The following is a 43175-nucleotide window of genomic DNA, read 5'->3' as shown; positions in this document are numbered from 1 at the left end:
ACCTGCAAAACTCGCCATAACCGCCATCATGAGAAAGCTCGTCGTTCTCGCTAACGCCCTCATCAGGGACGACCGGAAATGGTCGCCATCCCTTCCTTGACCAAGACGGATACTCTAGCCTTGCAGGGTCAGCAGGTTAGCGTCGCGCGCGAGCCGCCACTCACCATCTGGCTCCTTGCGCAGGAGCGTCAGCGCATATCCCGATCGATGGACCGGCTCGCCATTCGGCGGGGTCGCGGTCATGTCGATGCGGCTGCGGATGAAGGCCCAATTGCCGAGAAGCTGTAGTTCCACGATATCGCTCGTGCCGTCGATATGAACGCCGGCCGTCTCCTGCGCGGCCGCCGCGAAGATCTCCTTGTCGAAGGGTTCCCGGCCGGGAACCATGAAGATCGCATCGTCCGTCATCAAGCTGAGGACAGTCGCGATGTCTCCACGCTTACTCGCATCCATCCACGTCTCGACCAGCTTTCGGATTGCTGTTTCGTCGCCCGTCATCCGTTACCTCCCTGGCATCTCGCCGTCATCGATAGCGCACGGCGCTTCCCCCTCGCTGAAACATAGGGCTTAGATCGCTGTCGTCATCGATTGCGGTGGTCCTCGACGTCGCGCGGCGTGGGGCATGGTCCGTGAAACGGCAGGTCCGCGCCCTCCATGCCTATCGCCAGCCGCCCGAGGCGGTGATGCGCTCGCCGGTCAGCCATGACGCCTCGTCGGAGGCGAGGAACACCGCGACGCGGGCGACGTCATCGGGCAGGCCGAAGCGACCGAGCGGGGTCATGGCGATAATCTGCTTCTCGAATTCGCTGCCGACGATGCCGATGCGCGCGAGGCCTTCGGTATCGATGCCGCCGGGCGCGATCGCGTTGACGCGGATGTTGCGTGCGCCGAGCTCCCGCGACATCGACAGCGTGATCGTGTCCACCGCTCCCTTGGTGGCGGCGTAGACGAGCGAGTTCGGCTGCGGATTGCGGCTGGCAACCGAGCTTATGTTGATGATGCTGCCGCCGCCCGGGCCAAAATGGCTCACTGCTGCTTGCGTGGTCAGAATGATGCCCAACACATTGGTGTCGAACTCACGGTGGAACTCGGCCTCGGTAACCGCTTCCAGCGGCTCGAACGCGAAGACGCCGGCATTGTTGACCAGGATGTCGAGCCCGCCAAACTCCGATTTCGCCGCCTCGAACAGGCGGCGCACGTCGGCCGCTTGCGACACGTCGCCCTGGACGGTGACGGCGCGGCCGCCACGGTCCTCGATCTCGGCGACGACGCGGTCGGCGCCTTCCTGTGACGAGGCGTAGTTGACGACCACCGCGGCGCCGGCCGTGGCAAGACCCTTGGCGATGGCAGCGCCGATACCCTTGGAGGCGCCGGTGACGATGGCGACCTTGCCGTTCAGCTTGCTCATCAAATCTCTCCTTTGTCGATGATGAGCGGTATTTAATGATGATCAGAAATCGTATTAGGATCATCATGATCCATTCTTTCGTGCCTGGAATTCCGGAATGACCACCATCCTCGAAAAGACCGCCGGTCTCGTCGCCTTCGTCCGCACGGTCGATGCCGGCTCGTTCCATGCCGCCAGCCGGCTGGTCGGCTCCAGCCCATCGGCGGTGTCGAAAAGCGTGGCGCGGCTCGAGCGGCGGCTGGGCGTCAGGCTGATCAAGCGCTCGACGCGCCGGCTCGGGCTGACCAGTGAAGGCATCGCTTATTACGAGCGCGTGGCGCCGCTGCTCAGGGCGCTGGACGATGCCGAAGACATCGTCCAGCTGGCCGATACAGCGCGCGGCCTGCTGCGCGTCACAGCGCCGGTCGAACTCGGCCGCGGCCTGATCGCGGCATGGGCGCAGGCGTTCCTTTCGCGGCATGGCGCAGTCAAACTAGAGCTCAGCGTCACCGACCGCCACGCCGACCTGATCCGCGAAGGCTATGACGTTGCGGTGCGCATGGGGCAGCTCTCGGACACCGGGCTCATCGCGCGCAAGATCGCCAATCTGCCGATCGTGCTGGTGGCCTCACCGGCCTATGTCGAGCGGCGCGGCCGTCCGGCATCGGTCGAGGATTTACCGAACCACGAATTCGTCCGCTACCAGATGGCCGGCCGGCCCTATCCCGTCACTTTTGCCGACGGTACGATGATCGTGCCGGATGGGCGGCTCGATACCGATGATGGTGGTGCCATCCGCAATGCGGCACTTGCCGGCGCCGGCATCGCGCATCTGATGCGGTTTGCCGTGCAGGACGATCTCGACACGGGCCGCCTGGTCCGCATCCTGCCCGAGGTGGCGATGCCGACCATGCCGGTGTACATCGTCCATGCGTATGGGCGACAGCTACCCGTCCGGGCGCGGCTGTTCGTCGACTTCCTGGCGGGCCAGATGGCGGCGCTGATGCGATAGCGCAGCGCGGAATGACCTCCGCAGCCGATCCGACGCCGTCGCAAGCAAGATTCTTGCCCCATCACCCGATCTTCAGAACGCAATCTTCACTGACTCGGCGCTGCGGTTGGCCGGGCCGTGGTGGACGGCCTCGATATTGTTGCCGTCGGGATCGAGCAGGAAGGCGGCGTAGTAGCCGGGATGGTAGTGCTGCCGCTCGCCCGGTGCGCCATTGTCCGTGCCGCCGCCATCGAGGCCGGCCCTGTAGAATGCGTCGACCATGGCGCGGTCCTTTGCCTGGAAGGCAAGGTGGTGGCGCCCCGTCAGCTTTCCCTGGGCTGCCGGGCTGTCGGGGCTGGAGATGAACAGCTCGTCGGCCCAGAAATAATCCTCGGCGCTGCCGCCGATCGGAATATCGAGCACCTTGAAAACCGCCTCGTAAAAGCGCCGGCTGGCCTTGAGATCCCTGACCACCAACTGGATGTGGTCGATGAGACGGCCGCGATGAAGTTCCATACCCGATAGCTCCTTATCGCCAGGCTGGAAATCTAGCTCAGCACTGTGCACGGTCAATGCAATGGAGCAATTGAGCGGCGCAATTTCTTGACTGGATAAAAAATGCAACCGGATTGTCGGATTCAAAACGTCTCCAACGTCCTTCGGACGCAAGCGGCTCGGCGAAGCTCGAAAAGGTCGTGCCGTATCAACGCTTCCGGCATGGGAGAAAAGTGAAATGAGCCTTCCCTATCGTTGGGTTATCGTCGCGGCTGGCGCGCTGATGACCTGTGTCGCCCTCGGGGCGATGTTCTCGCTGGCGATCTTCCTCGAACCGATGGCGCTCGACACACAATGGTCGCGCGCCGGCATATCGAGTGCGATGACGCTGAACTTCCTGGTAATGGGCCTCGGCGGCTTCGCCTGGGGCGCCATTTACGACCGCTTCGGCGCTCGCATCGTCGTCATGACCGGCGCCGTATTGCTTGGCCTGGCGCTGGTCCTGGCCAGCCGCACCGGCTCGCTGCTCGTTTTCCAGCTGACCTATGGCGTGCTCGTCGGCCTCGCGGCAAGCGCCTTCTTCGCGCCGATGATCGCGCTGACCTCCGCCTGGTTCGACACGAACCGCAGCCTCGCGGTCTCGCTGGTCTCGGCCGGCATGGGCGTAGCGCCAATGACCATCTCGCCCTTCGCGCGCTGGCTGATTTCGGCCTATGACTGGCGCACGGCGATGTTCGATATCGGCATAACCGCGTGGGTGCTGCTACTGCCGGCCGCGCTTCTGGTGCGCCAGCCGCCCCAGCCCGCTGCCGACGGCGCTGCCCCAACCGTTGCCGCCGAGGGTGCCGGCATGACGGTTCCGCAGGCGCTGCGCTCGCCGCAATTCATCGTGTTGGGACTGACCTTCTTTGCCTGCTGCGCAGCGCATTCGGGGCCGATCTTCCATATGGTGAGCTATGCGATGCTGTGCGGCATAGCGCCGATGGCGGCGGTCAGCATCTACAGCATCGAGGGCCTGGCAGGGCTGGGTGGCCGGCTGCTTTACGGCGTGCTTGCCGATCGGCTGGGCGTCAAGCCGGTGCTGATCACCGGGCTGGCCATACAGGCGGTGGTCATCGCCGCCTATCTGGCGGTCAGCGAGCTTGGTCAATTCTACACGCTCGCCGTCATCTTCGGCGCCACCTATGGCGGTGTCATGCCGCTCTATGCGGTGCTGGCGCGCGAATATTTCGGCCAGCGCATCCTCGGCACGGTGTTCGGTGCCGTAACCATGCTGTCCAGCCTCGGCATGGCTTTCGGCCCGCTCGCCGGCGGCATGGTGTTCGATGCCTATGCCAGCTATTCCTGGCTGTTCATCGGCTCGGCCCTTGTCGGGCTTGGCGCGATGGCGATTGCGATCGCCTTCCCGCCGCTGCCGCGCCGGGAGTTGCAACCGGCTTAAAGCCGGATCAGCAGAAAAGGGCGGCCGCTTGGATGGCAAGCGGCCGCGATCTGGCAGTGCTTGTTCGGCATTATGAAAAGCGAATTGCTATGCTCGCAGAGGCACCACCTCGGCGCTATCAAGCGTGTAGCGCGCATAGCGGAAATCGCGAATTCTCGCCAATCTGTCGCCCGTCCATTCCAGCAGGATAAAGTATCTTGGCCCTCCGGCCGAGTCATCCGGATCGATGACAAGTATGGCTGGGTGCCGATCCACCAGGCCTGGAAGCAGCCGCCAATCGTGGATACCCGCGTAATTGTGGAAGTACCGGCCCACTTTCGTGCGGCCGCTCGCCCGGAGCCGGTTGACGAGGTCAAGCCGCACGTCCTCGGCCAGCATGTCGCGGATCGTATCGAAGTCGCGGGCGTTGAACCGCTCCACATAGGCTGCCAGACGCGCCCGCTCGGGCTCGGCCAACACCGGCACAGGCCGATCGTTAGGCTCGCCGGCGACTTCGCGCAGGCGCAGACGGCCGCGATGCAGTGCGGCTTTCACCGCCGGAACGCTGCTGTCGATAATGTTGCCGATCTCTTCGATCGTATAGCCGAGCACATCCATGAGGATGACGCTGCTACGCTGCGCCGCGGGGAGGCGCATGAAGGTCTGCAGGCTTGCGGCTGCAGTGTGTCGACCCTCGGCCGACATGCCGGGGTCAGGTATCATGTCGATATCCTCGATGGCATGCGCGGCATCCACCCTGGCGCGACGGCGCAGGTGGTCGAGCGCTGCATTGTGCGCGATGCGGAACAGCCAGCCCTCGACATTGGCTATCGGTCCGGTCCCTGGGAACGCCTCGAGCGCCTTGACCGTAGCTTCCTGGACGACATCCTCGGCATCGATCACCGAACCGGTCATGCGGGCACAATAGCGGTGCAGTTTCGGCCGCAATTCGCCGAGCAGCCGGTCAAATGGCTCCCGTCCTTCTGGCGTGCCGGATGCGGATCCGGTCATCGCACAAGGATCGATTTCATTGCGTGTCTCCCAGGGCAGGCGCGCCCGCCATCAGGCGCAGCGTCTTATAGACGCTCGACGATGGCAAAAGGATTCGGTCGAAAAAACTTTCTTTAGCTGGAATCCTTTGGTGGTGCCTCCGCGTCTCTGGATCATGGGACCGCGAGACTGGCGGGCCCTCTGTTCAAGCCGGAGGCGCCATAATCATGAGCAAGCAAAGTGCGGGATCAACGAAGGTCTGGGTTCTCGCCCTCACGTCGATAGGCTCCTTGATGGTCGTTCTCGATGCGATGGTCGTGGCGACCGCATTGAGCACGATGCGGGTCGAACTCGATGCCTCGCTGGAGACGCTGCAATGGACGATGAACGCCTATAATTTGAGCTTTGCCGTCCTGCTCATGACCGGGGCTGCGCTCGGTGACCGGTTCGGTCGCCGCCGTACGCTCGTTGCCGGATTGGCGTTGTTCGTCGCAGCGTCGGTTGCCTGCGCGCTCGCTGGAAATGCCGGATTGCTGATTGCGGCCCGTGCGGTTCAGGGCGCGGGTGCTGCAATGGTCATGCCGCTGGCCATGGCGCTGCTGAGCGTCGCTTTTCCCCCGGAGGAACGAGGCAAGGCGCTGGGTATCTTCAGCAGCATCACCGGCCTGGCCCTGATCATCGGTCCGATGGCGGGCGGTGCGATCTCCGAAGGCCTCTCCTGGCACTGGATCTTCTGGCTCAATGTTCCGGTCGGCATCGTTCTCATCCCGCTGGTGCTGCGTCGGATTCCGGAGAGTCACGGGCCGGGCACGGCTATCGATGTCCTCGGCGTCGTGCTGGTGACTGCGGCGGCATTTGGAGTGGTCTGGGGTCTGATGCGCGGCAACATCGTCGGCTGGAGCAGCTCTGAAGTGCTGTCGGCGCTGACGGCCGGGCTGGTTCTGGCCATCGCATTCGTCCTTTGGCAGCTGCGTACCCGTGAGCCCATGCTGCCTTTGCGGTTCTTTCAGGCGCGCGCATTCTCCTCGGGCGTAGGGGCGAACTTCCTGCTCTGCGCCGCCATGTACGGCCTCGTATTCCTGCTGCCGCAGTTTCTGCAGTTTGCCCAGAGCCGTGGGCCGCTCGGGGCCGGCATGGGATTGCTGCCCTGGACCGCCACGCTTTTCGTGGTCGCACCGATCGCCGGCAGCCTGATCAACCGCGTCGGCGAGCGCTGGCTTGTCGTGGCCGGATTGATCCTGCAAGCGGCTGGAATGGCCTGGCTGGCGCAGATCGCAGCACCTGATCTGCCCTACATCCAGCTAGTCGCGCCCCTGATCATTACCGGTGCCGGCGTGTCGATGGCCATGCCTGCCGCGCAGAATGCGGTCCTCAATGCGGTCGCGCGGCCGGAGGTCGGCAAGGCTGCCGGCACGTTCAATACATTCCGCTTTCTGGGCGGCGTATCCGGGATCGCGATCGCCGGTGCGGTGTTCGCCGGCACTGGAAGCTTCTCGTCCACCGACGCGTTCAGCGATGGCTTCACCGCGGCAATCGACGTCTCCGCGCTGCTCTCGCTCGCCGGCGCGCTCGTCGGAATGGGGCTTCCGGAGCGTCGCACAGTGGCGCTCGCGAATGCCGGCAAGGAGGCGTAATTGTCGCTCGGAGGCGGGAAGCTCGCGCGAAGCGGGTCCCCGCTTCAAAACGCCTTCTACTGCCCGGCGGATGCGAGGGTGCCGCTCGCCATGAGGCCCCACAACTGGTCGGCGCTCAAGTGCCTGGCGGATCCGTCATAGGCCACGCGTCCGAGGCTGAGAACCACGATCCTGTCGGCCAGCGCCCGCACCGTGGCGAGATCGTGTGTGACGAGGCTGACGCCAGTGCCGCTGGCGGCGATCGAACGGATCAGCTTCACGCGTTCCGTGATGGCGGCGAACATGCTGCATCGCAGCACCCTGCCGCCGATATCGGCGGGCCAAGGCAGCGCGCGAAAATCGTCAAAAATGGACAATTCGGGCTGGTTCCCGCTGTTTTTTGGCTTTTATTAGCCGCGCCTCACGTTCCTGTTTCAAATATGTCAACTTTTTGTGTTGCGTTGCACAATGGTGGCGCCTTATCCTGCGTGAGGGGAGCGCTTCCGATTGGAAATGCGCCGTGAACGACGCCGCTATGTTGACCGATTGGCAATTTCGCCGTCCCGCCGGCGCACGCCGCTAATGGGAAATGCGCGCGACACCCAATTGGACGCGCTGAGGGCCATCGCCGTGACGATGGTGCTGTACGCACACTTCTTCGCGGCCGGAGGATCCTCGTTCTGGGGCCATATCGGCGTACGTCTGTTCTTCGTGCTGAGCGGCTTTCTGATTACCCGCCTGCTGCTCGAAGCCCGCTCGGCCGCCGAATTCGAAACCGGACCGGCGCTGAGATCCTTCTATATCAGGCGGGCGCTGCGGATATTCCCGCCCTATTTCGCCGTGCTGGGTTTCGTCTGGCTTACGGACATGGAGCAGTCGAGAGGATCGCTGGCCTGGCACGCGCTCTATCTGTCGAATTTCTGGTACGCAGCGCAGAATGAATGGACGCCCTGGCTGCTCTGCCATTTCTGGAGCCTGAGCATCGAGGAGCAGTTCTATATCGCCTGGCCGTTGATCGTGCTGCTGGCGCCGCGCCGGCGCCTCGAAGCGATCTGTATCGCCGTTATCGGGCTGTCGCTGGCCTACCGGTTTTATTGGCCGATCGCGGGAACACCCGGTTTGTCGCGCGACCTGCTGCCGCCGGCGTCGATGGACGCGCTGGCGTCAGGGGCGCTGCTTGCCGCTTACCGGTCAAGATCCGCTGGCCTGCCGCAATGGCTTCGAGCTGGCTGGCCGTGGCTCGCCGTGGCGTTTTTCGTTCTGCAGTGGTTTGCGCCGGCGCCGGCAAATCCGCTGCAGGAATGGGGCCTCTGGCTGCTGTTGCAGATCCTGCCTCTCGTGCCGCTGGTGGTCATCGTTGCAAGCTGTTCGACAGGCGTTGGTGGCTATATCGGAAAAGGTCTCGAACTGCCGCCGCTGCTTGGCCTTGGCCGCATCAGCTACGGCGTTTATCTCTACCATCCGATAGTGCTGTCGCTCGTCGTCAAATCGCAGCCCTGGATTCCGCTCAACGTCTCGGAACAAGGGCCGGGACGGTTCCTGGTGGCGGGAACGGTGACGCTCATGCTGGCGTCGGTTTCATGGCTGCTTTTCGAGAAGCCGCTCAACAGCCTAAAGCGCCACTTCCCCTATGTTACCCGGAGAGGCCGAGCCGGCTTCCCGACAGGCATCGATACGACCAACAGCGGTTGGCTCGCGGCAGGAGCATATCCGAGCAGGCCGCTTGATGGCGCATCGCGCTTGCCACGCAAGTTGCAACGAAGCGGTCGGGGCTGACCAATGGCTGCTCCCTTAGTCTCCGTTCTGCTGCCGACCTACAATGCGGGACCTTATCTTGCCGCTGCGCTGGGTAGCATCCTGCGCCAGGATTACGATCGTCTGGAGGTCATCGCCATCGATGATGGCTCGACCGACAACTCACTGCAGATCCTACAGAAATACCGCCAGGCCGACAATCGCATCTCGATCATCTCACGCGAAAACCGTGGCCTGATTGCAACTTTGAACGAAGGCCTGGCCATGGCCCGCGGCGATCTGGTCGCCAGGATGGACGCCGACGATGTCGCCTATCCCCGGCGCCTGTCGCGACAGGTCGCGCTGTTCAACCAGCAGCCTGACCTCGCGCTGTGCGGCGCGGGTTTCGACACCTTGCTCGGCAACCGCATCGTCAGGGGTTCGCCCGATCCGATATTCCAGGACAATAGCCTGCGCATCTTGTCGATGTTCTTCACGATCTGCATGCATTCCACGGTCGTCTACAACAGGAAGGTCATCGAAGAGAGCGTTCTATTTTATAACGAAAGGTACAAGCACGCCGAAGACTTCGACCTGTTCAGGCGGCTGACCGACCGCTACCCGGCGGCCATGATCCCCGAAAGCCTGATCGCCTATCGTATCCATGACGACAGCGTGACCAACAGGCACAAGCGCGAAATGCGCAGGACGCATTTGAAGATCGTCGCCGAGAACCTCGAGCGCGAGGGGCTCGCGGAAGAGACGCAAGACCTCCGCGACATCGGTGAGGTCCTGTCGATGGGCACGGTTCGCCGTGCCGCCGAGTGGATCCTTGCGCTGGAAGAAAGGATTGCCGCGCTGCCGGCCGAGGCGAGGCCGAGCTACCAGGCCGGCACGCTGAACCTGTTCTACTTCCTCTATCAGCTCATATCGGGAGAAAGACAGCCGTTGCTGATGCACGAATTCCTGACGCGGACCGCGAAATGGAAGCTCATCCGGCGCCGCGAGCAGTACGTGTTTCGCACCGGTGCCTTCGCGCCGCGCTTCAGTCTCGCCTCGATGTCGGTCACCAGGCAGGTGGATGCCTTGTCGCGGTATCTGCAATCCGTGCCGGCCGCGGCGGTTTTGCCTTCGAACCAGTTGAGCTAGCAACGCATGTTCGTCAAATCGCACCAGCTCCAGCAGCGCGGCCACTCGACGGTGCCGGCGGCCATGTCGCCGCGGCCGCAGCATGGACCGGCGCCGGCGGTCAGCTTCATCGTCTGCACACGCGACCGCGTCGCCGTGCTCGAGCCCTGTATCAGGTCGATCCAGGCCGCGTGTCGTGCCCATGCCGACTTTGCCGCCGAGCTGGTGGTTGTCGACAACGGCTCGACCGACAGCACCGCCAAACGGCTGGCCAGCATCGCCGAACTGTCGGACATCCCGTTCACCGCTATTCGCGAACCACGACCTGGACTGGCGGCCGCGCGCAACGCCGGGCTGGAGCGGGCGCGGGGCCGCGTGCTCGTCTTCGTCGACGACGATTGCGCAGTCCACAAGGATTATCTGCACGATCTGCAACGGCACTATTCGGCCGGCGAACGGGTCATCCGTGGTGGCCGCGTCGAGATCGGCGATCCCCGCGACCTGCCGTTCACCATCAAGCGGTCGCCGGTGCGCGCGCGGCTTACGCCGGATGTCCATCCCGGTGGCTTCGTGCTTGGCTGCAACATGACGATGCACCGTGATGTTGCAGCCCGCATCGGCCGTTTCGACGAACGCTTCGGCGCCGGCGGCCCGCTGCGCTCGGCCGAGGATACGGACTATCTCGTGCGGGCGGTGCTGCTTGGGATTCCGGTCGAATATGTGCCCGACATGACGATTTACCACCATCATGGTCGGCGCGATCGCAAGGCCATAGAAAAGCTGCACCGCGACTACAGCATGGGCAATGGCGGGCTTTGCCTGAAACATATCCGGCACGCGCCGTGGCTGCTTCGCCATTTCTACTGGTCCATGAGGGCGGCCTTGCGCGAACTGAGGAAAGGCCCTCTGTTCGACCGTGAACTCAAGCTGTCGCACTGGCCGATCATCGGCATGAACTTGCTCGGCGCGGCCAAGTTCGCGGTGCTTTCGCTGGTGAAATCGCCGCAGCCGGCGCAAATGCGACAGGAGCAACAGGCAAATGCCGAGGCGAGGTGATCCGCAATCATGCGATTGATGCCGCCCAGCCTGCCGATGCTGCGCCGCGCGCTCGGGCAAAAGCAGTTGCGCCTGCTTCCGGCCGTGGTGGTGCTCGGGCTGCTCAGTGCGGCGCTTGAGGGGTTCGGCATCGGCCTGATCATCCCGTTGCTGAACATAATCATGGGGCAGGGGCAGACCGGCATGGCTGGCTTTTCCGCCGTCTTCCAGCATGTCGGATCCAGCCTGAGCGAGCGCGACCGGCTGATCGTCATATCCGTCGCCATCCTCGGCTCGATCGTGCTCAAGAACCTGTTCGCCTACGCCAATACGCTGCTGACCACCTTCATCTACGGCAAGGCAAGCCATTCGATCCGCAGCGCGCTGTCGGAGCAGCTGCTGCGGGTGGGCTACCCGTTCTTCCTGCAGCAAAGCCCTGGACGGCTGCTCAACATCATCTCCAACGAATCCTGGCGGGCCTCGGATGCCATCCAGATCACGCTGGGGGCAATCGTCAACGCATCGGCCGCGATCATCCTGCTGACCTTCCTGCTGCTCCTGTCGTGGCAGATGACGCTGCTGGTCACGCTGGGCCTGGCGCTGGTGCAGGTCGCGCACGCCATGCTGTCGGCCAATCTGAAGGCGCCGAGCCGCAGCGTCGCCTCCCGCAACAGCCAGCTCGCATCACAGATGCTGCATCTGGTGCATGCCGGACGGCTGATCCGCATCTTCGGCCAGGAGCAACGCGAGAAGGCGGCATTCGACCAGGCATCGGATGCAGTGCGCCGGGCGGCGTTCGTGCTTTTGACGCGTCAGGGAGCGTTGCCGCCGCTGACCGAGGTTCTGCACGCCATGCTGTTCCTGGCGGTGGTGATCGGCGCCTGGTTCGCCAATGTCAGCTTCCCGCTGATCGTCGCCTTCGTCATCCTGCTCTACAGGCTGCAGCCCTACATGCGGTCGCTGCAAATGGCCTGGAGCCAGTTGCAGGGCCTGAGCGGATCGCTTGAAGAGGTGACGTGGATGCTGGACCCATCCGGTAAGCCCGAGCCGCCGCAAGGTGACGCGGCGTTCCCCGGGCTCAGCCAAGGCATCAAGTTCGAGGACGTCACCTTTACCTATTCTGGTTCGGAACAGCGCGCGGTGGTGCTGCATGCGGCGAATTTCGACATCCGCAGCGGCCGCTCGACCGCGCTGATCGGCCGCTCTGGCGCCGGCAAGACGACGATCGTCAATCTCCTGTGCCGCTTCGTCGAACCGGATAGCGGCAGGATCCTCGTCGATGGATCGCCTCTGGACCGCATCGACCCCAGCCAATGGCGAAAGCACATCGCGCTCGCCAGCCAGGAGCTGGAGCTGGTCGACGGCACGATTTTCGACAACATCATCTACGGCCAGGACGCCGCCTCGGCCGACGACGCCGAGCGCGCGGCAAAACTGGCCGAAGCGCATGGCTTCATCGAGCAACTGCCGCAAGGCTACAGGACCGTCGTCGGCTACCGCGGCGTTAACCTTTCAGCCGGACAGCGGCAGCGGATCGCGCTGGCCAGAGCCCTGGTGCGCGATCCCGATATCCTCATCCTCGACGAAGCCACCAATGCAGTGGACGGGCTGTCGGAAGCAGCAATCGTCGAGACGCTCAAGTCGCGCGCCGGCCGTCGCACCACCATCGTCATCAGCCATCACCGCAGCACCATCTCGTTCTGCGACGACGTCGTCATCCTGAGCCACGGCCGCGTGAAAAAGCAGGCGCCGTTCGCCGCGCTGGCGACGCTCAGCATGGATGAGCTTTACCAGCACGAGGTGCTGGAGGGCTGAGGGCGACCCCCGCTGCGTGCGCGCGCTGGGAGGTCGTCTCGGATGTCAAGCCAGGTCAAGCATCTCAGAGCGAGGAGCCCTCCGCCATGCCTCTCTGCAGAATTTCTGGGATGATGAGTGATCCCGAGCTTACCCGCTTTCGATCTGGAGCGTACAGAACCAAGGGTCCGCCTGCCAAATCCATCAATGGCAGGCGGACCCTAATCAGCGCATGAAGGGACTGATTCTGCGCCGATCTCTCCTCGAGGAGGTGACGCCATCAACTGAAGACGGCCGCAGTTGTTCCCGACGCCGGCCGTACACGAGACCATTGCGCAGGCAGGTCAGACTTAGGTCCTATAAACGCGCATCGCTGGCTGTGAGTGAACATCGGATCGGCTCGGCGGTAGCGAAGCTTCGGCCGGAGGTCGACGCAGTCATTGGTTCCGGGGGCATGACCGGCTCGGCGCTGATCATGGGCGGCGATCGATCCCGCACGACTGCTGCGGAGGGGTGCTTGCATTCCTGCGGAATACGCATCCACCGGCGCCAAGTGAAGTTCTCCAAGCGGTACGGGCTCAGCGGTCGTCAAGCTGTTGCTAATATGCAGCACAGGCAGCGCTCTATGAACAGCGTCGCTTGGAACCGCTACCTCCGACCAACCGTTAGTGTCACAATGACGAACCAAAAAGTGAGGCTGACGATGGACCCGCTGCAAAACAACACGTTGGAGATCTGGTGTCTTGCGGCTGTTCCGCTGTCACTGCTCCTTACGGTGTTATTAGCCGGATTTATTCTTTAGCTGACCCAACGAGGCCGGCTTTGCGGACCGGGCCAGGAAGATGAAAATGACGGCCATTAGGCAGGGTAGGGGTCGCGGACACCCCGTGGCACCAGGCCGTGGCTGCCTTTTCCAACGTGCCCCCATAATCGGCTCTTTCGAGCGGTCCGGCTCGCGGCGATTGCTCGCGGCGCCGTGGCGAGGGCGAGCATCCGAGCTCGTACGTTTTTTACACAATCTCTGATTGGTGGACTCGCCCGACGCCATCGACGTTAATTTTGCGTTAGCGACAGGAGGGGGGAAGATCGCTAACGGGAGGAAGAAAATGAAAGAAAACTACGATCTGACGATCGACTACGACGACGTGCCTTACGACAACAAGCCTTACGATCTAGCCACATTCGCAAGGAAGCACGGGCTCAACATTCGAGCCGCCGAGCTTCTTCTTTTCGCCAAGGGCCCGTCTCGAGCGGCCTGCGATGCCGCGGCGAGGGCTTTTCTGGCGGCAGTCGCCGCACAAGCTATGAGACAATCGGCGCGGTAGGTCTCACACAGCCATTGCTGACACGGCCTGCCGTGTCAGCAACCTAACGGACAGCGCTGGAAATTCCGGGCCGTTTCCAACAAGATGCGTGAGCATCCGGGAGCGGCCTGAAATGTGCAATCTCTACAACATCACGACCAGCCAGGAGGCCATCCGCCAGTGGACCCGCGCCTTCCGCGACATCCTCGGCAATCTCGAACCCTCCATCGACATCTATCCCAACCAGCCCGGCCCGGTGGTGCGCAACGCGCCGGACGGCGAACGCGAATTCAATTCGCCCTTGACATTTTTGTTCCCGTTTTGTTCAATTTGGCCAGAAACTAGTGGAGGCATCGCCCACATTGCAAGCGAACGCTTCGTCACTGAAAGGTTTATGCCGCTTGTGCGAGGTGCATCAGGTACGGTTCTGAACAATTTGCATACCGTGCTAAAATCCGCGGGCGACCGCGATGGGCGTCGTTACCTGCTTCTGGACGCACCATGTTCTCGTAAACTGTCCGGCGCAGAGATGCGTGGCCGCCGTCTTCGCAGGCTCAGGTTCCGTCAGGCATCCGGCGCGGCTGCCTGGCAAGCGACAACACGCCCAACGCCGCCTCAATGCTTCTTGAAATACTGCACCTCACGTTCGTGCTTCTCCGCAGCCTCGCGGCTGTCAAACGTCCCGAGATTGCGGCGCTTGCCGGTCTTTTCGTCCTTCTTGCGCGAATAGAGGCGGTATTTTCCGTCTTTGAGTTTTCTGATCATCTGTCACTCCCCGAGCCGCTGCTTCCCCTTGAGGTTGCGCGCGGCTTGTTCGATCGCCGCCCGGTCGTTGCCCAGCCTGTCGATCAGCTCCTGTGCCTGTTCGCCCGATATGCCGGTGCGCACCGCCAGGGCCTCCACCGTCAAGACGTCGGAACTCGCGAACTCGCGGGTTTCCGGCAGGGCATCGCCTGCCGTCAGCGGCAGGGCTGCCTCCCTGTCGATCTCGGCCTCAGCCCGGTGCCAGTGCCGCTCGGGATCGCCATGGATCCCGCCTTCGCGTTCCCAGATCTGGTATGCGCGCTCACGAATCTTGTCGTCCCGTTCGTCGCCCATCTTAATTCCTCCTTTGCCTGTCGGATGAACGCCGCGCCGATCCGAACGATCCAAAAAAATTTGCGTGATCGTTGGTTAGCCGCTCGAGGGTGGGATCGCACAAGACACCATGCCCTTCGGTCCGCTAGCCCGCCATCCGGCGCGCCAGCCTACTCGCACTGCCGACGTGGCCCGCCGGAATACGGTTGATAGCTGTTGTCCTCCGGCCGGTACGAGCGGTAGCGGCTGAAGCAGTATTGGACGTGGTCGGATGAGAACTCGGCGCCGCCGGGTTCATCCGGTGGCGGGTAGCCCTCCACTGACGACGTATCGCTCGCCTCGACGTAGCTGCCGTCATCGGCGGCGTCGAGATAGGGCGATATGCAGGGGCGCTGTTGGCCGCTGTAGGATGTGTAGCGGTTGTCGCCTGGCCTGTAGGAGCGGTAGCGGCTGGCGCACCATTCGACATGGGCGGCGGGCAGCGTCTGCTGCTCTTCCACCGCCGGCTTGATGGAGCCGGTGGTGTCGGGTGTCGAAGCTGCGGCGGTGTCGGCGGGTTTCGAGCTGCGATCAACTTCCGAGGTGCGAACGGGAACCGGGCGGGCCGGGAGGCGCTCGAGGCGCTGCGAGGCCGGGTTTACCGGGCGCGGATCCTTGGCCCACAGTTCGGCGACGCTGGAGACCGGGGCGGGCGGCCGCACCGGCTTGGCTATCAATAGCCAGGTGGCGAATGCGAGGCCGCTGGCGAATACGGCGAGCGTCAGGACGAAGCCGCCAAAGATTGCGAACAAAGCTTTCATGCCGCGCTCCTTCGCCTCCCGGTTAAGGAAATGCGGGGGCGGGGAATCCGGTTCCAGGAAAGAGCGCGGGGGGAGAGGATTTCAAAAAAGGAAGACCCCTCTCCGTCTCGGCATCGCCGAGCCACCTCTCCCCGCTTTGCGGGGCGAGGAACCCAAGATCGCGTAGGGGGCCTTTCAGTGCAGGCCGAATTCGCGCAGCAGTTCTTCGCGGTAGCGTACGAAGCGGCTTTCGCTGCGCTCGCGCGGGCGGGGCAGGTCGATGTCGATCAGCCGCGCCGCGCCGCCTTTCTCCTTGGGCAGGATCAGCACCCTGTCGGCCAGGTAGATCGCTTCCTCGAGGTCGTGCGTCACCATCACCATGGTGACGTTCTCCTCGCTCCAAATGCGCGCCAGTTCCTCCTGCATGCCGATCTTGGTCATCGCGTCAAGCGCGCCCAGCGGCTCGTCGAGCAGCAGGATTTCGGGCTGCACGGTCAAGGCGCGGGCGATGCCGACGCGCTGCGCCATGCCGCCCGACAGCTGCCTCGGGAAAGCATCGCCGAATTCGGCGAGGCCGACGAGCGCGATATAGAAGCGCGCCCGTTCCTCGGCCTCGGCCTTCGGCACGCCGCGCACTTCGAGGCCGAAGGCGACATTGCCGAGCACGGTCAGCCAGGGCAGCAGGCGCGGTTCCTGGAAGATCACCGCGCGCTCGGCGCCGACGCCGTGCACCGGCTTGCCGTCGATGGCGACGCCGCCGCTGTCGGCGGCCTCCAGCCCGGCAAGAATGCGCAGCAGCGTGGTCTTGCCAGATCCGCTGGCGCCGACGATGACCAGGCATTCGCCCGAGCGGATGTCGAGGTTGAGGGTCCTCAGCACGGCAAGCGAGCGCCCGCCGATGCTGAACGATTTGGACAGGTCGCGTATGCTGACCTCACCGCCGCTTGTGCTGCTCATCGCGCTCGTCTCCCAGCTGCCGGTTGGCCTTGTCAGTTGGTCTTGGTTTCGCCGGGCCGGTAGAGGATGTCTGTTGCCTTCAGCTTACCCTTTGGCAGGCGACCGTCGCGCTCGAGCACGCTGACCCAGAAGTCGATGTCGCGGTCCGTCGCCTTGGCCCCCTGGCGCAGCCCGAAGCCGGTCCAGTAGCGCGCCAGCTCGCCGTTTTCGCCGCGCTTGTCGAGGATTGTCGCGAGCACCTTGCGCGCTTCGTCGGGGTTCTGCAGCGACCAGTCGGAGGCGCGCGCCGATTGCTCGACGAAATTGCGGGCGGCGTCGGGATGCGCGGCGATGAAGTCGCGCCTGAGCACGACGAAGCCGCCGGCCAGTTCGCCCAGCACGTCGGTGTCGTTGAACACGCCACGCACGCCGCCATTGTCGACCAGCGCGCCGGCAAAGGTCGCCTGCCAGTAGCCGAGCGCCGCGATGTCGACCTGGCGGGAGCGCAAGGTCTGTTCGAGTTGCGGTCCGGGCACGACGACGAGATTGGCGGCGTCCGGCGACAGGCCGACGCTGTGCAGCGCCTCGCGCACGGTGTAGTCGAGATGGGCGCCGAGCGTGTTGACGGCGATTGTCTTGCCGGCAATGTCGGCGATCGATTTGATCGGGCTGTCGTCGAGCACGTAGAAGACGCTTCGCACCTTGCCGTTGATGCCGTTGCTCGGATAGGCGGCGACGAAGTCGTTGCCGCCGGAGATCGAATTGATCACGGCGGCGGTTGCGGCCGAGCCGATATCGACGCTCCCGGAGGCCAGCGCAAACAGCGATTCCGGGCCGCCGCCGGAATAGCCGACATTCTCGACCTCGATACCGAGGCCTTTGAAATAGCCGAGCTCGCCGGCAAGCTCATGCGGAGAGATGCTGCCGCGGCTGGCGAGGGAGCGGAACTTGACGGGTGCCGCTTCGGCAAAGGCGAGGCGCGGCAGGCCGGCGGCGAGAAGGCCGGCGGCAAAGGGCGCGCCGGCAAGCAGGGAACGGCGAGTGATTTTCATGGTCCGGTCTTCCTTGGTTCTGGCCTGGCTTGGCCTGGTTGGGAGATGGCGAAGGGGTGGTCAGTCGACGGCATTGCTCCAGCGGCAGAGCCGCCGCTGCAGGCTGACCAGCGCCTGGTTGGCGATCAGGCCGAGGCCGGCGAGGATGACGATTGCCGCAAACATTAGCGGGATCTGGAAATTGTACTGCGCGTTCATCACCTGGAAGCCGATGCCCTTATTGGCGCCGATCATTTCGGAGGCGATCAACAGCAGCAGCGCCGTGGTGGCGCTGAGCCTCAGCCCAACGAAGATCGAGGGCACGGCACCGGGCAGCACGACGCGGCGGAAGACGGTGAGCTGCCTGGCGCCATAGACGCGGGCCATCTCCAGCAGTTTCGGATCGACCTGCTTGACGCCGCCGATGGTGTTGAGCAGCAGCGGGAACAGCGTCGCCCAGAAGATGACGAACACCTTGGAGGCTTCGCCGAGCCCAAGCAGCAGGATGAATACGGGATAGAGCGCCAGCGCCGAGGTCTGGCGGAAGACCTGCAGGATGGGATCGAGCGCGGTCTCGACCGCGCGCACCTGGCCCATGAACAGGCCAAGCGGGATGGCGACCAGCACGGCGGCCGCGAAGGCGAGACCGGCGCGCTGCAGGCTGATGGCGATGTCACCGAGCAGAGTGCCGCCGGCCAACCCCTTCCAAAGTGCCGCGACAATCATGTCGATCGGCGGCAGCACGGCCGTGTTGACCCACCCGGCGCTGCTCGACACTTGCCAGATTGCGAGGAAAGCGATGAGGGCGCCGTAGCGCGACAGGAAGCGGATGCCTGCCCGGCCGCCGAGGCGCAGGAAGTCCGTGCCCAGGCTTGTCGTGCCGTCACGCGTGCCGAGGCTGGCGGCCTGTTCGATGTGCTGCAAGGTCATCGTCTTGCCTCTCGCTTCGAGGGTAGTGGGCTTCTCGGGATTATTCGGCGGCCAGCACGGCCGAGCGGGCGGCGGTCCACGGGTTTTCAGGCCGCCTGAGGCCGAGGTTCTCGCGCAGCGTCCTGCCTTCATAGGCGGTGCGGAACAGGCCGCGGCGCTGCAGTTCGGGGATCACCAGCTCGACGAAGTCGTCGAGCCCGCCGGGCAGCCAGGGCGGCAGGATGTTGAAGCCGTCGGCGGCTTCGTTGCCGAACCATTCCTCCAACTGGTCGGCGACCTGCACTGCGCTGCCGATGACGGTGTAATGGCCGCGGGCCGTCGCGACCCATTGGTAGAGCTGGCGGATGGTGAAGTTGTGCTCGTCGGCAATCTGGCGGATCAGCGCCTGGCGGCTCTTCATGCCTTCGGTTTCCTTGCTCGGCGGCAGCGGGCCGTCGAGCGGATAGCCCCTGATGTCGAGCGTCTGGCCTGCCAGCCCGTTGAGCAGGGCGACGCCGTCTTCGGGCAGGATGAGATCGTTCAGCTGCTGGTATTTGGCGCGCGCTTCTTCTTCGGTACGGCCGACGAAGGGTGCTACGCCGGGCATGATCAGCACCTGCTCGGGATCGCGGCCGACGGCCGCCACGCGGGCCTTGATGTCGCGGTAGAATTCCTGCGCCGACGCCAGGTTCTGATGGGCGGTGAAGATGACTTCCGCCGAGTGGGCGGCGAGCTTGCGGCCGTCCTCCGATTGCCCCGCCTGCACCACCACCGGGTGCCCCTGCACAGGGCGCGGCACGTTGAGCGGACCCTTGACGCTGAAATGCGCGCCCTTGTGGTCGATGTCGTGGAGCTTGTCCTTGTCGTAGAAGCGCCCCGATTTCTTGTCGCGGATGAAGGCATCGTCCTCCCAGCTGTCCCACAGCGCCTTGACCGTCTCGACATGCTCATGCGCGCGGGTATAGCGCTCGGCGTGGGCAGGCTGGGTATCACGATTGAAATTGCGCGCGGTTTCGTCGCCGGCCGAGGTGACGACGTTCCAGCCGGCGCGGCCATTCGACAGATGATCGAGCGAGGCGAATTTGCGGGCGAGCGTGTAGGGCTCCTCGTAGGTGGTCGAGGCGGTGGCGATGAAGCCGAGATGCGTGGTGAGCGGCGCCAGCGCTGCAAACAGCGTCACTGGCTCGAAGCCGGCGATCTTGGCATTGCCGCCTTCGCGGGCGCCGAGCCCGACCGTCAGATTGTCGGCGAGGAAATAGGCGTCGAACAGGCCGCGCTCGGCGGTCAGGGCAAGCTGCTTGTGGAACTCGAAATTGGTGGCGCCGTCGGCTGGCGCCTCGGGATGGCGCCAGGCGGCGATATGCTGTCCGCCGCCGGGCAGGAAAGCGCCCAGTTTGATTTGCCTGGATTTGCTGGATCTGGTCATCGCGGCGTGCTCCTGGATTGGTCGGGGAAGGGATCTCGGGTCAGTGGTGCGTTCAGGCGGCAAGGCCGACGCGATAGGGCACTCCGGTTACCCGGCATGCCTCGGCGACCGCCTGCCGGGCGCGGGCATGGATCGCGTCCGACACCAGCACGCCATTGGCAAAATCCTTGTCGGAGGCGTAGATCGCGGTCGGCACAGTCAGCGCCTCGAAGAAGCCGAACAGCGGCCGCAGCTGGTGCTCGACGATCAGCGAATGGCGTTCGCCCCCGCCGGTCGCGGCGAGGATGACGGGCTTGCCCCTCAGCGATGACGGGTCGAGCAGGTCGAAGAAGTGCTTGAAAAGCCCGGTATAACTGCCTTTGAAAGTGGGCGAGCCGGCCACCAGGATGTCGGCGCCCAGCAGCCGTTCGACGATGTTGCGCGCCGCCGGGTCGAGGTCGCCGAGGCGCCTTGCCTGCGGCAGGGACGCGCCGAGATCCTCGATGTCGAAGACGGCCGAGGCTGCGCCGATGCTTTCGGCGGCCTGCCCGACAATGTGGCTGACGAACGCCTTGGTCTTCGATGGCCGGGTCAAGTTGCCCGACAGCCCCACCACGAGCTTTTTCGACATTCCTAGCTCCCTCTCAAGCGCTCTATTTTAAGATCTTGGGTCTAGCGATCTATTTTAAGTCTAGACATTTTGTAGAATTAAAAGAGCGAGAAAATTTCAAAAGCAGGGCGATGAGCGAACTGAGTTTGCTGCACATCGCCCGCAATTGGTTCATTCAACGCGCCGTACCGCGCTGAAAGATCGCTGCAGCGCCTGCAGCCGCGATAGCGTAGCGCGTCGGACAGAGCGCATGAACAGCCGGCCGGACATATCAGGCAAGTCGCCCTCGGGCGCTCCGGCGCGACGTCGGGGAACCATGTCCTGATGCCACGATCCTGGATGGCCTAGCGGCCCTCGGAGAGGACGCGGCGCGGGCACAGGCCAAGGTGCTGGCGTGGGGTCCGCGGCATGTGGTGAGTCAGGCCAATTTGATTCAAATCCGGCTGTGGATATTTGCTTTTGGGTAAATCGAGGCGGTCATCTTGCCGGCCGGCGGGCAACAAGGAGAAGCCTATGACAAGCGACTTTGCCGCCGCACACCTCCNGAGACGAGCCGCACGGCTCGTGCGGCTCTGGATCTCCTGATCGATGCAATTGTCGCGGCACAATACAAGCGGCCCACGGGCGACGTTGTGGAATTTCCAAGACCGGCAAAGTTGGGACAATCCGCAAGCGGGAACGGGTAATCCAACCGGCGGCATCCCTTTGCTTCCGCCTGATCACATGAACCAGGTTGCCACCAGGCCGATCGTCGCCGAGAAAATAGCGGCGGTCGTTGCCCAACCGAGTATGTTGGTGCTGCGGCTGTTCACCTGGTCGCCCATGATCCTGCGGTTGTTCGTCATCAGCATGATGAGCAGCAGCAAGGGCGGCGTCGAGAAGCCTTGAACGATGCCGGACCAGACCAGCGCCTTCATCGGATTGAAGCCAAGGAAGTTGAGGCCGGCGGCGATCGCGGTAAAAAATCCGATGGCGAGATAAAATTTGGGCGCCTCTCGAGCCCGGGCGTGCAGGCTGTTTTTCCAGCCGATGGCTTGCGCCACATCATAGGCAGCGCCGGTGGTCATGACAGGAACCGCGAGGAAACCGACGCCAATCACGCCTGCGGCGAACAGAACGCTTGCGGCCTGGCCGGCGAGCGGCCGCAGCGCCTCCGCCGCCTGCGCGGCCGTGTCGATATCGTGGTGGCCCGCCTTGTAGAGCGTAGCACCCGTCGACAGGATGATGAAATACATGATGAGATTTGAAAACATCATGCCGATGAGGATGTCCCGGCGAGAGCGACGGAGTTCGCTGTCGGTGGCGCCCTTCCTTTCCCTGAGCGTTGTCCGCCCCTGGGCAATCTCCTCCTCGACCTCCTCATTGGACTGCCACGTGTAGAGATAGGCGGACAGCGTCGTGCCGATGATGGCGACCAGGATCGACAGGAACTCACGGTTGAATTCGATCCTGGGGAGCAGCGTCCCGCGCAGCACCGCCGCGGCGTCCGGCTTGGCCAGAATGGCGGCACCGACATAGGCGAGCAGCGCCAGCGCCAGCCAGCGAAAGATGTTGCGGATCAAAGTATAGGAGCCGAAGACCTGGAGGGCGAAGATGAGGGCGGCGACGAACAGCACGATCAGCGGAATGGGAAGCGGCACGAATATGTTGATCGCCGCGGCCATTCCACCGAGATCCGCCGCTGCCTCGATGGTGTTGCCGACGAGCACACCCAAAAGCACCGACCAGAGCAGCCACCGCGGGTAAAAGTCCTTGATGACGTGGAACAATCCGCGCCCCGATACCTGGCCGAGCTTCGACGACAGGTAGACGACCGCGTACATCATCGGCAACGTCACCGGAGCCGTCCAAAGCAGGTCGGGTCCGAAACGGGCGCCGGCGCTGGCATAGGTGCCTATCGCGGAACAATCGTCGTCGGCCGCCCCTGTTATCAGGCCGAGGCCGAGCGCGCGGCCTATGCCGCCTTTACCCTCCTCCGGTGGGGTGGAACGATCGGAACCGGCCTGCCTCATTGCGATCGGACCGGGTTGGGAACGAAGGGCGCGGCCTGCCATGCAACAATGCTAACGATCGGTCGGCGCGCTGGTCTCATTTTGCTTCCTTCAACAACTTGCCCAAACCCGGCGCGCCATGACTTGTTCCTCGACGACGGGGCAGGGATTTTGCCTCAGGCAAAAAAGTTCGGGTTGACCGCTTCCGAACGCGAAGCGACTATCCGCGCGAGGCGAAGATCGCAGGAGGAAGTGCAATGGACGAGCCCGATCAGTGGCGCCACATGTCGAGCGCGCCAAGGGACGGCAGCAGAATCCTTGTCACGGTTCGGCCTTCCGAACAGGGGCCGGCCGAGGTCGACATGGCTTACTGGGCCCGCGCCGATCAGTTCGGCAGCGAAGGCTGGCGCGCTTCCGATTCGTCTCCAGGACGCATCGTCGAATATGCCGAACCCGAACTGAAGTGCTGGATGCCGCTGCCGTCGGCCAATCTCAGCAAAGGCTCAATGCCGAGCCCGTGGGAAGGCGAAGATGTGCCGCTGGTGGATGGCTCGGGGATATGAAAGGGCCGAATGCCCAGGACCTCCAAGAGCCGATATCCACGGCCACCCGCATTCGCCAAAAGTGCGCGCAAGCTGACCGCGGCGGTCCGGAAATCGAACCCCTGGATCATTGACGCCCGGCGGGCCCGCTGGTTCTCAAGATAGCGCGCGAGCGCAATGTCGTGGCGCAGTGGCCCGCCGCGCGGCTGCGGGTCCTGCCTTGAATCATCATGCCAGATGGGCCATTCCGTCGGGGGTAGCACAGCGTCCTCCTGAGATACCAGTCTCCCGACACTTGTCTTCCCTGCGTCGTGAGAAACGCGGTGGAGCCAGCGTGAAGGATTCGTGAAAAACACCAGGCCGGGCGAAATGACGGTTGAAATAGAGGCAAGTACAGGAAAGGATCGCAAAGAAGCTGTGGCTGTGGCGGATCCGATGGCGCACCCTCATCTCTGTCTGTTAGGCGGCTTTGACTTTGCCGGAGGAGCGGTGGCCCCGGTTTTCAGCCGCAAGGCTCGCGCCATGCTGGCTTATCTCGCCCTGCAATCCGGACACTCCCAATCGCGCGAGAAGCTCGCCGCGCTTTTGTGGGGCGGCAACAGCCAAACCCAGGCCCGAATGAACCTTCGACAGGCCCTATCCGCCATAAGGAAAGGAATGGGCGCATCCGATGGCGAAAGGTTTCTGAGCGACGGCGACAGCATTACGCTCAATCTCGACGATCTTGATTTCGACGTCGCGCGGTTCGAGTCGCTGGCCGCCGGCTCCGACCCGGAGCAACTCGAGCAGGCGCTCGTCGTCTATCGTGGCGACCTCCTGGACGGGTTCGGCCTGAAGGAGGAGCCGTTCGAAGATTGGCTCAGAGTGGAGCGCGAGCGATTGACGGCAATCGCAACCATCGTGCTGGAGAAGCTCGTCGCGCACTATTCGGCAACGAATGATCTTCCATCATGCCTGCGGGCGGCGGTGCGCCTGCTGGCTTTGGAGCCCTTACGGGAGGATATCCACCGAGCCCTGATGCGGACCTATGCCGCCCAGGGCCGCTTTAACCTCGCGCTGAAACAGTATGAGCGCTGCCGTGATGTGCTGCAACTGCAGCTCCGCTTGCAGCCCGAGCCGGAGACCCGGCAACTCTATGATGACCTGCGGACGCGCCGCGTGACGCCGCAAGCCGCTACCCGGATAGCCGCCTCGGTGTCGCCTTCCCAGACACCGCCAACGTCGGCAGCCCGAACAGGTGAGCGGCCGGCGTCCCGGGCCGAGCCGATGCGCCCCGCGACCCACTATGTCAAATCGGCCGGAATCAACATCGCCTATCAGGTAACCGGCGACGGGCCGGTCGACCTGATCTATGTGCCTGGGTGGGTCTCCAACCTCGACCTTGCCTGGTCATCGCCGCGGCTGGCGCATATGCTCCAGCGTCTCGGTTCCTTTGCCCGCCTGATCCGTATGGACAAGCGAGGCACCGGACTGTCCGATCGCAATGTTGGTTTGCCAACGCTGGAAGAGCGGATGGAAGACATGCGAGCGGTGTTGGATGCGGTCGGATCAAAGCGAACGGTTCTGTTCGGCAGCTCCGAAGGGGGGCCTATGTGCATGCTTTTCGCGGCGACCTATCCCGAACGAACAGCGGCTGTCGTGCTCAACGGAACCTATGCCAGCGGCCGATGGTCGCCGGATTATCCATGGGCAAGGACAAGCGAGCAGGTAGAAGAAGATCTGACCGCCGTCGAGAGACAGTGGGGGGAGCCGGCGGACATGAGCAACGCCGCACCCAGCCTGATGAACGACAGTTTCGAGAGAGAATGGTTCCGCGTATCTTAGGAATTCAGCCTCACCTGCCGACGCGGTCGCGCTCTGGCGCTGGGGCACTGAAATCGATGTTCGCGCCCTTCTCCCAACCGTTCACGTCCCGACACTGATCGTGCAGACGGCGGGCGACCGCTGGGTAAAACCGGAAGAGGGGCGCTACCTGGCAACGCATATCGAAGGCGCCAGATACATTGAGCTTGCCGGCCGTGATCACGTAATCTGGGGGGAGAATTCCGATCGTTTGGTCGACGAGATCCAGGCTTTTGTCACCGGCTCGCTGCCGGCAACGTCGAGCGAGCGCGTGCTTGTGACGTGCTGCACATGGAAATCGTCGGGTTGCCGCCGGCTCCCGTCAACGCTGGCGACCGGGCGCGGCGCGATCTGATGCAGCGACACGACGACGAGATACGCAACGAATTGCATCTTGCTAACGGTCAAGAAATCAGCCGCACCGGAAACGGGTTTCTCGCGGTATTTCTGCGACCAACGCGGGCGATCCAATGTGCAATCGCGGTCCGTCGTCGAATGAAGAGGTTAGACCTTCAGGTTCGCGCGGCAGTCCATATTGGCGAATGCGAAAGGCGCGGAGACGACTTCACCGGTGTTGCAATTCAACTGGCATCACATCTGCTCGACGTTGCCGGACCGGGCGAGATCATCGCGTCGCGCACGGTTCGTGATCTCGCGGCCGGTTCCGGCCTGGCTTTTGAAGAGCATGGCGAGATGGAGCTTGTAGGTGTTCCCGGCAGCCTGCAGCTTTTTTCCGTCAGTGAACCGGCTGCCTGAGGTCCCGCTGGGTTGGGATATGAGCCGGAGAGTTCAATAGGCCGGCGGGACAGCGCCCCCCCCTCTGTCCTGCCGGACATCTCCCCACAAGGGGGGAGATCGGCAGCTTCACTGTCGGCCCTCAGAACAGGAATGCGGCCGTAGCGGGGTTCGGGCCGGAGCGGCCGTCGGGCGAATCCATGCCCCGAATGAGCTCGAGGTCCTTCGCTTCCAGCTCGAAATCGAAGACATCGAAATTGGCGGCGATGCGGTCCTGGTGGATCGACTTTGGAATAACGATCAGCCCTTCCTGAAGATGCCACCTGACGATCGTCTGCGCCAGCGACTTGCCGTGTTTCCTGGCAATGCTTTCAAGCGTCGGATCGTTCAACAGCCGGCCGCTGCCCAGCGGGCTCCAGCTTTCGATGCGGATGTTGTGCCTGTCATGAAATTCGCGTTTGTCACGCTGCTGGAAGCGGGGGTGGAGCTCGATCTGGTTGACGGTCGGCGTGACACCGGTCTCGCCGATGATCCGTTCGAGATGGTCCTGGTTGAAGTTCGAAACGCCGATCGACTTGATCCGGCCTGATTGCCTGAGTTCGACCAGCGTCTTCCAGGCTTCGACATATCTGTCCTGGCTGGGCACCGGCCAGTGGATCAGGAACAGGTCGATCTGCTCGATGCCGAGCTTGCTCATCGTCTCGTCGAAGGCGCGCAAGGCGGCGTCGCGCTGATGCGCGCCGTTGCGCAGTTTCGAGGTGATGAACAACTCGCTTCTCGGCACGCCGGCCGAGCGGATTGCCTGCCCGACACCTTCCTCGTTCTGATAGCCTTCGGCGGTGTCGATCAGTCTGTAGCCGGCCTCGATTCCCCAGCGCACTACCTTGGCGGTGATGGCTGGATCGACCTGCCACACGCCGAGGCCGATTTGCGGAATGGCGGAGCCGTCGTTCAATCTGATCTGTTCAGGTCTATTCAGGGTAATCTGTTCAGGCATGTTCAGGTCCTTCTGCATCGTTCCGCCCGGCGCAGGCTCTATCTAGTCCGGATGGCCGGCAAAGCCAGTCGATATCAGGAGAATGTGAGGAGACGGACGTGAAGCGCTGATCTCGATGTCCGTTCGGGCCGACAGCGTTCCAGCTTTTGACCCATTGGACTCGAGTACAGGAGCCGCCACTATTGCCGATAATGTGGTATTCTGCCGACTATCCGAGGAGGCGACTGCGTTGACCAACAGCTTGGAAGCCGAAGGGGCAAGAGACTGGTCTCACCTGCTGATCGCGGCAGAAAAAGGCGATGCGGAGGCGGTTCGATCGGAATTGGCGGCTGGCGCCGATATCAATCAGTCGGACGACGGCGGCTGGTCTGCACTTCACCTTTCAGCCCTCAATGACCGCACAGCTGTGGTGGAGGCGCTGATCGAAGACCCGGAAATCGACGTGAATTCCAGAAACAAGTGGAAGAGCACGCCCTTGAGTCTTGCGTCGGCCAAGGGACATTACGCGTGTATCTCAGTCCTCGTGAGACACCCCCAAATAGAGATCAACGCGCGAGCTGACTACTACGGCAGAACGGCTCTTATCGAGGCGGCGAAGAACGGGCATCTGGAAGTCGTCAAGTTGCTCGTGCAGAATGGCGCGGAAGTAAATCTGACCGACAAGACGGGGAGAAACAACGCGCTCATCGAGGCGATCAAAGGGCGGCACTACGAGATCGCGGAATACCTGCTGGATTCTGGGAAGGTGAGCTTTATCAACAAGGAGATGAGGCTGAACGCCCTGATCTGGGCTGGCAGCTGCCACAACCCTCAGCTTATCGAAAAGCTGGAAACCGCGATCCACACTTTCTTCGACGGCAAGTAAGAGCCTGCGCTCCACTGCTCCCGAGCGCGCGTCCGCATCCCCTGTCACCTCGACGTCCTCGGTGAGCGCAAACGGCCCGCAGCGCTTCACATAAATTATTCAACCAAACGGTTGACTATCTCAAAGCGCGCGTCTATATTCAACTAAATGGTTGAATTAGAGACACACCAGATGGACGCGGTCTTTCACGCCCTTGGCGACGCCACCCGCCGGCACATGCTTCGCGATCTCGCCGATGGCGAGAAAACGGTAAGCCAGCTGGCGGAACCCTTCGTGATGTCGCTCGCGGCCGCCTCCAAGCACATCAAGGCGCTGGAGAACGCAGGGCTTATTCATCGAGAGGTGAGGGGCCGCACGCATTTGTGCCGACTAGCCCCTGGACCCCTAGCCAGCGCACATCAGTGGCTCGGCTTCTACGAGCGCTTCTGGACCGGTCGTCTCGATGTTCTCGAACGCCTTCTTCGCGAAGAGGACGCACGCAAAGCCCAGGATGAGCCCAGGAAATCGCCCAATCCGAAAGAAGGAGACGAGCAATGAACCAGATGAGAACCATCGGCGCCTATGGCGAGCTGACCGAGCCCGCCACGTTCACCATCCAGCGCCTTTTGCCCGGCCCCATCGAGCGCGTCTGGGCCTATCTCACCGAGAGTGACTTGCGACGGCAATGGATGGCCGCAGGCCAAATGGAAATGAAGGCCGGCAGCGCGTTCGAGTTCGTCTGGCGCAACGACGAGCTGACCGACCCGCCTGGCCAGCGCCCCGCGGGTTTCCCCGAAGAGCATCGGATGGAGGGCCGGATCACCGAACTCGATCCGCCGCGCAAGCTTTCGATCACCTGGGGAAACACCGGCGGCGTCTCCTTCTTGCTGGAGGCGAAGGGTAGCGATGTGCTGCTCACCGTCGTCCATCGGCGGCTGCCGGAACGTGCAATCCAGCTCAACATCACTGCCGGCTGGCACATACACCTCGACCTGCTGGCCGCCCGTCTGGCGGGCAAGACACCGACCTCGTTCTGGGACGGCTGGAGCCGCCTGCGGGAAGAATACGACCGCCGCTTGCCGGCCTGATGTAACTCGCGGCGGCCATCCCTGAGGTCGCCGCCAGCCATACGAAGCAACGATGAACCGATGAAACGTGCTTGCATCCCGCAAGCCTGATGGAGGAAGTCATGCGTAAATTGATCACTGGAATGAAAATTTCCGTGGACGGCAAGATGGAGGGACCCGAGGGATACGCCGATTGGGTCGATGCGTGGTCCGAGGAATACGGCCTGACGCCGCAAATCGATGCCTGCCTCCTTGGCAGCGTCATGTATGCTGGTTACGAGCGCTACTGGAGCGCCATCCAGAACGAGCCCGACAAGCCGCTGCCGATGACCGGCAAATTGCCGAAGCCGGCCGAGCTCGAATGGGCCCGCTTCGCCGCCCAGACCCCGCATTATGTGCTGTCGAACACAATGACTTCGGCGGCCTGGCCAAAGACGCGCTTCGTGCGGAATTTTGAGGACATCGCTGCCCTCAAGCAGCAGCCGGGCAAGGATATCTACCTTATGGGCGGCGCCCAAATTACCGCGAGCCTTATCGATGCCGGGCTGGTCGATGAACTCAGGCTGATCGTCTATCCCCTGCTCGCCGGTGAAGGAAAGGCGCTGTTTGGGACGGCGAAAAATCGTCGTGGGCTCGAACTGCGCAAGGTCGAGCAGCTGTCGGACGGCCGCGTCGGGCTGGTCTATGGGATTGGCTAAAGCCGTCGCGCTCGATCGGCCTCATGCGACGTGCTTTAGGTTCTTTTTTATGCATGTCGTTACGGCAAAACCGCTGCCCACTTTTGCGCGGCATGCATTAGCGCCAATGTCAGGCAACGACGCCGCGGCAGGCCCAGGCGACATTGGCAAAGGACCTCGGGCCGTCGGGCCGGCCGGCCTCATAGGCGTCGCGCATGGCGGCGTCGGTGCGCGCCCGCTCTTCTGGATCGAGCGTGGCCACATACTTGCCGAGCGGCCCTTCGCCGGCGGCAATCGGCGCCCAGTAGTCGTCGAAGTTTTGGTAGTCCATGCGGATCATCAGCTGCGTTTCCGTAACGTCCCGGAGACCCTGTTCGACAAAGGTCCGTTGCATTTCGCCCGGCTGCATCATCGGCTGGGTGCAATAGCGGGCGCGCAGCTGGCGGCCGCCTTCGCTGAGCACTGCCACCGTGTCGATCATCATGCGCATTCCGGGCATGCCGCCGAGATGGTCCCATACGGTCGCCGCGACCACGCCGCCCGGCCGCACGACGCGGCGCATCTCAGCGACTGCCTTGCCGGTTTCGGGCACGAAATGGAGCACGAGCAGCGCCAGGGCGCGGTCAAACGCGCCGTCCTCAAAGGGCAGGGCGCAGGCATCCGCCTGGCGGATTTTTATCCGCGGGTCGGTGTTGCGCCGGATTGCCTCCTCGACGAAAACGGCCGAAAAATCGATCGCGGCGACCTCACGGAGTTCAGCGGCCTTGACGAGCGCGAAGGTCAGGCTGCCTGTGCCACAACCGACGTCGAGGATCTTTTCGCCGTCCTTAAGGCCCGCGAAGTCGATGAACAGCGGCGCGAGCTTTTGGCTCCAGCGACCCATGAGCTGCTCATAGCCGGCAGCATGGTGAACATTGAAACTTGAAGTCATCGAACCCTCCCTTAGCATAAGCTAAACCTCGACACAGCGATTGCCAAGGCGGGCGAGCATTCGTCCCACCGTGAGGCGGCTGCTGGCGAAAGCCACCTTACGGATGCCGGGGCGCGAAGACTTCGCCGGCATCGTAGATTTGATGCGGCCGGCGAGCCGACCTCGATCAGTCTGGGCCACCCATTTGGCGGGCAGTCCGCGGCGCTGGCACTGGATCTCCAACACGGAAGGCGAACGACACGACTTTCGTCGCATCCGGATCGACCTCGCAACGAAAGCTCAGAGCGTACCACAAGCCCGCCGGCGCGGAACTCGGTCCTGGAGACTTGCATGATATTGCCGGCCTTCAACCTGAAGGGACGCAAGACGTCAGGAAAGTAGGGGGGCGAAGCATGGCGCAACTGTTCGCGCACTTCCCAGAAGCAGAGCTGACCGATCCGATCGGGGCGCGGCACATTTCTCATGGCGGTTGTCGCGATTGGATCACCGGTTGCTGTTTGCGAGAACAATCTTTTCGCTTCTTCAAGCTTCAGCGGCTTTTGCACCTTGGCCGCTCGCTTGGGCTTAGGCGGCGCGGATGCGCCAGGCGGCGGAGCCGGGTCTTTGCCGTCTACCGCAGTCACGGCAGGTGGCTGCGCAAGATCCTGTTTATTGGGATCTTGCGGCGCCGTCGGTTGTTCCGAACCATCCTCCGCACTGTTGCCGTCCAGAGACTTGCGAGGACCAGCGTCCTTCTCGCCGAATTGGAAGACAGGCCTCTGAGGGCCGGCTTCCGGATGCGCCGGCGTCTCGATCTTTGCTTCCGGCGGCTTTTCGGGCTTGGGCGGTTTCGCAGGAGGCGGAGGTTTGGCTTTCTCCGATGGTTTGGGCGGCGGCACCAGATCCACCCCGATGGCCTGATCCTTCTGCGGCTGCGGGGGCGACACCGGCAGCGCGGACAACAGAAGCGCCGCGGCGAGCAAATGCAGGACCGCGGAGGCAGGCAAGGCCCACCTGAACACCTGGCGCTGATCCCGTATCTCGTCCGTCATCGTGACCGGTGTGTGGAATGAAATATTGGCGGCATCAAGCACCGATGCCGCCAGACGAAATAACCGGTTCATGTCGAGCTTCGACGGTTTTGCGGCGGCCGAGCAGATGCCGCCCAACGCGTTCGTTGGAACTGTCGCCGTCGCTACGAATCGCGCCATCGGCGACTGCCGCGAGGCGCGTCATTCAAATACACGAGGACAGTGGCCGAGCCTGTCCCTAGCGTGGCGTCGGCCAGAGCGCACGGTCAGGGGTGAACCCGTATTCGGGGGAGGCGAATGTTCGCTCCTTAACGGCGCTGCACGAGAGGGATATTCAGTCATGAATTTCAAAGGTTTGATCAAGCGTGCCGAGACTGTGGAGAGGGCGTTCAAGGAGCTCGAAACCGATTTGGCGGATGCGTTTAGCGAATGTCTCAACGTGGACGATCAGTCGCCGTTGAACGACGTCACTGTCCCGGATGAGACTGTGTCGGATGGGAATCTCGCGGCAATGGATGACAGCTCGCAACTTGAGGCCAATGCGGATGCCTTCGAGACCGCGCGACGGCTGACGCCCCACACGCAAACCCGGCTCGCTGCCTTAAGTGCGGTCGATGGGCTCTTTCACGACGCGCAGGAGTATCTTGGGGAGATCCATGCGAAACTGTCGGAGATCGCGACCTCGCATCATCTGACAGGCGAATTCCTGAAACTCCTCCACGGCGACATTCTTCGCGCCAACGAATTGGAGCTGGCAAATACCAGCTTGACCGCGCAACAAAGAGCACTATCCGAACAGCTCCACGATGCAACCAGAAAGCAGCGCGAGCGCGACAGCGCTATCGAGGCGCTGCAGCAGCATGAGGCGAGCCTGGTCGAGGACAAGGAAGCACTTCGCGGCGCGCTGGCTGCAGCAAGGCTGGAGCTCGTCGTGGCAGGCAATGCGAGCGCAAAACGCGAGGCCGAGTTCGGCGAGCTTGTCAAAACGCTCTCGGCCAGAGCGGTCGAGGCCAACAGACGCTCGCGCGAGAACGAGATGCTGCGGGAGAAACATGTTAGCCTGTCGATCGACCTCGACAAGGCGCTGAAACGGGAGGCCGAGGCCCGGCACAGGCTGGACGAACTCTCGACTGTCCACGCCAATGACGCCGCACAGGTTTCGGAACTGCTGGTCGCGCTTGGCAAGAGCGAGAAAGAGGAAATGCGGCTGCAGAAATCGCTCGACATGGCGCAGGCCAAGCTGTCGGAAATGACGGAAGCGGCCCGCATCAGGGACGGGGACAGGGAAGCCGAACTTGCACGCGGTGTCGCGGAGATGACCGGCTTGCGTTCTGAGATCGAGGATCTCCGATCGCGACTGGAAGCCGCCTCGAACCACAACAGCGAAGCCGTCAGCGAGATCGCCAGGCTCAAGGCTCAAGCGAGCGACGCGGTGGCCGAAAAGCAAATCGCCGAGGAAAAATTGTCTGCTCTCATGAAGGAGAGCGAAAGCGACAAGATGAACCTTTCCGCGGTCAGCGCGAATTTTTCGCAGCTTTCCCTGCAGCAGGCATCCGAACAGATACAGTTCGACGTCCAGCGGCAGGAATGCGAGGATCTGCGTGCCGAAGTCGCGTCGCTTCAAGCCCGGGTCAAGGAACTGTTGCCCTATGAGCGGCTCCACAAGGTCACCAACGCCAGACCGCGTGAAGACGGCGTGGTCGAGATCACCGCTGCGGTGGCGGAGAAGGCCCGCGCCAGCAGGCGGCGCCTTCGCCTGCGCGCGGCATCCTAGCTCAGGCGCGGCTGTCTGAATTTCGACTGGTGCGAAACCGACATCCGTCAATGGATGGCGGGTCGAGCGTGAGGCTGGCCTTCCCTGCGTCGGCCTGCAATAGTGCACGCCGGTGAAGCGGAGGGGGCTGAGCATGCGGCTATTCATAAAGCGGAACCACCTCCGTTGGAGGATGTTGGCCTTCATCGCTATCATGGTGCTTTTGCCGAAAGCGGCGTCGGCCGATACCATCCCACCCGACAGGATCGCCGCGGCCCTTGCGAAGCTCGAACTACTTGCCGAAGGCGTCGTCGCGGATGGTAGCGTGCCCGGTCTGGCCATCGGCGTCGTGCATGGCGACGAGGTGATCTTCCTCAAGGGGTTCGGGCATCGCGAAGCCGGAAAACCGGAGACCGTCGATGCGGACACGGTCTTCCAGATCGCCTCCCTCTCCAAGCCGGTCTCCGCCACCGTCGTGGCGGCGCTGGTCAGCAACGGGGTCGCTTCCTGGGATTCGAAGATCGCCGACCTCGATCCGGCTTTCCGGCTCGCCGAGCCCTATCCGACCAGCGAACTCACGGTCCGCGACCTGTTTGCGCACCGCAGCGGGCTTCCCGGCACGGCGGGCGACGACCTCGAGGACATTGGCTATGACCGCGGGGAGATCCTGCGCCGCCTGCGGTTCGTGTCGCCGTCGTCGAGCTTTCGTGCCGGCTATTCCTACAGTAATTTCGGACTGACCGAGGGTGCCGTCGCCGCCGCGAAGCCGACGGGCAAGCCCTGGGAAGAGGTCGCCGAAGAGAAGCTCTATCGTCCGCTTGGAATGGCCTCGACCAGTTCGCGTCATTCGGACTTCATCAAGCACGCCAACCGCGCCGAACTCCACGCCAAGATCGATGGCGCCTGGGCCGCGAAGGTCCAGCGCTATCCGGATGCGCAGGCGCCAGCAGGCGGCGTCAGTTCCACCGCACGCGATCTCTCTCAATGGATGCGCCTTGTGCTCGGCAACGGGGCCTACGCCGGCAAGAGACTCATTGCCGCCGATGCGCTGGACCAGACACATATTCCCTTGATGGTTCGCGGCAAGAACCCCGTCTCCGGAGGCGAGGCCTTCTACGGCCTCGGCTGGAATGTCGAATTCGGCCGGCACGGGCTGGTCTGGGGTCATGCGGGCGCCTTCAGCACCGGCGCACGCAGTCTGGTGATGCTCTTCCCCGAGGAGAAGCTTGGCATCGTCGTCATCGCCAACGCCTTTCCGACAGGCGTGCCGGAGGGACTGTCCGACAGCTTCGCCGATCTCGTCTTCGACGGAACGCTGGGGAAAGATAAGGTAAAGGCATGGAATGATATCTATGCAGGCATGTTCGGGCCGGTGATTGCGGCGGCCAAGGCCACCTATGCCGTGCCGCCCTCTCCGGCAAGTCCGGCCGGGCCAGCCAGTGCCTATGCCGGCCGTTACTTCAACGACTTCATCGGCGATGCTATTGTGTCGGGCGAAGGAGAGGCTCTTGTCCTCAAGGTCGGGCCCGCCGGTGCGCGGTCCTATCCACTGAAGCATTTCGACCGCGACCTCTTCGTGACCTTCCCCGATGCCGAGATGCCGGACAGGCCCTCGGCCGTCAGCTTTGTCATCGACCCCGACGGCAAGGCGTCGGCCGTGACCATCGAGTTTCTCAACGACAATCATCTCGGCACGCTGCAGCGCGAGGGTGATTAGCCGTCGCGGGGCGGGCGAGCCTTTGCCGGTTCAGGATGCCGGGCCGAACTGGAGCAATTTGAAGCAATCGCCGCTGCCCGGCGTCGCTTGCGTCAGGAAGGGTTTCGACCGGTCGATCCATTCTTGGTGCGACCTGGCATCGGCTTCGATCTCATTGGCCGGTGCAAGCTTGACGAAACCGCGCCCCTTGCTGAACAGCCAGCATGCGCGGCCGAGAAACCGCCTGCTGCGCTGGCGCAGGAGGTCGGCATCATAAAAAATGTCGAGCACCTCCTGCTTGATCTTCCGCTCCTTTTCGGGATTGGCGATCGCAACCTCGATCGCCTCGCCGCCGATCGCATCCTGCAGGTCCTTGTAATCCAGGGCGATCTGAGTGGTGGCATATTTGATGTCGCTCTCGTCCCGGACGATGTTGAACCATAGCGTTGGGTTGAGCTCGTTGACGACGAACGATGCTTCGAAATCGCGTGATAAATTCAGGGTATCGAACCCCTGAACATCGACGTCGCGTTCGACCAGAAGGATCTGCGAAACCTGCTTGGCGAGCGCCGTCCCGTGGGCGCTGACCGCGGCATTGTTGCCGCCGAGTTCCGGACTGACATAGGCGCCGCCATCATCCAGCAGCGCATCGAATTCGCCAAGGGCCTCCACGACGGCGCCGCCGCGGGCAATACGCGCCGCCAGTTTGGCGAGAACCTGCTGGAGCTCCGTTTCGCGTTTACGCTGGTCCTGATAGTTCTGCTGGAAAAAGAAGATGAACAGGGACACGCCAATGCCGATCAGGATCACGCCCAGCTGCGAAAAGATGTTGCGATAATATTCCAGCAGCTTTTCACGATGGCGTACGTCGTCACGCACACTGTGCGCCACACGGAGATTGACGATCAGCGAAACGACCAGGAGCCCGGCACCGACCAGGATCAGGCCGCCGATCAGCAGGTAGCCGTAGCCAGAGTTCAAATCCATTCTTTGCCGCGCTCCCGAAACCCCAGACAGCGCAGACTAATACCGTTCGGCTTCAACACCTACGTTTTCATAGGAGCGCCGGCGAAGGATTCCCACCATTCGGCCGCTGTTCTTACAGCCAGGTCTATGCTCGCCGTCCGCCTCGTTTCGTAGCGGTCTTCTTGCAGCCGAATTCAGGCCGCGTGCTTGGAACCAATGACGGGCGAGACTGTTCAGCTATGACTTTGATACGACGCCGATGTGCCCGGTCGGCTGGGCATGCGGCGATCTTGAGGAGTTCTCATCATGAAGATTTCGTCCAGATTTCGTTCAGTCGCGGTTGCCGTCATCGCCGCCGCGGCAGTTAGCTTTGCCAGCGTCGCGCATGCCGACAGCGGTACGATCCGCTTCGCCATCTACAAGGCGGCCTTTTTCATCGGCGGCTCCGGAGGCGAGGGCACACTGACCTTCCATGGTCGCCGATATCCCATCTCGGTCGGCGGCATCTCGGGCGGCCTCGCCTTCGGCGCCTCCAAGACCTATTTCAAAGGTACCGTGCGCCACATACGCCGCGCCCGGGATGTGACGGGGGTGTACGGTGCAGCGGGCGGTGGCGGCGCGCTTGGCAAAGGAGCCCAGGTGATCGTCATGACCAATGACAAGGGTGCCCAACTCGAACTCACAGGCAGGCAGGTAGGTCTGCAAGTCAACGCCGATCTCAGCGGTATGAGCATCTCGCTGAAATAAGGGCAGTCATTGCATTCGTCATTCCCTGGATGGGCCGGATTTGGCCGCTCCAAACCGCAGCCCATCCATCAGCAGCGACACCAATCGGCGCGAGCGGTCGCGCCAGTCCTTGGTGTCCGGGGCCGAATAGATGCCGCCCAGCGCATGCAGCACGTCGGAGGCATCGACGTCGCTGCGGATCGAGCCGTTGGCGACCGCGGCATCGATCAGCCGCCGCAAAGCCAGCGTCACCCTGCCCGAAACGTCGGAGAACAGGGTGGAGTTGGTTGTGAGCAGGATGCGCAGGCTTGTCGACAGCCCGCGCTTGGTGGCGATGTAGTCGACGAAGCGCTGCATCCATTGTTCGAGCGCGACGTCGGGCACATGATCGTGGGCGAGTTCGTCGGCCGCCTGGCACAGTCCTTCCACTTCGCGCCGATAAACCACCTCGACCAGATGCTCGCGCGTTGGGAAATGCCGGTAGAGCGTGCCGATGCCGACGCCGGCCTGACGCGCAATCTCCTCCAGCGAGGCATCGACGCCATGCGCGGCAAAGGCTTTCGCCGCGACCTCGACCAGTGCGTCGCGGTTGCGCTGCGCGTCGGCGCGCAGCGGTTTTGCAGCGGCGGCTTCGGCCTTGTCTCCAGATATGACGGGCGGCTCTGCGGCCAATTTTTTCTCCAGTGTTGATCCGAATAGGGCAGGCCCCGTTTCAACAACGGAGACGCCTCCAACTTCGTTACGCCTCCGACAAATATAATCGCAAGTAAATACAATCACAGGATCGAGTCTGGGCCGGCGTTCCGCATCTTGCCTGTCCCGGTGGATGACGACGGAGGATATTTCCTGGCGCGGCCGGCACTCCTCATCTGTTCGGCCGATGCCCTGAGGCAAAAATGAGCCGACATTGAGCACGATCCCCTCAGGATCATTGGACTGTCCTGCCCCTACAGACAGTTCAGAGAGCACCACCGGCTTGGGCCGGTGGTGCTTTTTTGTCTCCAGGCATGACGGCTGGCTGCCCTGCCAATTTTCTCCAATTTTGATCATTTTCGATCCTGGGCTTGAACAGGGCCGAGCAGGTCCTTAGGTAATAAGCGGAGGCGCCTCCGATTGTGGAGCGCCTTTCTCATGTAATCACGGGATCGGTATGTCACGTCTTTCGACCTCGCAAGCCGCAGCCTCCCCGAGGTCGCGCCAAGTCAGGCAGACCCCCTCTGCCCTGCCGGGCATTTCCCCCAAGGGGAAGATAGCCTTCACCTAGCCATAAGCTGACCTTGCCGCTCGCCGGCCGGGCACCAGATCATCCCCTCCCGCGTCAAGCAACTGGAGCCAGACGCCCCATGACAAGCAAAACCCGAACTCCAATCCAACTTCAAATCAACGGACATCGACATGAGCTGGAGGTCGAACCGCGCGTTACCCTGCTCGACGCCTTGCGCGACCATCTCGGCCTGACCGGCACCAAGAAGGGCTGCGACCAGGGCCAGTGCGGCGCCTGCACGGTGCATATCGACGGCCAGCGCGTGCTGGCCTGCCTGACGCTTGCCACTCAGGCTGAGAGCAGGGACATCACCACCATCGAAGGGCTTGCCGGGGAGGATGGCACGCTGCATGCGGTGCAGGCCGCCTTCCTCGAACAGGATGCCTTCCAGTGCGGCTATTGCACGCCGGGCCAGATCATGTCGGCGGTCGCCTGCATTCGCGAGGGCCATGCCGGTTCCGACGAGGAGATCCGCGAATACATGGCCGGCAATCTCTGCCGCTGCGGCGCCTATCCGCATATCATCGCCGCCGTGCGCCAGGCGGCCGTGGAGGCCGCGTCATGAGGGACTTTTCGTATCTCCGCGCCGGCTCCGTCGATGCAGCCCGTGAGGCAGCAGCACTTCCCGGCGCCATGCTTTTGGCCGGCGGCACGACGCTTGTCGATCTCGCGAAATGCGGCGTTGCCGAACCCGAGACCGTGGTCGACATCACCCATCTCAAGGGACTGGACACGATTGCCGTTGATGACCGGGGCGCCACGATCGGCGCGCTGGCCAGGATGAGCCGCGTCGCCGACCATGCCGATATCAAGAGTCGGTTCCCAGCCGTCTCGGAAGCATTGTGGCAGGCCGCATCGGCGCAGTTGCGCAACATGGCGACGATCGGCGGCAATTTGATGCAGCGTACGCGCTGCCCCTATTTCCGCGATCCGGCGAATTTCCCCGCTTGCAACAAGCGCTCGCCCGGCAGCGGCTGCTCGGCGATCGGCGGCGTCACCCGTGGTCATGCCGTGCTCGGCACCAGCGAAGCCTGCATCGCCACCTATCCCGGCGACCTGGCGGTTGCGCTCGTCGCCTTCGACGCGATCCTCCATCTCGGCGACCGTCAGGTCGCCGTCGATGATTTTTTCCTGCCGCCGGGCAGCACGCCCGAACGGGAACATGCGATCGAACCCGGCGAGATGATCACCGCGATCGGCATTCCCGCTTCGGCCGCCGCCCGCCGCTCGACCTATCTCAAGGTCCGCGACCGCCAGTCCTATGAATTCGCCGCGGCAAGTGCCGCGGTCGGTATCGAGTTCGAGGCCGACGGAAGGACGATCCGCGATCTGCGCGTCGCGCTTGGCGGCGTTGCCACCAAGCCATGGCGCGCCCGCGCCGTCGAAGAGGCGCTGAAAGGCAAGGTGCTCGAGCCGGAGGTCGTCAGGCAAGCCAGCCTGCTCGCCGTCGAGGGCGCCGTCGACCATGGCGCCAACCACTACAAGATCGAACTGGCGCCGCGCGTCGTCGCCCGCGCCATCCTCAAAATGGGAGAAACGGCATGACCGTTCACGAGTTGAGAACAAGACCTGGCGATGCCAAACGCGGCGACGCTTCGGACGGCGCCGTCCTCGCGGATCAGGTCGGCGGCCGGCTGTCGCGCGTCGACGGACCGGCCAAGATCACCGGTGCCGCCAAATACGCCGTCGAGCAGCAGCTCGAGGGGCTCACCTATGCGGTGCTGGTCGAGAGTACCATTGCCGCCGGCCGGGTGCAGTCGATCGACACGGCAGCGGCCGAAGCCGCGCCGGGCGTGCTGCTGGTGCTGACGCCCGACAATTTCCTGCCGCTGAGAACCGCCACGGACTGGCTGGGCACGCCGCCGCCGGCTGTTGCCTATTGCCCGCTGGCGCGCAGCATCACCTTCAGCGGCCAGCATATCGCGGCGGTGGTGGCCGAGAGCTTCGAACAGGCGGTCGCAGCCGCGGCGCTGGTCAAGATCGCCTATGACGAGGCGCCGGCGATCGTCGACCTCAGCGATCCGAAAGCCGGCGACGGCATTGCGGTCGATGCGATGACCAAGGAGTGGGGTGAGGCGGAGACCGCGTTCGCCTCGGCTCCGGTCAGGATCTGCAACGCCTACAACACGCCGCGCGAATACCAGGCGCCGATGGAGCCGCATGGCCTGATCGCAAAGTGGCAGGACGACCAACTCACGGTCTGGGAGCCGAGCCAGTGGCTCGACGGCATGGCGCGGACCTATGCCGAATGGTTCGGCGTGCCGTTCGAGAATGTGCGACTGGTCTCGCCCTATATTGGCGGCGGCTTCGGCTCCAAGGCGTTCGCCTATGGCTACGGCGCGGTGGCGGCAGTCGCCGCGAAAATGCTGGGACGGCCGGTGAAGCTGGCGGTCAGCAGGCCGCAGACCTTCACCGCCTATGGCGGACGGGCGGCGACGCGCCAGACCGTGGCGCTCGGCGCCAACGCAGAGGGTCAGATCCAGTCGATCGTGCATCGCGGCGTCAACGAGACCTCGGTCGACGGCATGTGGGTCGAGCCGCTCGGCTCGGTCACCTCGGTCATGTACGCGACGCCGAATTTCTCGTCGCGGCAGAACGTCGTGCGGGTCAACACGGTGGTGCCGGGGGCATTGCGCGCGCCGGGCGAGAACCCGAGCGCCTTCGGCATCGAAAGCGCGATCGACGAGCTCGCCTATGAGGTCGGTATCGACCCGCTGGAAATCCGTCTCAGGAACTATGCCGAGCAGGATCCGCATGCGAAGAAGCCGTGGTCGACACGGCAGCTGCGCGAGGCGTTCGCGGCCGGCGCTGAAGCCTTTGGCTGGTCGAAGCGGACGCCCCAGCCGCGTTCGATGCGCGACGGCAACCAGTTGATCGGCTGGGGCGTCGCCGCCGGCACCTACCCGGTGCGGCGCGCCTATGGCGAGGCGGTCGTGCGCATTCTCGCCGACGGCTCGGTTGAGGTCGAAAGCTCGTCGATCGACATGGGGCAGGGCACCTACACGATCTTGGCGCAGACCGCCGCCGAGGTGCTGGGCGTGCCGGCGGAAAACGTCATCGTCAAGCTCGGCGATTCCCGCTATGCCCGTGCCGGCGTCACCGGCGGTTCGCGGCTGGCCGGGGTGATGACCGGCGCCGTCCACAAGGCGGCGAGTGCCGCGCTCGACCAGTTGGTCGGGCTCGCCATCAGTGATCCGGCTTCGCCGTTCCATACGCTGCAGGCCAACACGCTCGTCGTCGCCAATGGCCGCATTTCGTCGCCGCGCGGCAACGGCCCTGAAGTTTCCATCGCCGAACTGCTCAGCAGCGTCGGGCGCCAGCATATCGAGGCCAAGGGCGACACGATGCCGGCCAATTCGACGGTCGAGGACCGCTACAAGAACTACACCACCATAGCCATGGCGCTGCCGCACACCGAGGGCGACTATTCCCGCCACAGCTGGTGCGCGCATTTCATCGAAGTGCGCGTCGACGAAGACTTTGGCACGGTTCGTGTGTCGCGCGTGGTATCGGCGCTGGATTCGGGCCGGCTCTATAACCCCAAGCTCGCCGAAAGCCAGTGGAAGGGCGGCATCATCATGGGCATCGGCCAGGCGCTGCTCGAGGAAGGCATCGTCGACCGCCGCCACGGCCGCATCGTCAACAACAACCTCGCCGACTATCTCATCGCCACCAATGCCGACATTCCCGACATCGAGGTAATCTCAGTCGGTATTCCCGACCCGCATTCCTCGGTGCTTGGCGGCAAGGGGGTCGGCGAGCTAGGCATCGTCGGCGTGGCGCCGGCGATCGCCAACGCGGTATTCCACGCCACCGGGAAACGGGTGCGGGATCTGCCGATCACGCTGGAGAAGCTGATTTAGGCGGACGCGGTGGAACTGCCAATCTCCCCCCTCGTGGGGGAGATGCCCGGCAGGGCAGAGGGGGGCGTGAAGGATCGCCAGCGTTCAGTTCAACTTTGATGAGCTGAGAACCTTACGTGGGTGCGCGAACTGCTTGATAGGCTGGAGGGACAGCGCCCCTCTCTGTCCTGCCGGACATCTCCCCCACGAGGGGGGAGATCGGCAGCTTGAACGCCCTGCCTTTTCAGGCTCACCACGACAGACTGAACGCAAGCTTGCCGAAATGCCGGCCGCCGGCCGCCATGTGGGCGTAGGCCTCGGTCGCCTGGTGCTGGCTGTAGATTGTGTCGATGACCGGATCGATACGGGCGGCGCCGATAGCGCGCGCAGCGTCGCGCAGGTCGGATACCGAACCGGTGTTGTTGCCCACTACCTTGAGCGCCTTGATGATGATCGGCAGCAGGTTCGTGGTGGCCTCGGCGCCGGTGACGAAGCCGATCGCGAACACCGTGCCGCCGGGCGCCGCGGCATTGATTGAGCGGGCGAAGGTGGCCGAGCCGCCGGTCTCGACGATCAGATCGGCGCCGAGGCCGTCGGTCAGCTCGAGCACCTTGGCGTCCCAGTCCGGTGTCTCACGATAATTGATGAGATGATCCGCACCCAAGGCCTTGGCGCGGGCCAGCTTTTCGTCCGACGACGAGGTGATGATGACCGTGGCGCCGGCTGCCTTTGCCAGCTGCAGGGTCAAGATCGACACACCGCCGGTGCCGAGCAGGACGACGACTGATCCGGGCCCGGCATCGGCGGCGCGGATCGCGTTCCAGGCGGTGGTGCCAGCGATCGGCAGCGTTGCTGCCGCTTCGAAGGACAAGTGAGCCGGCATCGGCACGACGGCATTGGCCGGCAGCACGACATATTCGGCGAGCGAGCCGGGCAGTGTCAGCCCGCGCATCTCTCTGGTCTCATAAGGCCGCGGACGGCCGCCGATCCAACGCGGTTTTGCATGGGCGATGATGCGGTCGTTGACGGCGAGCCTCGACACGCCCTCGCCGATGCCGACGATCTCGCCGGCGCCGTCGACGACGGGAATGAGCGGAAAGCTCGGGCCTGGATAGTTGCCGCTCGCGATCGCGACGTCGACAAAGTTGAGGCTTGCGGCGCGCAGGCGGATCAGCACTTCGCCGCGCTGCGGTTCAGGCGTGGGAACGGTGGCCGCGCGAAACGCGTCCAGTCTCGGGGCAGTCAGTTCGATCGCTTTCATGTCTCACTCCGGTTGATGGGCCGATTGACGGGCCGGGATTGAGTGAAACTAGCTGCTGCGCTATTGGTATATAATCCTTGGCTTTTACATTTGAGCTCTGCGCCAGATGCAGCAATCGCACGAACCGGCAGCATTGGCCGAAATGGCCGCCTTCGCGGCAATCGCCGAAGCACGCTCCTTCACCAAGGCGGCGGCTCGCATCGGCCGCGACGCAACGATCCTGTCGCGGCGCCTTGCCTCCCTGGAAGAGCGGTTGGGCGTGCGCCTGCTGCACCGGACGACGCGAAGCGTGTCGCTGACCGAGGCGGGTTCGGAGTTCCTCGTCCGCATCCGCGCTATCCTGGCCGCCGTCGACGAAGCCGAGGCTGTCGCGTCGGCGCATGCCGGCGGCGG

General features: G+C 63.4%; 43 protein-coding genes and 1 pseudogene. 25 read left to right on the top strand and 19 right to left on the bottom strand.

The window, feature by feature from the left end:
* Positions 1–114: 114 nt before the first annotated feature.
* Complete coding sequence (locus tag X760_RS69960; RefSeq protein WP_023722391.1) at positions 115–498, bottom strand: SgcJ/EcaC family oxidoreductase; 384 nt, start codon at positions 496–498, stop codon at positions 115–117.
* A 160-nt stretch (positions 499–658) separates the two neighbouring features.
* Entirely contained in the window at positions 659–1408 is a 750-nt protein-coding gene (locus tag X760_RS69955) for a glucose 1-dehydrogenase (protein ID WP_023722390.1), read from the bottom strand.
* A 97-nt stretch (positions 1409–1505) separates the two neighbouring features.
* On the opposite strand from X760_RS69955, the gene X760_RS69950 reads away from it, so the two are divergent.
* Complete coding sequence (locus X760_RS69950; protein WP_023722389.1) at positions 1506–2399, top strand: LysR family transcriptional regulator; 894 nt, start codon at positions 1506–1508, stop codon at positions 2397–2399.
* Positions 2400–2471: 72 nt separating this feature from the next.
* On the opposite strand, the gene X760_RS69945 is transcribed toward X760_RS69950, so the two are convergent.
* Complete coding sequence (locus tag X760_RS69945; RefSeq protein ID WP_023722388.1) at positions 2472–2894, bottom strand: VOC family protein; 423 nt, start codon at positions 2892–2894, stop codon at positions 2472–2474.
* A 217-nt stretch (positions 2895–3111) separates the two neighbouring features.
* Between X760_RS69945 and X760_RS69940 the strand changes: the two genes are divergently transcribed.
* Complete coding sequence (locus X760_RS69940; protein WP_023722387.1) at positions 3112–4314, top strand: MFS transporter; 1203 nt, start codon at positions 3112–3114, stop codon at positions 4312–4314.
* Positions 4315–4401: 87 nt separating this feature from the next.
* Here the strand turns inward: X760_RS69940 and X760_RS69935 are convergent, their stop codons facing one another.
* Entirely contained in the window at positions 4402–5304 is a 903-nt protein-coding gene (locus tag X760_RS69935) for a sigma-70 family RNA polymerase sigma factor (protein ID WP_023722386.1), read from the bottom strand.
* Between the two features lie 206 nt (positions 5305–5510).
* Here X760_RS69935 and X760_RS69930 point away from each other — a divergent pair, with 206 nt between their 5' ends.
* Positions 5511–6917: a DHA2 family efflux MFS transporter permease subunit gene (locus tag X760_RS69930; RefSeq protein ID WP_031195093.1), complete on the top strand. Its 1407-nt coding sequence runs from the start codon at positions 5511–5513 to the stop codon at positions 6915–6917.
* Between the two features lie 56 nt (positions 6918–6973).
* On the opposite strand, the gene X760_RS69925 is transcribed toward X760_RS69930, so the two are convergent.
* On the bottom strand, positions 6974–7273 hold the full coding sequence (locus tag X760_RS69925) for a hypothetical protein (RefSeq protein WP_156948281.1): 300 nt from the start codon (positions 7271–7273) through the stop codon (positions 6974–6976).
* Between the two features lie 205 nt (positions 7274–7478).
* Here X760_RS69925 and X760_RS69920 point away from each other — a divergent pair, with 205 nt between their 5' ends.
* The 6 genes and pseudogenes from X760_RS69920 to X760_RS79235 form a co-directional block, all read left to right on the top strand.
* Complete coding sequence (locus X760_RS69920; RefSeq protein ID WP_023722382.1) at positions 7479–8672, top strand: acyltransferase; 1194 nt, start codon at positions 7479–7481, stop codon at positions 8670–8672.
* A 3-nt stretch (positions 8673–8675) separates the two neighbouring features.
* Positions 8676–9779 carry a glycosyltransferase gene (locus X760_RS69915; RefSeq protein ID WP_023722381.1) on the top strand — a complete coding sequence of 368 codons (1104 nt, stop codon included), beginning with the start codon at positions 8676–8678 and terminating at the stop codon, positions 9777–9779.
* A 63-nt stretch (positions 9780–9842) separates the two neighbouring features.
* The gene (locus tag X760_RS69910; protein WP_031195092.1) at positions 9843–10814 is read left to right on the top strand and encodes a glycosyltransferase family 2 protein; all 972 of its coding nucleotides are present in this window, start codon (positions 9843–9845) and stop codon (positions 10812–10814) included.
* A gap of 6 nt (positions 10815–10820) precedes the next feature.
* Positions 10821–12608 (top strand): ABC transporter ATP-binding protein, encoded by a 1788-nt coding sequence (locus X760_RS69905; protein WP_031195091.1) that lies wholly within the window; start codon positions 10821–10823, stop codon positions 12606–12608.
* A gap of 1085 nt (positions 12609–13693) precedes the next feature.
* On the top strand, positions 13694–13912 hold the full coding sequence (locus X760_RS0139905; protein ID WP_051409764.1) for a hypothetical protein: 219 nt from the start codon (positions 13694–13696) through the stop codon (positions 13910–13912).
* 112 nt (positions 13913–14024) lie between these two features.
* A pseudogene (locus X760_RS79235) lies at positions 14025–14180 on the top strand (SOS response-associated peptidase); the annotation flags it as partial.
* 479 nt (positions 14181–14659) lie between these two features.
* Here the strand turns inward: X760_RS79235 and X760_RS69900 are convergent.
* The 8 genes from X760_RS69900 to X760_RS69865 all read right to left on the bottom strand — a co-directional run bounded on the left by X760_RS69900 (position 14660) and on the right by X760_RS69865 (position 22650).
* On the bottom strand, positions 14660–14989 hold the full coding sequence (locus X760_RS69900; RefSeq protein WP_023722375.1) for a DUF2934 domain-containing protein: 330 nt from the start codon (positions 14987–14989) through the stop codon (positions 14660–14662).
* Between the two features lie 149 nt (positions 14990–15138).
* On the bottom strand, positions 15139–15768 hold the full coding sequence (locus X760_RS69895; protein ID WP_023722374.1) for a BA14K family protein: 630 nt from the start codon (positions 15766–15768) through the stop codon (positions 15139–15141).
* Positions 15769–15942: 174 nt separating this feature from the next.
* Positions 15943–16704: an ABC transporter ATP-binding protein gene (locus tag X760_RS69890; protein WP_023722373.1), complete on the bottom strand. Its 762-nt coding sequence runs from the start codon at positions 16702–16704 to the stop codon at positions 15943–15945.
* Between the two features lie 32 nt (positions 16705–16736).
* Complete coding sequence (locus X760_RS69885) at positions 16737–17735, bottom strand: ABC transporter substrate-binding protein (protein WP_023722372.1); 999 nt, start codon at positions 17733–17735, stop codon at positions 16737–16739.
* Between the two features lie 60 nt (positions 17736–17795).
* On the bottom strand, positions 17796–18644 hold the full coding sequence (locus X760_RS69880; RefSeq protein ID WP_023722371.1) for an ABC transporter permease: 849 nt from the start codon (positions 18642–18644) through the stop codon (positions 17796–17798).
* 40 nt (positions 18645–18684) lie between these two features.
* Positions 18685–20049, bottom strand: a complete 1365-nt coding sequence (locus X760_RS69875) for an LLM class flavin-dependent oxidoreductase (protein WP_023722370.1) — start codon at positions 20047–20049, stop codon at positions 18685–18687.
* Positions 20050–20101: 52 nt separating this feature from the next.
* Positions 20102–20659, bottom strand: a complete 558-nt coding sequence (gene msuE, locus X760_RS69870; protein WP_023722369.1) for an FMN reductase — start codon at positions 20657–20659, stop codon at positions 20102–20104.
* Positions 20660–21357: 698 nt separating this feature from the next.
* A complete protein-coding gene (locus X760_RS69865; RefSeq protein WP_023722368.1) occupies positions 21358–22650 on the bottom strand; it encodes an Nramp family divalent metal transporter in 1293 nt (430 codons plus the stop codon).
* Positions 22651–22886: 236 nt separating this feature from the next.
* On the opposite strand from X760_RS69865, the gene X760_RS69860 reads away from it, so the two are divergent.
* The 4 genes from X760_RS69860 to X760_RS78455 all read left to right on the top strand — a co-directional run bounded on the left by X760_RS69860 (position 22887) and on the right by X760_RS78455 (position 25769).
* Positions 22887–23192, top strand: a complete 306-nt coding sequence (locus X760_RS69860) for a hypothetical protein (protein WP_023722367.1) — start codon at positions 22887–22889, stop codon at positions 23190–23192.
* 324 nt (positions 23193–23516) lie between these two features.
* Positions 23517–24995 carry an alpha/beta hydrolase gene (locus tag X760_RS78465; protein WP_245278751.1) on the top strand — a complete coding sequence of 493 codons (1479 nt, stop codon included), beginning with the start codon at positions 23517–23519 and terminating at the stop codon, positions 24993–24995.
* Between the two features lie 100 nt (positions 24996–25095).
* The gene (locus tag X760_RS78460; protein WP_245278750.1) at positions 25096–25368 is read left to right on the top strand and encodes a hypothetical protein; all 273 of its coding nucleotides are present in this window, start codon (positions 25096–25098) and stop codon (positions 25366–25368) included.
* A complete protein-coding gene (locus tag X760_RS78455; protein ID WP_245278749.1) occupies positions 25305–25769 on the top strand; it encodes an adenylate/guanylate cyclase domain-containing protein in 465 nt (154 codons plus the stop codon). The genes X760_RS78460 and X760_RS78455 overlap by 64 nt, the downstream gene beginning before the upstream one ends.
* 121 nt (positions 25770–25890) lie before the next feature.
* Here X760_RS78455 and X760_RS69850 read toward each other — a convergent pair whose 3' ends face one another.
* Entirely contained in the window at positions 25891–26745 is an 855-nt protein-coding gene (locus X760_RS69850; protein WP_031195088.1) for an aldo/keto reductase, read from the bottom strand.
* Between the two features lie 229 nt (positions 26746–26974).
* On the opposite strand from X760_RS69850, the gene X760_RS69845 reads away from it, so the two are divergent.
* The 4 genes from X760_RS69845 to X760_RS69830 all read left to right on the top strand — a co-directional run bounded on the left by X760_RS69845 (position 26975) and on the right by X760_RS69830 (position 29354).
* The gene (locus tag X760_RS69845; protein ID WP_031195087.1) at positions 26975–27610 is read left to right on the top strand and encodes an ankyrin repeat domain-containing protein; all 636 of its coding nucleotides are present in this window, start codon (positions 26975–26977) and stop codon (positions 27608–27610) included.
* Positions 27611–27757: 147 nt separating this feature from the next.
* Positions 27758–28147 carry a metalloregulator ArsR/SmtB family transcription factor gene (locus X760_RS69840; RefSeq protein WP_023722360.1) on the top strand — a complete coding sequence of 130 codons (390 nt, stop codon included), beginning with the start codon at positions 27758–27760 and terminating at the stop codon, positions 28145–28147.
* Positions 28144–28677 (top strand): SRPBCC family protein, encoded by a 534-nt coding sequence (locus tag X760_RS69835; protein ID WP_023722359.1) that lies wholly within the window; start codon positions 28144–28146, stop codon positions 28675–28677. The genes X760_RS69840 and X760_RS69835 overlap by 4 nt, the downstream gene beginning before the upstream one ends.
* Before the next feature lie 101 nt (positions 28678–28778).
* Positions 28779–29354 (top strand): dihydrofolate reductase family protein, encoded by a 576-nt coding sequence (locus tag X760_RS69830; protein ID WP_031195086.1) that lies wholly within the window; start codon positions 28779–28781, stop codon positions 29352–29354.
* A 109-nt stretch (positions 29355–29463) separates the two neighbouring features.
* Here X760_RS69830 and X760_RS69825 read toward each other — a convergent pair whose 3' ends face one another.
* Together X760_RS69825 and X760_RS78450 are read right to left on the bottom strand one after the other, a co-directional pair.
* Positions 29464–30264: a class I SAM-dependent methyltransferase gene (locus X760_RS69825; protein WP_023722357.1), complete on the bottom strand. Its 801-nt coding sequence runs from the start codon at positions 30262–30264 to the stop codon at positions 29464–29466.
* A 166-nt stretch (positions 30265–30430) separates the two neighbouring features.
* Positions 30431–30559, bottom strand: a complete 129-nt coding sequence (locus tag X760_RS78450) for a DUF930 domain-containing protein (protein ID WP_245278747.1) — start codon at positions 30557–30559, stop codon at positions 30431–30433.
* 97 nt (positions 30560–30656) lie between these two features.
* On the opposite strand from X760_RS78450, the gene X760_RS78445 reads away from it, so the two are divergent.
* The 3 genes from X760_RS78445 (at position 30657) to X760_RS69810 (ending at position 34744) form a co-directional block, all read left to right on the top strand.
* On the top strand, positions 30657–31316 hold the full coding sequence (locus X760_RS78445; protein ID WP_245278746.1) for a hypothetical protein: 660 nt from the start codon (positions 30657–30659) through the stop codon (positions 31314–31316).
* Positions 31317–31614: 298 nt separating this feature from the next.
* Positions 31615–33048 carry a hypothetical protein gene (locus X760_RS69815; RefSeq protein WP_023722355.1) on the top strand — a complete coding sequence of 478 codons (1434 nt, stop codon included), beginning with the start codon at positions 31615–31617 and terminating at the stop codon, positions 33046–33048.
* Positions 33049–33181: 133 nt separating this feature from the next.
* Positions 33182–34744 (top strand): serine hydrolase, encoded by a 1563-nt coding sequence (locus X760_RS69810; RefSeq protein ID WP_031195085.1) that lies wholly within the window; start codon positions 33182–33184, stop codon positions 34742–34744.
* A gap of 30 nt (positions 34745–34774) precedes the next feature.
* Here the strand turns inward: X760_RS69810 and X760_RS69805 are convergent, their stop codons facing one another.
* A complete protein-coding gene (locus tag X760_RS69805) occupies positions 34775–35710 on the bottom strand; it encodes a hypothetical protein (RefSeq protein ID WP_023722353.1) in 936 nt (311 codons plus the stop codon).
* A gap of 285 nt (positions 35711–35995) precedes the next feature.
* Between X760_RS69805 and X760_RS69800 the strand changes: the two genes are divergently transcribed.
* Entirely contained in the window at positions 35996–36436 is a 441-nt protein-coding gene (locus X760_RS69800; RefSeq protein ID WP_023677323.1) for a hypothetical protein, read from the top strand.
* Between the two features lie 18 nt (positions 36437–36454).
* Here the strand turns inward: X760_RS69800 and X760_RS69795 are convergent, their stop codons facing one another.
* Positions 36455–37087: a TetR/AcrR family transcriptional regulator gene (locus X760_RS69795; protein ID WP_023722352.1), complete on the bottom strand. Its 633-nt coding sequence runs from the start codon at positions 37085–37087 to the stop codon at positions 36455–36457.
* A gap of 671 nt (positions 37088–37758) precedes the next feature.
* Between X760_RS69795 and X760_RS69790 the strand changes: the two genes are divergently transcribed.
* From X760_RS69790 to X760_RS69780, 3 genes are read left to right on the top strand one after another with little or no spacing between them, the layout of a single operon-like run.
* The gene (locus X760_RS69790; RefSeq protein WP_023722351.1) at positions 37759–38244 is read left to right on the top strand and encodes a (2Fe-2S)-binding protein; all 486 of its coding nucleotides are present in this window, start codon (positions 37759–37761) and stop codon (positions 38242–38244) included.
* Entirely contained in the window at positions 38241–39224 is a 984-nt protein-coding gene (locus X760_RS69785) for a xanthine dehydrogenase family protein subunit M (RefSeq protein WP_031195083.1), read from the top strand. The genes X760_RS69790 and X760_RS69785 overlap by 4 nt, the downstream gene beginning before the upstream one ends.
* Positions 39221–41542, top strand: coding sequence for a xanthine dehydrogenase family protein molybdopterin-binding subunit (locus X760_RS69780; protein WP_023722349.1), 2322 nt, complete (start codon positions 39221–39223; stop codon positions 41540–41542). Before X760_RS69785 ends, X760_RS69780 begins: the two co-directional genes overlap by 4 nt.
* 229 nt (positions 41543–41771) lie before the next feature.
* On the opposite strand, the gene X760_RS69775 is transcribed toward X760_RS69780, so the two are convergent.
* A complete protein-coding gene (locus X760_RS69775) occupies positions 41772–42782 on the bottom strand; it encodes an NAD(P)-dependent alcohol dehydrogenase (protein WP_023722348.1) in 1011 nt (336 codons plus the stop codon).
* A gap of 106 nt (positions 42783–42888) precedes the next feature.
* Here X760_RS69775 and X760_RS0139895 point away from each other — a divergent pair.
* On the top strand, positions 42889–43175 hold a 287-nt coding region (locus tag X760_RS0139895), incomplete at its 3' end, for a LysR family transcriptional regulator (RefSeq protein ID WP_031195082.1).

This window comes from Mesorhizobium sp. LSHC420B00 (assembly GCF_000503055.1).
Lineage (GTDB): Bacteria > Pseudomonadota > Alphaproteobacteria > Rhizobiales > Rhizobiaceae > Mesorhizobium.
The sequence above is the reverse complement of the archived record's forward strand: the minus strand, read 5'-3'. Positions and strand labels throughout refer to the sequence as shown.

Coding starts and splice junctions, on each gene's coding strand:
- X760_RS69860 (WP_023722367.1), top strand. CDS start 22,887: ATGGACGAGCCCGATCAGTGGCGCCACATGTCGAGCGCGCCAAGGGAC.
- X760_RS69810 (WP_031195085.1), top strand. CDS start 33,182: ATGCGGCTATTCATAAAGCGGAACCACCTCCGTTGGAGGATGTTGGCC.
- X760_RS69940 (WP_023722387.1), top strand. CDS start 3,112: ATGAGCCTTCCCTATCGTTGGGTTATCGTCGCGGCTGGCGCGCTGATG.
- X760_RS69900 (WP_023722375.1), bottom strand. CDS start 14,989: ATGGGCGACGAACGGGACGACAAGATTCGTGAGCGCGCATACCAGATC.
- X760_RS0139905 (WP_051409764.1), top strand. CDS start 13,694: ATGAAAGAAAACTACGATCTGACGATCGACTACGACGACGTGCCTTAC.
- X760_RS78445 (WP_245278746.1), top strand. CDS start 30,657: ATGGCGCAACTGTTCGCGCACTTCCCAGAAGCAGAGCTGACCGATCCG.
- X760_RS69785 (WP_031195083.1), top strand. CDS start 38,241: ATGAGGGACTTTTCGTATCTCCGCGCCGGCTCCGTCGATGCAGCCCGT.
- X760_RS69935 (WP_023722386.1), bottom strand. CDS start 5,304: ATGACCGGATCCGCATCCGGCACGCCAGAAGGACGGGAGCCATTTGAC.
- msuE (WP_023722369.1), bottom strand. CDS start 20,659: ATGTCGAAAAAGCTCGTGGTGGGGCTGTCGGGCAACTTGACCCGGCCA.
- X760_RS69950 (WP_023722389.1), top strand. CDS start 1,506: ATGACCACCATCCTCGAAAAGACCGCCGGTCTCGTCGCCTTCGTCCGC.
- X760_RS69830 (WP_031195086.1), top strand. CDS start 28,779: ATGCGTAAATTGATCACTGGAATGAAAATTTCCGTGGACGGCAAGATG.
- X760_RS69960 (WP_023722391.1), bottom strand. CDS start 498: ATGACGGGCGACGAAACAGCAATCCGAAAGCTGGTCGAGACGTGGATG.
- X760_RS69775 (WP_023722348.1), bottom strand. CDS start 42,782: ATGAAAGCGATCGAACTGACTGCCCCGAGACTGGACGCGTTTCGCGCG.
- X760_RS69890 (WP_023722373.1), bottom strand. CDS start 16,704: ATGAGCAGCACAAGCGGCGGTGAGGTCAGCATACGCGACCTGTCCAAA.
- X760_RS69840 (WP_023722360.1), top strand. CDS start 27,758: ATGGTTGAATTAGAGACACACCAGATGGACGCGGTCTTTCACGCCCTT.
- X760_RS69895 (WP_023722374.1), bottom strand. CDS start 15,768: ATGAAAGCTTTGTTCGCAATCTTTGGCGGCTTCGTCCTGACGCTCGCC.
- X760_RS69790 (WP_023722351.1), top strand. CDS start 37,759: ATGACAAGCAAAACCCGAACTCCAATCCAACTTCAAATCAACGGACAT.
- X760_RS69945 (WP_023722388.1), bottom strand. CDS start 2,894: ATGGAACTTCATCGCGGCCGTCTCATCGACCACATCCAGTTGGTGGTC.
- X760_RS69805 (WP_023722353.1), bottom strand. CDS start 35,710: ATGGATTTGAACTCTGGCTACGGCTACCTGCTGATCGGCGGCCTGATC.
- X760_RS69910 (WP_031195092.1), top strand. CDS start 9,843: ATGTCGCCGCGGCCGCAGCATGGACCGGCGCCGGCGGTCAGCTTCATC.
- X760_RS78455 (WP_245278749.1), top strand. CDS start 25,305: ATGGAAATCGTCGGGTTGCCGCCGGCTCCCGTCAACGCTGGCGACCGG.
- X760_RS69885 (WP_023722372.1), bottom strand. CDS start 17,735: ATGAAAATCACTCGCCGTTCCCTGCTTGCCGGCGCGCCCTTTGCCGCC.
- X760_RS69875 (WP_023722370.1), bottom strand. CDS start 20,049: ATGACCAGATCCAGCAAATCCAGGCAAATCAAACTGGGCGCTTTCCTG.
- X760_RS69915 (WP_023722381.1), top strand. CDS start 8,676: ATGGCTGCTCCCTTAGTCTCCGTTCTGCTGCCGACCTACAATGCGGGA.
- X760_RS69865 (WP_023722368.1), bottom strand. CDS start 22,650: ATGAGGCAGGCCGGTTCCGATCGTTCCACCCCACCGGAGGAGGGTAAA.
- X760_RS69850 (WP_031195088.1), bottom strand. CDS start 26,745: ATGCCTGAACAGATTACCCTGAATAGACCTGAACAGATCAGATTGAAC.
- X760_RS69930 (WP_031195093.1), top strand. CDS start 5,511: ATGAGCAAGCAAAGTGCGGGATCAACGAAGGTCTGGGTTCTCGCCCTC.
- X760_RS69835 (WP_023722359.1), top strand. CDS start 28,144: ATGAACCAGATGAGAACCATCGGCGCCTATGGCGAGCTGACCGAGCCC.
- X760_RS69815 (WP_023722355.1), top strand. CDS start 31,615: ATGAATTTCAAAGGTTTGATCAAGCGTGCCGAGACTGTGGAGAGGGCG.
- X760_RS69955 (WP_023722390.1), bottom strand. CDS start 1,408: ATGAGCAAGCTGAACGGCAAGGTCGCCATCGTCACCGGCGCCTCCAAG.
- X760_RS69800 (WP_023677323.1), top strand. CDS start 35,996: ATGAAGATTTCGTCCAGATTTCGTTCAGTCGCGGTTGCCGTCATCGCC.
- X760_RS69880 (WP_023722371.1), bottom strand. CDS start 18,644: ATGACCTTGCAGCACATCGAACAGGCCGCCAGCCTCGGCACGCGTGAC.
- X760_RS69825 (WP_023722357.1), bottom strand. CDS start 30,264: ATGACTTCAAGTTTCAATGTTCACCATGCTGCCGGCTATGAGCAGCTC.
- X760_RS69920 (WP_023722382.1), top strand. CDS start 7,479: ATGGGAAATGCGCGCGACACCCAATTGGACGCGCTGAGGGCCATCGCC.
- X760_RS69780 (WP_023722349.1), top strand. CDS start 39,221: ATGACCGTTCACGAGTTGAGAACAAGACCTGGCGATGCCAAACGCGGC.